Source organism: Paenibacillus sp. FSL E2-8871 (assembly GCF_038000345.1).
GTDB lineage: Bacteria > Bacillota > Bacilli > Paenibacillales > Paenibacillaceae > Paenibacillus_AQ.
Genome location: NZ_JBBOBV010000001.1, coordinates 3,056,585 through 3,114,255, shown reverse-complemented (window position 1 = coordinate 3,114,255; position 57,671 = coordinate 3,056,585). Strand labels below are relative to the sequence as shown.

The 57,671-nt window shown below is 44.4% G+C and carries 49 protein-coding genes (2 of these 49 running past the window's edge); 44 read left to right on the top strand and 5 right to left on the bottom strand.

The genetic code is table 11. From position 1 onward, the window contains the following. The 5 genes from NYE25_RS14225 to leuS form a co-directional block, all read left to right on the top strand. Positions 1–307, top strand: partial view of a cysteine desulfurase family protein gene (locus NYE25_RS14225; protein WP_341146159.1) — the 3' end only. Its footprint begins 839 nt before the window's first position; the window shows 307 of its 1,146 coding nt (coding positions 840–1,146); its start codon lies beyond the left edge, outside the window; its stop codon occupies positions 305–307. Between the two features lie 99 nt (positions 308–406). Then, entirely contained in the window at positions 407–928 is a 522-nt protein-coding gene (locus NYE25_RS14220; protein WP_042191050.1) for a PRC-barrel domain-containing protein, read from the top strand. A 14-nt stretch (positions 929–942) separates the two neighbouring features. Then, complete coding sequence (locus tag NYE25_RS14215; RefSeq protein WP_036677557.1) at positions 943–1,152, top strand: hypothetical protein; 210 nt, start codon at positions 943–945, stop codon at positions 1,150–1,152. 245 nt (positions 1,153–1,397) lie between these two features. Next, the gene (locus NYE25_RS14210; protein WP_042191048.1) at positions 1,398–2,465 is read left to right on the top strand and encodes an AI-2E family transporter; all 1,068 of its coding nucleotides are present in this window, start codon (positions 1,398–1,400) and stop codon (positions 2,463–2,465) included. A 517-nt stretch (positions 2,466–2,982) separates the two neighbouring features. Next, a complete protein-coding gene (gene leuS / locus NYE25_RS14205; RefSeq protein WP_341146158.1) occupies positions 2,983–5,433 on the top strand; it encodes a leucine--tRNA ligase in 2,451 nt (816 codons plus the stop codon). 59 nt (positions 5,434–5,492) lie between these two features. On the opposite strand, the gene comER is transcribed toward leuS, so the two are convergent. Continuing rightward, the gene (gene comER / locus NYE25_RS14200; RefSeq protein WP_076284823.1) at positions 5,493–6,344 is read right to left on the bottom strand and encodes a late competence protein ComER; all 852 of its coding nucleotides are present in this window, start codon (positions 6,342–6,344) and stop codon (positions 5,493–5,495) included. A 186-nt stretch (positions 6,345–6,530) separates the two neighbouring features. On the opposite strand from comER, the gene NYE25_RS14195 reads away from it, so the two are divergent. The 3 genes from NYE25_RS14195 (at position 6,531) to NYE25_RS14185 (ending at position 10,999) form a co-directional block, all read left to right on the top strand. Beyond that, positions 6,531–7,169, top strand: coding sequence for a ComEA family DNA-binding protein (locus NYE25_RS14195; RefSeq protein WP_341146157.1), 639 nt, complete (start codon positions 6,531–6,533; stop codon positions 7,167–7,169). A gap of 115 nt (positions 7,170–7,284) precedes the next feature. Continuing rightward, positions 7,285–7,803 (top strand): deoxycytidylate deaminase, encoded by a 519-nt coding sequence (locus NYE25_RS14190; protein ID WP_042191041.1) that lies wholly within the window; start codon positions 7,285–7,287, stop codon positions 7,801–7,803. A gap of 520 nt (positions 7,804–8,323) precedes the next feature. Continuing rightward, a complete protein-coding gene (locus tag NYE25_RS14185; RefSeq protein ID WP_341146156.1) occupies positions 8,324–10,999 on the top strand; it encodes a ComEC/Rec2 family competence protein in 2,676 nt (891 codons plus the stop codon). A gap of 434 nt (positions 11,000–11,433) precedes the next feature. Here the strand turns inward: NYE25_RS14185 and NYE25_RS14180 are convergent, their stop codons facing one another. After that, on the bottom strand, positions 11,434–11,754 hold the full coding sequence (locus NYE25_RS14180; protein WP_341052207.1) for a transposase: 321 nt from the start codon (positions 11,752–11,754) through the stop codon (positions 11,434–11,436). A gap of 422 nt (positions 11,755–12,176) precedes the next feature. Between NYE25_RS14180 and NYE25_RS14175 the strand changes: the two genes are divergently transcribed. From NYE25_RS14175 to NYE25_RS14160, 4 genes are all read left to right on the top strand, one after another. Next, positions 12,177–13,082, top strand: coding sequence for a GNAT family N-acetyltransferase (locus tag NYE25_RS14175; RefSeq protein WP_341146155.1), 906 nt, complete (start codon positions 12,177–12,179; stop codon positions 13,080–13,082). Between the two features lie 845 nt (positions 13,083–13,927). Further along, the gene (locus tag NYE25_RS14170) at positions 13,928–14,467 is read left to right on the top strand and encodes an RNA polymerase sigma factor (RefSeq protein WP_341146154.1); all 540 of its coding nucleotides are present in this window, start codon (positions 13,928–13,930) and stop codon (positions 14,465–14,467) included. Beyond that, on the top strand, positions 14,464–15,582 hold the full coding sequence (locus tag NYE25_RS14165; RefSeq protein WP_341146153.1) for a hypothetical protein: 1,119 nt from the start codon (positions 14,464–14,466) through the stop codon (positions 15,580–15,582). The genes NYE25_RS14170 and NYE25_RS14165 overlap by 4 nt, the downstream gene beginning before the upstream one ends. Positions 15,583–15,655: 73 nt before the next feature. Beyond that, the gene (locus NYE25_RS14160) at positions 15,656–16,672 is read left to right on the top strand and encodes a LacI family DNA-binding transcriptional regulator (protein WP_341146152.1); all 1,017 of its coding nucleotides are present in this window, start codon (positions 15,656–15,658) and stop codon (positions 16,670–16,672) included. Between the two features lie 401 nt (positions 16,673–17,073). Here the strand turns inward: NYE25_RS14160 and NYE25_RS14155 are convergent, their stop codons facing one another. Next, the gene (locus tag NYE25_RS14155) at positions 17,074–18,024 is read right to left on the bottom strand and encodes a sugar kinase (protein WP_341128950.1); all 951 of its coding nucleotides are present in this window, start codon (positions 18,022–18,024) and stop codon (positions 17,074–17,076) included. A 345-nt stretch (positions 18,025–18,369) separates the two neighbouring features. On the opposite strand from NYE25_RS14155, the gene NYE25_RS14150 reads away from it, so the two are divergent. The 5 genes from NYE25_RS14150 (at position 18,370) to holA (ending at position 22,962) form a co-directional block, all read left to right on the top strand. Then, on the top strand, positions 18,370–19,011 hold the full coding sequence (locus NYE25_RS14150; protein WP_042130419.1) for a bifunctional 2-keto-4-hydroxyglutarate aldolase/2-keto-3-deoxy-6-phosphogluconate aldolase: 642 nt from the start codon (positions 18,370–18,372) through the stop codon (positions 19,009–19,011). 236 nt (positions 19,012–19,247) lie between these two features. Then, the gene (locus NYE25_RS14145; protein ID WP_042191032.1) at positions 19,248–19,484 is read left to right on the top strand and encodes a hypothetical protein; all 237 of its coding nucleotides are present in this window, start codon (positions 19,248–19,250) and stop codon (positions 19,482–19,484) included. Between the two features lie 384 nt (positions 19,485–19,868). Continuing rightward, the gene (locus NYE25_RS14140; protein ID WP_036677530.1) at positions 19,869–20,417 is read left to right on the top strand and encodes an RNA polymerase sigma factor; all 549 of its coding nucleotides are present in this window, start codon (positions 19,869–19,871) and stop codon (positions 20,415–20,417) included. Further along, a complete protein-coding gene (locus tag NYE25_RS14135) occupies positions 20,414–21,664 on the top strand; it encodes an anti-sigma factor family protein (RefSeq protein WP_341146151.1) in 1,251 nt (416 codons plus the stop codon). The genes NYE25_RS14140 and NYE25_RS14135 overlap by 4 nt, the downstream gene beginning before the upstream one ends. 278 nt (positions 21,665–21,942) lie before the next feature. After that, a complete protein-coding gene (gene holA / locus NYE25_RS14130; protein ID WP_042191027.1) occupies positions 21,943–22,962 on the top strand; it encodes a DNA polymerase III subunit delta in 1,020 nt (339 codons plus the stop codon). 248 nt (positions 22,963–23,210) lie between these two features. On the opposite strand, the gene rpsT is transcribed toward holA, so the two are convergent. Then, entirely contained in the window at positions 23,211–23,483 is a 273-nt protein-coding gene (gene rpsT / locus NYE25_RS14125) for a 30S ribosomal protein S20 (protein WP_042130412.1), read from the bottom strand. Between the two features lie 310 nt (positions 23,484–23,793). Here rpsT and gpr point away from each other — a divergent pair, with 310 nt between their 5' ends. From gpr to dnaJ, 16 genes are all read left to right on the top strand, one after another. Then, the gene (gene gpr / locus NYE25_RS14120; protein ID WP_283908689.1) at positions 23,794–24,795 is read left to right on the top strand and encodes a GPR endopeptidase; all 1,002 of its coding nucleotides are present in this window, start codon (positions 23,794–23,796) and stop codon (positions 24,793–24,795) included. Between the two features lie 156 nt (positions 24,796–24,951). After that, positions 24,952–26,325, top strand: a complete 1,374-nt coding sequence (locus NYE25_RS14115; RefSeq protein WP_341146150.1) for a stage II sporulation protein P — start codon at positions 24,952–24,954, stop codon at positions 26,323–26,325. 64 nt (positions 26,326–26,389) lie between these two features. Next, a complete protein-coding gene (locus NYE25_RS14110; protein ID WP_149647636.1) occupies positions 26,390–26,875 on the top strand; it encodes a hypothetical protein in 486 nt (161 codons plus the stop codon). Between the two features lie 134 nt (positions 26,876–27,009). Then, on the top strand, positions 27,010–28,824 hold the full coding sequence (gene lepA, locus NYE25_RS14105; RefSeq protein WP_036677511.1) for a translation elongation factor 4: 1,815 nt from the start codon (positions 27,010–27,012) through the stop codon (positions 28,822–28,824). A 105-nt stretch (positions 28,825–28,929) separates the two neighbouring features. After that, complete coding sequence (locus NYE25_RS14100; RefSeq protein WP_341146149.1) at positions 28,930–30,735, top strand: cache domain-containing sensor histidine kinase; 1,806 nt, start codon at positions 28,930–28,932, stop codon at positions 30,733–30,735. Beyond that, positions 30,720–31,487 (top strand): response regulator transcription factor, encoded by a 768-nt coding sequence (locus tag NYE25_RS14095; RefSeq protein WP_341128947.1) that lies wholly within the window; start codon positions 30,720–30,722, stop codon positions 31,485–31,487. The genes NYE25_RS14100 and NYE25_RS14095 overlap by 16 nt, the downstream gene beginning before the upstream one ends. A 95-nt stretch (positions 31,488–31,582) precedes the next feature. Continuing rightward, entirely contained in the window at positions 31,583–32,887 is a 1,305-nt protein-coding gene (locus tag NYE25_RS14090) for an ABC transporter substrate-binding protein (protein WP_341146148.1), read from the top strand. A gap of 91 nt (positions 32,888–32,978) precedes the next feature. Further along, positions 32,979–33,863, top strand: a complete 885-nt coding sequence (locus NYE25_RS14085) for a carbohydrate ABC transporter permease (protein WP_231573337.1) — start codon at positions 32,979–32,981, stop codon at positions 33,861–33,863. A 63-nt stretch (positions 33,864–33,926) separates the two neighbouring features. Next, on the top strand, positions 33,927–34,754 hold the full coding sequence (locus NYE25_RS14080; RefSeq protein ID WP_341146147.1) for a carbohydrate ABC transporter permease: 828 nt from the start codon (positions 33,927–33,929) through the stop codon (positions 34,752–34,754). Positions 34,755–34,773: 19 nt separating this feature from the next. Beyond that, positions 34,774–37,023, top strand: coding sequence for an FAD-dependent oxidoreductase (locus NYE25_RS14075; protein WP_341146146.1), 2,250 nt, complete (start codon positions 34,774–34,776; stop codon positions 37,021–37,023). A gap of 213 nt (positions 37,024–37,236) precedes the next feature. Then, on the top strand, positions 37,237–38,409 hold the full coding sequence (gene hemW, locus NYE25_RS14070) for a radical SAM family heme chaperone HemW (protein ID WP_042191005.1): 1,173 nt from the start codon (positions 37,237–37,239) through the stop codon (positions 38,407–38,409). A 93-nt stretch (positions 38,410–38,502) separates the two neighbouring features. Beyond that, the gene (locus NYE25_RS14065; RefSeq protein ID WP_042194380.1) at positions 38,503–38,994 is read left to right on the top strand and encodes an N-acetyltransferase; all 492 of its coding nucleotides are present in this window, start codon (positions 38,503–38,505) and stop codon (positions 38,992–38,994) included. Between the two features lie 105 nt (positions 38,995–39,099). Next, the gene (gene hrcA, locus NYE25_RS14060; protein ID WP_042191003.1) at positions 39,100–40,131 is read left to right on the top strand and encodes a heat-inducible transcriptional repressor HrcA; all 1,032 of its coding nucleotides are present in this window, start codon (positions 39,100–39,102) and stop codon (positions 40,129–40,131) included. A gap of 62 nt (positions 40,132–40,193) precedes the next feature. After that, positions 40,194–40,775 (top strand): nucleotide exchange factor GrpE, encoded by a 582-nt coding sequence (gene grpE / locus NYE25_RS14055; RefSeq protein WP_076284809.1) that lies wholly within the window; start codon positions 40,194–40,196, stop codon positions 40,773–40,775. Positions 40,776–40,889: 114 nt separating this feature from the next. Further along, positions 40,890–42,737, top strand: a complete 1,848-nt coding sequence (dnaK, locus tag NYE25_RS14050) for a molecular chaperone DnaK (RefSeq protein WP_042190999.1) — start codon at positions 40,890–40,892, stop codon at positions 42,735–42,737. Positions 42,738–42,994: 257 nt separating this feature from the next. Then, complete coding sequence (dnaJ, locus tag NYE25_RS14045; RefSeq protein ID WP_042130386.1) at positions 42,995–44,116, top strand: molecular chaperone DnaJ; 1,122 nt, start codon at positions 42,995–42,997, stop codon at positions 44,114–44,116. An 84-nt stretch (positions 44,117–44,200) separates the two neighbouring features. Here dnaJ and NYE25_RS14040 read toward each other — a convergent pair whose 3' ends face one another. Beyond that, positions 44,201–48,682 carry a S8 family serine peptidase gene (locus tag NYE25_RS14040; protein ID WP_341146145.1) on the bottom strand — a complete coding sequence of 1,494 codons (4,482 nt, stop codon included), beginning with the start codon at positions 48,680–48,682 and terminating at the stop codon, positions 44,201–44,203. A 284-nt stretch (positions 48,683–48,966) separates the two neighbouring features. Between NYE25_RS14040 and NYE25_RS14035 the strand changes: the two genes are divergently transcribed. From NYE25_RS14035 to mtaB, 11 genes are all read left to right on the top strand, one after another. Continuing rightward, complete coding sequence (locus NYE25_RS14035) at positions 48,967–49,326, top strand: hypothetical protein (RefSeq protein ID WP_042190997.1); 360 nt, start codon at positions 48,967–48,969, stop codon at positions 49,324–49,326. 39 nt (positions 49,327–49,365) lie between these two features. Next, positions 49,366–49,545, top strand: a complete 180-nt coding sequence (locus NYE25_RS14030; protein WP_341146144.1) for a YfhD family protein — start codon at positions 49,366–49,368, stop codon at positions 49,543–49,545. A gap of 93 nt (positions 49,546–49,638) precedes the next feature. Then, positions 49,639–50,013, top strand: coding sequence for a hypothetical protein (locus NYE25_RS14025; RefSeq protein WP_149647629.1), 375 nt, complete (start codon positions 49,639–49,641; stop codon positions 50,011–50,013). A gap of 363 nt (positions 50,014–50,376) precedes the next feature. Then, positions 50,377–51,288 carry a methyl-accepting chemotaxis protein gene (locus NYE25_RS14020; RefSeq protein ID WP_149647628.1) on the top strand — a complete coding sequence of 304 codons (912 nt, stop codon included), beginning with the start codon at positions 50,377–50,379 and terminating at the stop codon, positions 51,286–51,288. 197 nt (positions 51,289–51,485) lie between these two features. Continuing rightward, the gene (locus NYE25_RS14015; RefSeq protein WP_076299677.1) at positions 51,486–52,046 is read left to right on the top strand and encodes an RNA polymerase sigma factor; all 561 of its coding nucleotides are present in this window, start codon (positions 51,486–51,488) and stop codon (positions 52,044–52,046) included. After that, entirely contained in the window at positions 52,006–53,682 is a 1,677-nt protein-coding gene (locus tag NYE25_RS14010; protein ID WP_341146143.1) for a DUF4179 domain-containing protein, read from the top strand. Before NYE25_RS14015 ends, NYE25_RS14010 begins: the two co-directional genes overlap by 41 nt. A gap of 135 nt (positions 53,683–53,817) precedes the next feature. Next, positions 53,818–54,396 carry a DNA-3-methyladenine glycosylase I gene (locus tag NYE25_RS14005; protein ID WP_341147729.1) on the top strand — a complete coding sequence of 193 codons (579 nt, stop codon included), beginning with the start codon at positions 53,818–53,820 and terminating at the stop codon, positions 54,394–54,396. A 190-nt stretch (positions 54,397–54,586) separates the two neighbouring features. Beyond that, positions 54,587–55,642, top strand: coding sequence for a 50S ribosomal protein L11 methyltransferase (gene prmA / locus NYE25_RS14000; protein ID WP_341146142.1), 1,056 nt, complete (start codon positions 54,587–54,589; stop codon positions 55,640–55,642). A gap of 2 nt (positions 55,643–55,644) precedes the next feature. Beyond that, positions 55,645–56,328: a site-2 protease family protein gene (locus tag NYE25_RS13995; protein ID WP_042190984.1), complete on the top strand. Its 684-nt coding sequence runs from the start codon at positions 55,645–55,647 to the stop codon at positions 56,326–56,328. A 278-nt stretch (positions 56,329–56,606) separates the two neighbouring features. Continuing rightward, positions 56,607–57,371 carry an RsmE family RNA methyltransferase gene (locus NYE25_RS13990; RefSeq protein ID WP_042190982.1) on the top strand — a complete coding sequence of 255 codons (765 nt, stop codon included), beginning with the start codon at positions 56,607–56,609 and terminating at the stop codon, positions 57,369–57,371. A 3-nt stretch (positions 57,372–57,374) separates the two neighbouring features. Continuing rightward, positions 57,375–57,671, top strand: partial view of a tRNA (N(6)-L-threonylcarbamoyladenosine(37)-C(2))-methylthiotransferase MtaB gene (gene mtaB / locus NYE25_RS13985; protein ID WP_339243213.1) — the 5' end (the start) only. Its footprint extends 1,047 nt past the window's final position; 297 of the gene's 1,344 nt are visible here — the first part of the coding sequence; it begins with the start codon at positions 57,375–57,377; its stop codon lies beyond the right edge, outside the window.

Genomic DNA, 57,671 nt, shown 5'->3' with positions numbered 1-57,671 from the left:
ACGGGAGCGTTACTCGCTTAACGGTAATACCGAGGAGTTTTTGCCTAGTATTCTGAATTTGAGCTTCCCAGGGGCTGGGACAGATGTTATGCTGATGAACCTGGATATGGAGGGGATTGCGGCAGCAAGTGGTTCGGCTTGCACCTCAGGATCCCTGGAAATATCTCATGTTCTGAAAGCAATGGGACTTCCCCAAAATATTTTAGAGTCTGCGATTCGATTTAGTATCGGTTTGGGTAATACTACTGAAGAAATCGAGTACGTTGCTCGAAAAGTTGAAACCATTTTGAATCGCCTACGTAAATGAGACTTGTTACTCTAGGTTTCGATCTGTATCGGGGCGATTCGGGCTTTTGGCTTTCTGAGAACTCGTAAGTACACTCAAAGTGAGGGGACCGAGGCAGCCATGAGACTACAAGATCTGATCGGCTTGGCTGTATTTGAAGTTGAAGAGGGGAATGAAATCGGCAAGATTGTCGATATTCTACTCGATTCAAACTGGAATATTACGGGTATTGAACTGGAAAGCAAATCTTTTTTTGGTGGCCATGTGAAATTTGTGGCATGGAAAGATATTGTGGCCTACGGCGAGGATGCTGTCATGATTCGGAGTAAAGAGTCGATTGATAAGACAGATGCCGATCATATACCTTGTACTTTTCTATTAGGAAAGAACAAACTTAAGGATTTGAAAGTACTGACTACAACTGGAACTATACTTGGACGAATATCGGATGTTTATTTTGACCAAAAGTTGGGAAACACAATAGGAGCGCTGGAAATCAGTGACGGGCTTGTGACTGATTTGATCGAAGGCCGCAAATGGCTGCCTTGTTCTGATGAGATGTCCATTGGTGAGAATGCTTTAATGGTTCCTGCAATGAGCGAAGAACGGCTACAAAAAGCCATTAATATTGTTAACGGATAGGTGGAATGTATTATATGAAGTGTCCAAATTGTAACTCCAAAGATATCGGAAAGATTGGTTCCCACCAGTTCTATTGCTGGGGCTGTTTCATTGAATTGACGGTAAACGGCGAGAAAATGTCGGTGTATCAAGTTGAAGAAGATGGCACACTCAGCTCGCTGGACGATCTCTTCTCCGGGGATGATATGACTCAGGATTTCCCGCAAATTCATGCGTCGTCTTAACTATGAATCTTGCTTTGTAAGCAAGAATGATCTATGTACTTAAAGCGTCAATCTCCTTTCAGTTGAAATCAGCTGCAGGGTTATTGGCGCTTTTTTTGGGTTCCCCGCAAAGTACCTGATTCAGCATCGAAGCAAAAGCCTCACTTTGTGGGGTTATTTTGTGTGCTTGATGGTTATTTTGCTGCGGCCATACATATACTTATTTACGAAGCTAGTCCAGGCTACAGTCGCAGGAGGGTACACTCATGGAGCAATGGTCCCAAAGTAAGTGGTTCCGCTGGATGATCGGAGTGCTGCTCTCCCTGATCATTTTGTATTTTGTTTGGTTGCTTCGTCCGATGCTGCAGGGGATATTTGTATTTTTGAAGGCAATCCTCGCTCCATTTCTGGCAGCTATGATTATTTCCTACGTGCTGAATCCCGTCGTTAGTATGCTGGCTGGACGGAAGATGCCGCGTAGTGTAGCTGTTCTACTTATATATGCAGTATTCCTAACGGCGATTGCAGTGATCGCAATTAACCTTATCCCGATGTTTATCGAGCAGCTTGAAGAGTTGAATGAACATTTGCCAGAGATGACGCTGCAAGCCCAAGGGCTGATGCGACATATGAATTCTAGACTAATCCCGCCCGGGGTCGAGATGGGGATGAACAACTGGTTTTTCCAATTGGAAAGTCGTCTCGCCGAAGGGATTTCTAATTTTCTCGATAATATAGGGACAACGATTAATGTGCTGTTCAATGCTTTCATCGTACCGTTTCTAGTGTTCTATATTCTGAAGGATTTTGATGTGTTTGAGCGGACGGTGGTGTCTTGTCTGCCCCGCGCACGCCGTAAGTCTATTGTAACTTTGTTAAAAGATATCGATGATGCACTAGGCAACTACATTCGTGGACAGTTTCTGGTCTGCATTATTATAGGTGTGCTTGCTTATATCGGTTATGCCATCATCGGAATGCCGTATGCTTTACTATTTGCGAGTGTGGTGGCAGTGTTCAATATTGTTCCGTATATGGGTCCCTTTTTGGGGGCTGCACCAGCCATTGTAATGGCTTCGACTGTTTCTTTTCGTTTAGTGCTGTTGGTTGCAGTGGTTAACACAGTGTGCCAAATCGTGGAAAGTAACATTATTTCACCACAGGTGGTGGGAAAGAAGCTGCATTTGCATCCACTGCTCATTATTTTTGCGCTTCTGGTTGGCGGTGAATTGGCGGGAATGATCGGACTTATCCTTGCTGTACCGTTCTTCGCGGCTGCAAAAGTCGTTATTCAACACTTTATGACGTATTTAATCAAACGAAAGCCCGTGTAAATAGGGTAAAACATTGACTATAGTCAACAGTTTTGTATATAATGTTGGGGAATATTACTGATGAACAGTCGGTATATATAGTTGATCGATGATGAGGAGTATTAATTCTATACCGTTATTGCAGAGAGCCGGCACTAAGGTGCGAGCCGGTTAACGGAACGGAGTGAACTCACCTCGGAGTAACGGCGCAAGTTTCAGGATATCCACTAGACATAATGGATGTCCTAGGTGAACCGCCGTCGCCTCACCCCCGCTAAAGGGTGCAAAGTGAGTGGCAGAATAAAGTATATTCAGCCGCTAACTAGGGTGGTACCACGGGAATTATAACCTCTCGTCCCTAGCGATAATACGCTAGGGATGGGAGGTTTTTTTGTAAATATAAGAGGGTATAGGTTTCACGAAATACTTCATGTCTTATATTTCTCGCATAAACGCTTGTCGTCCTTATAAGGATGCTGATGTCAGTTTATGCTTGGTTAAGAAATCTAAGTAGTAACACTCCAAGGAGGAGCAGACAATGAGCGACAATCAAACAAACAGTATACCTGCCGGCGGTTACCGGGCGCAGGCTATTGAACCCAAGTGGCAAAAGTTCTGGGATGAGAACAAAAGTTTTAAGACAGGTGAAGATCCAACCAAACCGAATTTCTATGCACTGGATATGTTCCCGTACCCTTCAGGTGCAGGACTGCACGTAGGTCATCCAGAAGGCTACACAGCAACGGATATCGTATCCCGTTACAAACGGATGCGTGGTTTTAACGTGCTGCACCCAATGGGCTGGGATGCTTTTGGACTTCCTGCAGAGCAGTATGCAATGGATACAGGTCAGCATCCACGTGATTTTACAGATAAGAACATCGATAATTTCCGTCGTCAGATCAAATCGCTGGGTTTCTCCTACGACTGGGATCGCGAGATCAGCACTACAGATCCAGATTATTACAAATGGACGCAGTGGATTTTCATCCAGTTGTACAACAAAGGCTTGGCTTATGTAGCAGAAGTACCTGTTAACTGGTGCGAGGCATTGGGTACAGTACTTGCCAACGAAGAAGTTATTGATGGTAAAAGTGAGCGCGGAGGCCATCCGGTTGTCCGCAAACCGATGCGTCAGTGGATTCTGAGAATTACTGAATATGCTGAGCGTCTGCTTGAAGATCTGGAAGAGCTGGATTGGTCTGAGAGCATCAAGGATATGCAGCGCAACTGGATCGGCAAATCCACAGGTGCAGAAGTGAACTTTGAAATTGAAGGTCACGATGCTAGCCTGACCGTGTTTACAACACGTCCAGATACATTGTTCGGAGCTAGCTACTGCGTATTAGCACCAGAGCATGAACTGGTTGATGCCATTACAACAGAAGCACAACGTGCAGCGATTTCAGAATATCGTGTGAAAGCTTCTCATAAGAGCGATCTGGAACGTACAGATTTGGCTAAAGAGAAGAGCGGTGTATTCACGGGTGCGTATGCAATCAATCCTGTGAATGGCGCCAAGGCACCGATCTGGATTGCAGATTATGTACTTGCCGGATATGGAACGGGTGCGATCATGGCGGTTCCAGGTCACGATACGCGCGACTGGGAATTTGCTAAACAATTCGGCCTGAATATCGTGGAAGTCGTACAAGGTGGCAACGTTGAAGAAGAGGCGTATTCCGGAGACGGACCGCATGTCAATTCTGATTTTTTGAATGGACTTAAGAATGAAGAAGCGATTGCGAAGATGATTGCTTGGCTGGAAGAGAAGGGCGTAGGTAAAGGTAAAGTAACCTATCGTCTGCGTGATTGGCTGTTCAGCCGTCAACGTTACTGGGGAGAGCCGATTCCAATTCTGCATCTGGAAGACGGTACAATGAAGACTGTTCCGGTTGATCAGCTGCCGCTGGTACTGCCTGATGTAGATGCGATTAAACCTTCGGGTACTGGGGAGTCTCCGCTTGCCAATGTAACAGAGTGGGTGGAAACGATCGATCCTGAGACTGGTATGAAGGCTCGCCGTGAGACCAACACCATGCCGCAATGGGCGGGCAGCTGCTGGTACTACCTGCGTTATATTGATCCGAAAAATGATCAAGAGCTGTGCTCCCCTGAGAAGCAAAAAGCATGGCTTCCAGTGGATCTGTACATTGGCGGAGCGGAGCATGCCGTACTTCACTTGCTCTATGCACGTTTCTGGCACAAGGTGCTTTATGATATCGGCGTAGTGGAAACGAAAGAGCCGTTCCATAAGCTGGTTAACCAAGGCATGATTCTTGGAAATAATAATGAAAAAATGAGTAAATCACGCGGAAATGTCATCAACCCAGATGAAATTGTTGAAGCTTTCGGTGCGGATACACTGCGTGTCTATGAAATGTTTATGGGCCCTCTGGAAGCAACCAAACCTTGGAATGAAAAGGGTGTTGAAGGGGTTCACCGGTTCTTGTCCCGTGTATGGCGCCTGTTCGTGAATGAGGAAGGTAAGCTCAATTCCAAAATCACAGCAGATGGCGGTACGGAAGAGTTCAAACGTACTTGGCACAAAACGATTAAGAAAGTCACTGAGGATTTCGAACATCTGCGTTTCAATACGGCGATTAGCCAGTTGATGATTTTCATTAACGATGCCTACAAGCAAGAAACCTTGTCCCATGAAGCTGCCGAACACTTTGTGCAAATGTTGTCACCACTGGCGCCGCATATTGCTGAAGAGCTGTGGCAACTGCTTGGTCATGAAGGAAGCATCAGCTACGTGGCTTGGCCAACTTATGATGAAGCATGGACAGTCGATGCTGAGGTTGAAATCGTTATTCAAGTTAATGGTAAAATCGTACAACGCGCCCTGATTCCGCTGGATATGGGTCAGGAAGAAATGCAAGCTCATGCGCTGTCACTTCCTAATGTGAGTGCAGCTGTAGAAGGTAAAACCGTACGCAAGATTATTGCGGTTCCTGGCAAGCTTGTAAATATTGTAGTGGGTTAAGCGAAGAACGCAATTCTGCCCGCAGCATCGGAGAAATCCGTGCTGCGGGCTTTGTTGTTCTAGCGTTCTTTAGGACCCTGATTAATAGTGTCGTGTCCGAATAGCTCATCAAGCTTAATAACATCCTCATCATATTTATCATGCGTTGTCGTGATGAGGCGTTCAAATACACCATCTAGACTGGTACGTAAGTGGTTTAACGCTTCTGCGGTAATGCCACCGCGAACAGCGACCCGTTCTTGAAGCTCTTGCGGGGTAAACTCCCCTTCTGTCAGTAATTTGCCTGTTCCAAGCAGCATTTCACCAGCGAGTCGACTGATTAATGTCTCTTCAATTCCAGTGGCCTCAACGGCTGCTTCTATCCATCGCTCAATGAAATAGCTTAAGAACGCAGGTCCACAGCTGGAGAAATCAGAAGCGATTCGGGTATGTGCTTCTTGGATTTCTAATGGAACACCTATGAAAGACAATAGCTGTAGCAGTACAAGCCTGTCTTCTTTATTAAGCCTGCTGCCAAATATGCACAGTGAAGTCCCACTCTTGACGCAGTGCGTAATGCTTGGGATGATCTTGGCAATTTTGGACGGCAAAGCGGATTCCAGATGATGTAATTGAACTGGACTTGTAATGGATACGACAATTTGCTCACTCCGGAGACATGAGCCGATCTCATCTGTTAATGTTTTAAATTCAAGTGGCTTTACGCATAAAAAAACGATATCACTTCCTAACGCTGTCTCCCTATTGCTTCCGCAAATGGAAATGCCGGGGTGACGCTTCTCAAGCTCCAGCAGCTTGTTCAGGCTGCGGTTGCTGGCAAGCACATCACACGGTTCTAGCGCTCCGGAAGAAAGAAAGGCGTCGATCAGCAGGCTGCCCATGCTGCCTGTTCCGATAAATCCTACTTTCACCTGTGGTTCCTCCTTTCTAGCATTGCTTTTTACTAACTGACATGAATTCTCTTCGTTATATGTATGCAGGATAGCCTTGGACAAATGACAGGTTTTGTATGAATTATTAAAGGGAATTCCAATTAAAGGAATGTATGAAGATTCACAAAAAAGTATAGGACGAATTTTCGTGAGGGGGAGCGCATTTTGAATAAAGGGAGTGTAGTGCTCGGAGTGGCTGTAGCTTTACTGGGTGGTGGGTTGCTATGGTCTGCAGGGAACAAGGGGGATTCCGGCATTGCCGGATGGGAAACCTTGAATGGAAGCATGGAACAAGCGATTGGAGTCGCTGAGCCAGATGAAGCTTCGGCTACAGAGGGCAAAGTGGGAGGCCAGCAGACGAAGGTAGATAAGCAAAGTGCTGGGAAAGTTACAGTGGGAGCCGAAGCTATTGGGAAGACTGATGCTTCTGGGAAAACAGATAGTGCTGGAAAGGCTGAAGTTAGTGATAAGTCTGATCCTGCTCAGAAGGTGAAGGATACTGCACAAGTAGAACATACTGTCCCGACTCCAGTAGATGAAAAAGCGACAACAGTTACTGGAGAGAATGCTTTGGAGGCGCTTGAGGTTACCACGTCAGTCGCTTCACAGGAAGGTAAAATAAATGTGAACACTGCGGGTGCTAAGGAGCTGATGGATCTTCCGGGCATCGGAGAGAAGAAGGCCCAGACTATAATCGATTACCGCAACCGTGAAGGGGCTTTTCGTAGTCTGTCAGATTTGGGGAAGGTGAAGGGGATCGGGCCCAAAATGCTGGAAAAGCTAAAGCCTTTAGTAGTATTTTGAAGATAAATGGGTATTGAAGGTACTGTTGAATGTGCTACAACCGTTGTCCTAGTGAATACTTGCGGGGATGTGCTACAATAGTTAACAACTATTTAGAAGGATATGGAGATTGATTATGACTGCTGCTTATCGTAAAGACTGGGATACTTACTTCATGGACATTGCCTGCATGGTCTCAACTCGTTCACGCTGTAATCGCCGACATGTGGGTGCTGTGCTGGTACAAGGCAAGAAGTTGCTAGGAACAGCGTACAACGGGGCGCCAATGGGCGTACCTGATTGTTCAGAGGCAGGCTGTATGCTCTCGGAGCAATATGAAATGGAAATCGTGGATGGCGTAGAGACAATGGTGAAGAAACAGCGCTGTATTCGCACAATTCATGCGGAACAGAATTTATTGCTATTTACAGACCGAATCGATCGGGAAGGCAGTACCGTCTATGTGACAGATGAGCCTTGCTGGACCTGCGCAAATATGCTGGCGAACAGTGGTATCGTGGAAATCGTGTATTACCGACCTTACCGTAAGGATATGGAAAAGGTTGAAGCGATGATGGCTGCCAAGGGTATCATATTTCGTCAATTGGAGAACTATGAGCCGCCAAGTGAAACGATGATCAAAGTATCGGAATAGCTGAACTGCACAACACCAATTTAATAAGATGGCTTGAGGAAGAACCTCTTGTGCGCTTTTATGGCGTATGTAGAGGTTCTTTTTTTGCGTAAATGAAAGGTTCGATGGTTCGATCAAAGAAGGACGCACGAATAAGTAGCACGGTGTAACTCAAAGATGCTGATCGTTTGTTGGTTGATTAAACAGTAACGATAACCGGCGAATAAACCTGCAAAAGTACATCTCTTACTGATACAAAGAGGGAAAAAACAAGAATTCCTGCAAATCTGCAGTTATTTTTGGTCCAGAAGAAGCCATCGAGCCATAAGTGAGGATATACCTGTATATTTGCAGTTTTTGGACTTCGTGAAGAGGATATCTGTTCAAAAAGCTGCACATTTGCAGGCTTTCTCTAGTCCGGCGAAAGGTACGCAGCAAAAAGTATGGATCAATAAAAGGCAATAACATTCGCATTGTGGGATATGAGCCGAGGCTCATGAAAGATTTTTTTATCCAGTATTGATAAAGGGGGGATGGAAACGTGAAGGAAAGACCTTTACTAAGCTTTACGGCATGCTGGGTGGCTGGAAGCGCAGTGGCTTGCTTAAACTCAGGGAACGGAATGCTGTTGGCTTGGGCTGGATTAATATTTTTGCTGATAAGTCTGAGGGTGTGGGGAACAATGAGCTGGAAATACATAGCTGTGTTGTGTATGTCCATTTCTTTAGCAGCTGGATATTGGGAGTGGAACGAAGCTCGCAATATTAGCGGAATTCCTGAACCGCTGGGTAGCACGATTGCAGAGCTGAATGGGAGTCCCGTGGAAGCTAGAGGCACGATCGTTTCCGGCGTGGAACGGGATGGGGATCGGGTTGATTTTATAATGAAGCTCTCACATATGAATCTGCTTGCAGAGGATGGTGAGAAAGTATCTGAGAATATGGATGAACAAGATAAAAGGGTGCAGGGAGAGTTAATCGCGGTGCAGATCAAACTTCTGGCTGAGCAAGAAATTGCTGTCGCTGCGGAGTGGCGAAGAGGGGATGAGGTGCTGCTTAATGGCGTGCTGGAAGAGCCGGCAGTAGCGCGTAATTTTGGAGGCTTCGATTATCGTGCCTATTTACATACGAAGAAGATTCATTGGCTATTGAAGGGGCAGGGAGCGGAAAATATAAGGGTAACCGTGCCAGATTCATGGAGTCCGTTAACGATTTTTCGCTTAAATGACAGCGCGCGAACGGCCCTTGGGGCGGAGCTGAACCATCTTTTTCAAGGACGCCACTCTGGGTATATGAAGGGCTTAATCATTGGGATGCAGGATGATCTCGATCCGGATACCTTTAAGCAGTTCTCCCAGCTCGGTTTGACGCATATTCTCGCTATTTCAGGTATGCATGTAGCGGTGTATGTAGGTGTTCTTTTATTTCTGTTCAGACGCTTACGCCTGACAAAAGAGACCGCACTAACGCTCACTTTCTTACTCGTTCCGGTATACGTCCTCTTGTCTGGTGCGGGTCCGTCCATTGTGCGTGCGGGGCTGATGAGTATGATTGCCTTGCTCGCTGCACGAGTTGGGATGCTGAAGGATGGACTGAATATTTTGGCGGCATCGGCACTGGTTATGTTGATCTGGAATCCTTATATGCTGCTCAGTGTCAGCTTCCAGCTGTCTTTTCTGGTGACCCTGGGTTTGATGGTGTACGTTCCGCTTATGAATCCTGTTTTGAGCATACTGCCACGCTGGCTTAAAGGTGCGGTCTCTGTGACGTTAGTGGCCCAATTAGTTTCTTTCCCGCTCACGATTTATTATTTTAATCAGTTTTCGCTACTGTCCTTTGTCGCCAATTTGGTCTTTGTGCCTTTTATTACTTTTGTAGTATTGCCGCTTGGGACACTTGCGCTACTGCTTGGACGACTGTGGGAAGATGCAGCAAAAGTACTGGCACATGTTACGGAGCTGCTGAATAACTTTACTTTTTACGCTGTGGAATGGATCAACGAATTTGCTGGTGGAGTTTTGATTTGGGGCTCGCCTTCACTGCTGTGGATCGGGGTGTACTATGTTTTGTTGTATGGTCTGCTGTATGTTGCCAAGCGAAGAAAGGAAGCTCGTTCTGCACCGCAATATATGGAGGATGAGACGAGACCATTAGCGGAGGCTGGTTTATCTGTGAACAGTCACGGTGGGTTTGGGAGAGTGGAGAATGCACGGTTTGCTATTGGTGCTTCTAAGGTTGGACGCTGGAGCGGAGAGATTGTTCTACTATTGGCAGTTGGACTGGGGATGTTGCTGTATAGGGGTTATCAGTCGGATGGTCAAGCGGGTAGAAGTACAATTAGTTATCTGGATATCGGACAAGGCGACAGCATTCTCATCACTACACCGAGCGGAGCACATATTCTAGTGGACGGTGGTGGAACCTTAAACTTTGGTCAAAAAGAAGAGTGGCGCGTTCGCCGAAGTCCGTTTGAGGTTGGAGCTAAAGTGCTGGTGCCTCTGCTGAAAAAACGTGGTATTCACCGTTTAGATGCGATTATTTTGACACATGGAGATCAGGATCATGCCGGAGGACTCCAAGCCGTGTTGGAAGAGATTCCGGTTTCGGCGTTGCTTTTTAATGGAACGTTAGTTGATCGTGAGTTTTATATGGGGATGATGAGGACTGCACTAGAGAAGGATGTTCAGCTGTATGCTGTACATCAAGGAATGACTCTTTCCCCGGATGATAAGACGGAGCTGTCCTTTTTATGGCCGGAGGGAAGGGGTGGAGAAGCGTCGGGTACTCCTTATCAGAATGGCATTCCTTTACTTGAAGAGCAGAACCACGATTCGGTAGCTTTTCGCTTAGAAATGAATGGTAGGAACTTTCTATTCACCGGAGATATGGATCTGGAAGCCGAGGAGGAGATTGTAGAGCAGGCTAAGCAAAAGGGCATCAGCGCTGGACCTGTCATTGATGTGCTGAAGGTGGCTCACCATGGGAGCAAGACATCTTCTGGCGAAGCTTGGCTTGACTTCTGGCAGCCTGTAGCAGCGGTGATTTCTGCGGGAGTCAACAACCTGTACGGTCACCCGAAACCTGAGGTGTTGGAGCGATTGTTGGATAGACATGCGGCTATCTTCCGGACGGATCAGCAGGGGGAGATACAGATGCGGGTGCGGGCGGAGGGGGTTGAAGTGCGATATAAGTTGGTGGAGGAAAAGGTAGGGGGATAGGGAGGGGAGGTAGAGAAGGTGGGTAGATGGAAAGGTAGTAGATTAGAAAATAGGATAGAAAGAAGGATGGGGGTTTAGGAGAGTGATAGAGTGTTAAAGGAGAGGGGAGCGTGCCTAGCTCCTCCCATTGCACTTTGTGCAATAGAATGCACTCCAAAGTAGCTGGATCTTCATTCTATTGTATTTTGTACACTCAAAATGAGGAAAAGAGCCTATTTCTCTGCGATTCGTTCGGCTGAATGCCAATGCAGATTTGTAGCGAGAATGACGGGATTACCTTTCGGATCTTTTAGCATCACCACCCGAAATCGGTTCTGAGTGACTTACATAATTGGCAGGTCAAATCCTGCTCAATCGTTCCCGTGAAAGGGCGTTTGCGTTCTCTTGGAATCGGATTCTGGAAGGTCGTATTGTTACGAAGCCGAATCACAAAATTACCGATTTTCTTGCTCTTGATAGTTGTCAAATACCTTATGCTTGCCATACGCCCGGTCTGCTACCAAATTATATCTCCAGTCCAATAAGTCTGGGCGGCTCTTCGGATCAGGTTCATATCCCGTCGTTTCGGTAACTTTGTGCAATTTTCCGTGGTCTCCAATGATCCCTACGTGTAGCTTAATACACGCTTTTTGACCTTTGTGTGGAGCCCAAGGCAGCCGTCCCAACCCTACCGTAATTGTGGTAAAATCAACGACCAGCAACTCCTTTGGAATGCCGAGTACACGCCGAGTCTTTTGATTGCACAACCCAATCATAAGATCTAGCAAACGCTTGAATAATTTAAAAAGGAACGTCTTTGGCTTTTTTGGAGAGAGTAGAATGATCTACAGAACGTTGCCAACAAAGGGCCATTCGCTGCTCTCCGTCCCGGTATCCATCCCACTGATGGAAGGTGGCTTCGCTCAAAATAGAAACAAATCATATACAGTAAGCTTTCTTGCCACATCAATATACTTCAGCTCTTTAAGAAGATGGAGTACCTTTTCCTCGGGAATCACCAATTGCAGAATATTCGATAATGAAGTAGACTTTCTCAACTCATAGTTTCCACTCGAAAAATGTTTGTTTTGTGAACGTACGGATCATATTCAGTAGTATAAAATGATAATAACTATTTATGATATATGCTTCATTTTGCATCCCCCTTAATATGAAATTAAAGAGAGGGGCGTGGAAAATGAACTTTAGTTTTAGAAGCTACCGTTCAGAAGATCTGTTAAAGGTACGTCATTTTCTTATTCAAAGTTATAGTAAGCTAAAGACTCCAAATACCTGGCTTATAGACCGCTGGGAATTCGTTATTTTTTTTCAGGAGACGAGAAGTGGAACGCTGGAGCAGTGGGAACAAAAAGTGGGTTTATGGGAGTATGACAATGGAGAGCTTGCTGCTGTAGTGTGCAGGGACGATGGGTTTTATTTTCAGTGTGACGAGATAAATCCTCCGGAAAAATTACTTGAAGAAATGTTCGCTTTTGCTGAACAAAAAGCTGAGGAAGAGAATGCTGGTTACGTAGAGCTGTATGTGCCAATACCGGAGAATATGACTTCTGCGGCGGAGGTTGCTCGTAAGAGGGGGTATCATCTAACGGGTGGTAAGGAAAGCGTAAACTCCTTGCGATTGGATAAGGAATTTCCTGTGGAGCTCCCCTCTGGATTCAGAATTTGCAGCGGAGATGAGATCGAAGCTACTTCAAAAGCGCTAGGACATGTTATGGCCTTCGACTATGCAGAAACGGCGGAGGCAGAGCTCACGCTGCTGCATTATGGGAATATGAGTAACGCTCCAAGCTATAATCCGCAGCTGGATCTTAGCGTTGTGAATGACGCGGGCGAAGTGGTTTCCTTTTGTAATATTTTTTGGGACAGCAGCAATAGAATTGGTGTTCTGGAGCCTGTAGGCACATCCGTTAATTATCGAAAGCTGGGACTGGGGCGGGCGGTCCTGCACGAAGGATTTAACCGTTTAAAACAACTTGGAGCTAGTAAAGTTTACGTAGGTTCGATGCAGCCTTTCTACGAGAAAGTGGGCTTTACTACAGAAGTTTGGTTGCAGGTGTGGGAATATTCAGGTCACACAGATTAAGTTGCTCCGGCTGCCCCCAACACTCGATCTGTCAGCAGTACCTAAACTGATAACGTACTATGGAAAATCCCCTTGATGGGTAAGTCATCAAGGGGATTTTTGGGTTTGAGCTCGGCAATCATATGCAGCACAGTAATCTCATACGTCGCACAGCAATCATACTGCCACAGCAATTATGCGCTGCAAACGGCCTCTGATTACACTTTGTGCACGTCTGTTGATTAGCTAAAAAAGCCTTCCATTCTAAAGGCAAAGTTTGCAGCGTAAATAAACGATCAAAATCGGCAAACGTTAACTTTATGCTCCAATGCACCACAGCATTTCCTTGGTCGAACAGGAACTTAAGTAACACCTAAACGAGTAAGGCAGTGTAGAGCTGAATTGCTTGAAAAGCTCAAAAGGAACATCTTTAGCTTATTTAGAGAGCGTGGAATGGTCCACCGTTCTGAGGCTACCCAAACCCATTCGCGCTTCACCATCTCGATATCCTTCCCACTGCTGGAACGAAGCTTCAGCCAAAAACAAAGAGGTCGTAGACAGTGAATTTCCGCGCCACATCAACATATTTAAGATCTTGAAGGAACGGAAGGATTTTCTCCTTGGGAATCACAGATTGCAGAATGTTCGAGATTGAAGTAGACGTTCTCATGAGGTCGCCTCGTTTCGGATCATCCCTATCATATATCCACACACCACCAATGAACGGTTTAAACGCTCATCGGTGGTGTTTTTTTATAGACAAACTTACTGATTGTACTGTTAAGTAAAGAACAACCTAATTATTTATTTTAAAGGGAACTTTTTCAAGTTTGGAAAGTCTTATTAGGCAAGGGGTGAGACGAAACATGCTAAGCGAAGATATGCCATATGCAGAAGCGTATGCGTCCGAAATGACCTTGCGGGAAATGATGGAGGAGTATGGCTCGGATGTGTGGAATTATGCTTTTTTCTTAACTAGAAGCCGTGAGCAAGCGAATGATATCAGCCAAGAAGTGTTCTTGAAGGCATATAAAAATGTGGGGAAGTACCGGGGACAATCGTCGATGAAGACTTGGCTACTTACGATTACTAGAAATACAGCCTTTAGTTGGAGTAAAAATAGCTTTTGGCGCAGATTCATACCATTTGGAGATCAACCTATCACTATAACTGCTCCGTCTGCAGAAAAAGAAGCGCTCGGCAAACAGTATGCGAACCGAATCTGGGGAATTATTATGACCCTACCAGATAAGAACAGAGAGGTGCTAGTACTGGATATTCAGCATGGGCTATCGATCAGCGAAATGTCCGATTTACTGAATGTACCACAAGGGACTGTGAAATCTCGGCTCGCGCGCGCGAGGGAGAAGGTTAAGCAAGCCATCCAGAAGGAGGAGAGAGAATGAAAGGCAAAGCTGATAATAGTAATCCAGTGATGATCGGACAGACTGATTGGTATGCACAAGCAGGCAAAAGGCCTTTTATTGAAGATGGCTTTACACCTGAGCTGATGATTCAGATCGAACAGGCTGCTACGCTTAAAAATAAAAATCACAGACGTTATCGAATAAACAAAAGTGTGCTACTGACCAGTGTGGCTATGATTTTGTTGATAGGTGCACTTAACCTGCCTATAGGCGCATGGAATAGTCATGGTCCAGTCGAATCTTCATCGGTGCAGTCACAAGCTGCAGGGATACTACCTTCTTCTACTCCTGCTACTAATGACAAAGCGTTAGAGCCCCCGACAAGTCCAGCAGAGTTTGAGATTAGCGGTAAGAAATATTATATGCCTTTGCCAATGAGCAGAGATAAGACTAAAGCATATGCCGTTGAGACAACAGCGGGAATCCTCTGGTCGCCGCCGCCCCCGATGGTTGACTACAAGAAGCCAAAGTACACACATCCTACAGAACCGTTCACCCTTTACCTGAGCTCGAAGGACCAGACGGAGCTATCGGCTTCTTCGGCTAATAGGATAAATACTTTTCCTCTTTATGCGGGAGGGGCAAGTACCTATCAATATTTGAGTGGGGTTTTTGGAGCAGGAGATTATGTCCTGTTAACTTCCTATAAAAAGACTCTTGGTGTAAGTATGTATGAGGATGGTAAGTTTTCGATACTTAATGTTAAAAAAGCAGCGGCAGGGGAAACTGTGGTACCGATCGCGCTTAAATCCTTTGATTATACACTATTAGATTACAAGTCAATCATTGCTGTTGATAAGGAGCATGAGCAACTCGTATTTAGTTACTTAGAAGATGCAGGGGATAAAAAGTACAAAGAGAAAACCGTACTTTATGATATGGAGACCATGAGCATTCCAACACCCGCTATAGCAATTAGGTTTAAAGAGATTACAGGGCAAGCATTAATCATGGATTATAAAGTGGACGGGGAACAACGTAAAGCGGATATTCTTCTGAAAAATGGATTGGGGTGGCTGGATGAGAATTGGGCTTTTTTATCGGAAGAGCAACAAAATAAGCTTTATATGGATTATTTGAATTCTACTCCTTAGTAGATAATTCACCCAATAAAAGCTATACTTTTTGATAAAGTAATTTTCTTTTGAGAAGAGTGGAGCCGAAGTGATGAAGAAGTTAACGATTGATGATGTGGCTCAAAAAGCGGGAGTGTCGAAGAGTACGGTCTCCCAATTTTTGAACAAACGTTTTAAATATATGAGTGAAACGACGAAGAATCGGATTGAGGCTGTGATTGAGGAGCTCAATTATCAACCGAATGGACTTGCGCGCAGTTTGAAACAGAATCGGACGCATATGGTCGGAATCATCGTTGCTAATATCGATTATTCGCTGTCTATTCAATGTATCCGGGCGATCGAGAACGAGCTGCAGCAACACGGAATCCAAGTAATCATATGCAATGCCGATGAGAATGCGGAAAAAGAAAGCAAGTACGTCGAAACCTTAGTTGCCCGCCAGGTGGACGGTTTGATTATTTTTCCGACGGGGAACAATCCATCTGCATACAGCCGACTAATAGAGGCGGATTTTCCGTTAGTGTTTATGGATCGTCTGGTAGATGGAATCACTACGCAGAGTTTGCTGCTCGACAATGAAATGGCGGCCAAGATAGGTGTGGGACAGCTTACACAGCAAGGCCATGAGCGAATTGCTCTGGTCACCCTGCCGCTAGGGGAGCATGCGATTACCCCTCGTAAAGAGCGGATCAGTGGTTATAAAAAAGCAATGGAAGAAGCGGACCTAACGCTGCGTGAGGAGTATATTTGTAGTGTGCCAAAAGAAGAATTAGCTGCAGGACTGAAGCGCCTTTTAGCGTTGCCGGAACCTCCGACAGCGCTATTGGCTACGAATGATATCACGCTAGCGGAGATTTTGAAATATGCGAATCGAAATGCCATCGCTATTCCGGAACAATTGTCTGTCATCGGTATAGATGATGCGGAGTTCGCGCAAATTTATAATCCGGTCATTACAACAATTCGTCAGCCTGCTTACGAAATGGGTATGCAAGCTGCTAAGATTATACTCTCTTGTATCGAGGATAAAGGTGCTTCTGTTCCTATCACTTATCGTTTTCCGCCGACCTTGCAACAAGGGCAGTCTGTGAAGTTATATAACTGACTACAAGCTATAGAAGCACAAAAAAATGCCGTTCCACAGATCAACTGTGAGACGGCATTTTTTAATAATAAAACTCCCGAGCTGCTAGACTATAAGGCTGTAACGTTGTTGTTTCTTCTTGTGGTTAATTGTACTTTCTGCAACTATTTTAGTTTGTGCTTCCTGGATTGAGAGTTTAATTGTATTTTGTGCAGTTATTTCTGCGGGAAATTGCTGACAGCGATGTTCACCTGGTTTTTAAATGTATAAAGTGCAATTAAAGCCGAGAAGAAACGATTTTGACTCGATATAGTTGTATAGAGTGCAGCTATGTTGTGTAGATTTGGTTGCATTCAGCTATTTATGAGAATTACAGAAGTTTACTGAGATTATGTTGCGAAAGCTGACTCAAATCTATGTGCTTAAACCTCCTGCTGCATAAACTTTGCAAGCTCCTCACGGGTCGGAAGTCCATCCATATCGCCAGGCGACATGACGGCTAACGCACCGATCGCATTGCCACGTTTGACGGCCTCAGCAATCGGAAGCTTTTCCAGCATCGCACTGATTACACCAACGGCAAACCCATCACCTGCACCTACGGTATCAACGACCTGCTCTACCTTAAACCCGTCTACATAACCTTCTCCTTCAGCGGATTTATAGTAAGCGCCTTCAGGTCCGAGCTTGATGACGACTAAGCTGATGCCACGCGCCAGATAATAGTCCGCAATCTCTTCTGGCGTACTTAGACCTGTAAGAATCTTGCCTTCACCGAGTCCTGGAAGGAACCAATCACAGCGTGTAGCCAGATCATTGATCGTCTTCACCATTGTTTCTGTATCCGGCCATAAGCTAGGGCGCAGATTTGGATCGAGAGAGACCGTCTTTCCTTGTCGCTTCATAAACTCCATGGCATGAACAGAGAATTCATGACAGCTCTTGGATAAGGCGGCGGAGATACTTGTTACGTGTAAATGTCCTGCAGCATTAAAGTATGCCTCGTCAAAATCAACCAGACTAAGCTTGGAGGCTGCGGAATTTTTGCGGAAGTATTCGACTTTAGGATCGCCTGTAACAACCTTTGATTTGATTAACATACCCGTTGAATTTTCTTTAGTAAAAGTAATGTTTGTGGTATCAATGTTCTCTTTCTTCATTGCTTGAGCAATGAAATGACCAAAGTTATCTTCGCCAAGCTTCGTAACATAACCTGTAGGATGATTTAAGCGCGATAAGCCTGTAGCAACATTGCTCTCGGCACCTGCCAACGCTTTGGAGAACGAAAATACTTCATGCAGGGGACCCGTTTCATTCGCATAAAACATCGCCATCGGCTCCCCGAAAGTGACGGCATCCAACTGTTTACTCATTTGAGTTCCTCCTAGGGTAATGAATTTATCCCAGTATAATGATGTATAATTTGAAATTATCACATAAATCGGTTTTGTACAATAAAAGAATGATTTTTAATCCAAAAGGTGTTTTGGGTAAAAGAAAACAAATGACTAATAATTCCTTATAAAACAAGGGTTTGTTGGTCATTTTTATAAATTAATATCTCTATAAACATAAAAAAGTATTGACTGTTAACTGTATTGTTATTACTATCTGATTATAGATTATATCGTTTTGATTAGTAAATTTAATAAAAAAGTTTATCTAAATTAGTATTTCATATTCATCTATGATCGTACCAAGAGAAAGGGAGTCTACTGATGAAGAAAATGAAAGTATTGCAGAATGTGGCGTCGGTTGGAGTTGTAGCCGTTATTCGTGCTGATAGTGCTGAGGAAGCTTTTAAAATGTCCGTTGCTTGTATCGAAGGCGGTTTGAATAATATTGAGGTAACTTTTACTACTCCAGATGCGGATGTGGCGATTAAACGATTGGTAGCGGAGTACGGAGATCGCGCAGTGATTGGAGCGGGAACTGTACTTGATCCATTAACGGCGAGAATAGCCATTCTTGCAGGCTCGGAATTTGTGGTCAGTCCCTCTTTTGAAGCAGAGACAGCTAAAATGTGTAATCTTTATGGTATTCCGTACATGCCTGGCTGCATGACATTAAATGAAATGAAGGAAGCATTGAAGTTTGGTGTGGATGTGCTTAAGTTGTTCCCTGGCAGTGCGTTTGGTCCGGATTATGTGAAAGCGGTTAAAGGCCCTATGCCGCATGTGAACATTATGCCAACAGGTGGCGTGGATCTGAATAATATGGAAAAATGGATTGCCAACGGCTGTATAGCAGTAGGTATCGGGGGTAATTTGACTGCACCTGCGAAGGATGGTCGATACGATCAGATTACCGATCTTGCAGCTCAGTATGTGGCGAAATTTAAAGAGGTAAAAGGTATTTAATTCTATTTTTTCTTAATTCGAATAGATAGATTTATTGAAGGTTGTATAGCTGACGCATGTCAGCCGTACAACCTTTTTTATATACATATTTTCCGGCATTCAGATTTTCTTACATTATATGTTTTCATAAAGTATAGAATGAGGACAAAGGCAATAAACTATAAAGTAGAAGAGTTATGATGTTTGACTGACGTCTACGAATTGGAATGGTTTATTATCGGACCGGGAGTGAGTATATGCCTGCTTATCATGATAAAAAGCTGTATCTTGCAGCTGATGAAGAGGATGCGGAATACGTAGAAATTGCGTCGGCATTCCATGGTTGTAAGGTGACGGAAGGCCAGATCTATAGATTAGAGAGGAATTACAATAACCCTCATATTTTTGAGAATGGAGAGGCGTATGTTGTGGATGATGAAACTAGGGACAACTACGCAGTGTTCATGCTCTGCAAGATTGTGTTATATAAATAGAGTTATATGCTCGATTCTAAGGTTATTTCTTGTTTACTGACGGCTTCTTTTCCGACAGGAGGATAAGCCGTTTCTTTTGGAAATGGGAGATATTTCTTACCTAAACGCTTGCCGGCTTTATTGAGATGCCGAAGGCGTTTATACTTGTGTCATTTTTGTTATAAAGTTATTCAAAAGAGTATTTGAATGATTGAAGTTTCCCCTGTATGCTTAGTAGGAATTATTGGTTGTGAAATGCTATGAAATGTGCGATAGCGCTTTATAAAAGATGGCTTAACATGACGTTCTAAGAAAAGTTTGGTATTCTAAAAATATTAATTACAGGGTTGCAACAAATTCGCAGTCTTGCGCGTCAGTAAGATTGCATAGAGAGGGGGAACCTTCGTGGTGGAGCAGGGACTCATCAGAGCCGCTCAAGCGGGCGATCGCGACGCTCTAATCACCCTATTGCGAGAAATTGAAGGGCATGTATATAAAACCGCCTTCTACATTTTGCATAATGAACAAGATGCGCTGGATGCATCTCAGGAGGCCTTGATCCGGGTTTATACCAAAATCGGTTCATATGAGGAAAAGGCCCAGTTCAAAACGTGGGTTCAGCGAATCGTTACCAATATTTGCATTGATAAATTCAGAAGAACTAAACCTACAGTTTCTATTGATGAGCATGAAATGGTGTTTCAGGATAAACACAATGTGGAACGTGAGGTTCTATCCTCTTATTTAGCTGAGGATATACGTGAAGCGATTGATCAATTGCCCGAGCATCATCGGACAGTCATCGTCCTGCGCTATTTACAAGATTTTTCTTACAACGAGATTGCAGACTGCCTGGATTTGCCTTTGAATACAGTGAAATCATATCTGTTTAGGGCCAGACAGCAGCTGCAGAATAGACTTCAGGAGTACCAGAAAGGTGGTGTATCGGGATGAAATGCGCGGAGGTGATGGAATGGATGCACCGCTATATAGACCAAGACTTGAGCCAAGATGAGATTGTTGAGATGTTCCGTCATATCGATAATTGTCCTTCCTGCGCGGAAGTCTTTGAGCGGCTGACGCTTCTCTCCAAAGAATTGGAGCAGTTGCCAGACGTGAAACCCCCGTTTAGTCTGGTTGACTCTATTTTACCTCAGCTTGCAGAATTGGATCGAAGCAGTCGTGAACAAAGCGCTGTGAGAACCGAGGAACCAGTTGTAGTTCCATTTTCACGTGAAAGCTCCCGCGGTAAACCTTCCAAGGGAACCTCTATAGCAGCACGGACAGGCATTGGAGCTATCGCAGCTGCCGTAATATTAGGGATCGCTATTTTTAATATGCCGGATAAAATGCCTGGGGCAGAGGTAGAACAAATGATGCAGGATAGTAGTAAAGCGACCAGCGATAGTGCTAATAATATGGCTATTGGATCGCAAGCCTCTACTTCTGCTGAATCATATGAGGCTGCGCCTGCTAATAGTGGAACGGATTCGGGGGCTCTACCAGCTGCTCCTGATGTGAATGAAGATAACGCTGCATTAGATAGAGCGATGGGGCCGGTAGACCCTGCGTCGATGCCGACTTCTCCAACAGAAACTAATGCTGGATCTGGAGGACGGTCGATACCAGAACCAACAAATAATGTGAAGCCCAATCCTACGGAGAAGATTATGACGCCGAAGCCGGATACTGTAACGAAAGTTCAAACTCCGGATACTAGTGCTGGCGGTAATAATCAGTCCAAAGCTGATAAGAAGGATCAACCTGCTTCTATGGATAAAGGGATCGCAGCTGATTCAGCGCCACCTACGGAGGAATCATTAAAGACTTCTGATGAATTCGGAATGGGCGTTATGGGTTTTAACATTTCTAATGATTCTAATGATTCTAATGTACAGACTTGGACTTCCCCTGATGGGCATTATGCCGTTGAGTTTGCTGGATTACAGCTTGTTATTTATAAGAATTCACCCGAAGGTTCAGTGGAAGATAGGATAGCAGTGACTTCTTATCCATTAGAAGGAAATTGGATTTCTGGAGAATGGTCGGCGGATAGCTCGCAGTTTACGTATGTGACGGAGAAGGATGGTGTGAATACCACTAAGGTGTACACTGTACAGGAAGCAGCAGCTTCTTCAACGCCGATTACATCACCTGGGGCGACACCATCGAAGACTCCATCTTCAACGTCAACAAATTAAATTGAGGCTGGAACATTTTTCGAAGTTTCAGAATATACTATAGCAACCGGACAGGAACTAGAAAGTATAGGATTTGAAGAACATCGGTATGACCGTCGGATGGGAAGTTTCTAGGGCTTCTCACTCCGGCGTTTATATAGATGCGCCGCTTAAACGGAGGGGCTTTGGCCATGGCTGCCAGAGTTTCTCCGTTTTTGCATGTGCATTTATGTCGTTTTTTTTGCTACAATAGGAATCTGGGCAAATTGGGCTAGATGAATGGAAAAGGAAGTGGCGGAATGGATGCCAAAACGGCGATAAAAGAAATCAAACAAGGGAAAATCTCACCGCTGTACCTTTTGTACGGCAGTGAAAAATTTCGAATGAATGAATTCGCGGCATTGCTGGAAGACCAGCTGATTGCCAAAGAGGATCGCGATTTTGCGGTTATTCCCTTTGATCTCTCTGAGACGCCGGTGCAGGCTGTGGTAGAAGAAGCTGAGACTGTACCTTTTATGGTAGAACGTAAATTATTGCTGGTGCGGGACGCATCGTTATTTACAGCGGGAAAAGAAAATGCCAAACTTGAGCATCGTATAGATATTTTAAGTGATTATTTGCAGCATCCTGTAGATTTCAGTGTGATCGTCTTTATGGTGAATAGTGACAAGCTGGACGAGCGTAAGAAAATTGTGAAGACTGTTAAAACGGCGGGTACGGTATTAGCTTTCAACCCGCTAGGGGCAGAAGAGCTGCTACGCTGGGTAGAGAAAGGGATTCGTGAGCGGGGTTGTACGATGGCACCTGGCACCGCAGAGATTCTTATCACTAATGCCGGGACAGGTTTGCAGGGCTTATCCGCGGAAATGGACAAGCTATGTTTGTTCGCTGGTAAGGGCGGAACCGTAGACGCAGAAGCAGTAGAGAGTCTGGTGCATCGCGGAACGGAACAAAATGTGTTTACGCTTGTAGAGGATATCGCTAATCTGCGTCTAGATAAGGCGCTTGATACGCTGTATGAGCTGTTGAAGCAGCGGGAAGAACCCATTAAGATTGCTGCGCTGGTTGCGCGGCAGTTCCGAATTATTTTACAGGTGAAGGATTTATCAGCACATAGTTATTCGCAAGGTCAGATTGCCTCTCAAATTGGACTTCATCCTTATGCAGTAAAGCTTGCAGGGGAGCAGGCCCACAAGTTCTCAAGTGAACGTCTGCGGCAAATTTTAAGTGCACTAGCTGATCTGGATTATAAGATGAAGACAGGAGCTATAGATAAAGTGCTTGGTCTGGAATTGTTTATGTTGCGGCTAGGTACTTGAACTAAGCAGTGGAAAAAGTATATGGAGATGATCCATCTATGAAAAATGCCTAATCGGAATAAAAGTAACTTATTCAAAAGAGAAAAGTTGATCATTTAAGAAAACTACCTTCTTAAGGTGGTTTTTTTTCATTCAACTAACGTCTAAAGGAAACTATTACTTATATTTATAGAATAGTAGGCACAAAAAAACCCAACCGTATGAAACATAGCGGTCAGGTTCTTCAATTGCTCATTATGAATGTCGTCCTAGGCTTGAGCCTTAAGAGCGTTCAATTTCTTCGCCAAGCGGGATTTTTTGCGGGCAGCCGCATTTTTATGAACCAGACCTTTAGTTACGGCCTTGTCCAGCTTTTTGGAAGCAGCTTGGAAAGCAGCTTGAGCAGTTTCAACTTCCGTACCTGTCAGTGCTACATCAGCAGTTTTCACAGCTGTACGAAGCGCGGATTTTTGGGAAGCGTTCAGTGCACGGCGTTTTTCGTTCGTGTTTACGCGTTTAACCGCGGATTTAATATTTGGCATTGCATTCACCTCCTGTAAGACATTCGAAATCATTATCAAATGATTCACAACTTAAAATAGTTTAGCATGACCGGTAGTAAAAAGCAATACTTAAAGCTTTCAAATTAAACCATTTTAACCTGCATAAACAAGGGCTTTCTCTCGCACACTATCGACAAAAGAGCATAGGCAGAAGCTTGCAATTTGAGTTTTTGTCCGAAGTAACTCAAAGAAGTGTCTACTCACAAAACTAAGTATCGCTTCCGATGTGAGTTTTGTCCGAAGTAATTCAATGGAGCGATACTAACAAAACTTTTAGGAGGCTGGAACAATGGAACCGGATCTGCAGCTATATTCGGTACGCACGGACTTGGCGTTAGAGGCAAAGGAAATGGCTCAAGGGCCACAAAAGACTCCAATCCCTGGTGTAAACGAAGAAGTGGAAGAGTCTGATGGGATAAAAGTTACCCGGCTTGGTGTGGCTAACGCTGCCGGATCACAGGCGATAGGTCGCGCGATTGGGAATTATGTCACGCTTGAGGTACCAGCATTGCGCAATGGAGATACTGGCTTGCAGCAAAAAGTAGCTGAAGTCTTTGCTCGCGAATTCGAGGACTTCCTGACTAGGATTGGGATTGGTAAGGATGCATCTGTACTGATCGTTGGACTCGGTAACTGGAATGTGACTCCAGATTCATTGGGGCCGCTGGTGGTGGAGAATGCGCTCATTACTCGGCAATTTTATGAGCTCGTGCCGGATCAGGTCTCTCCAGGCTACCGTAAGGTAAGTGCTATTGCTCCCGGGGTGTTAGGGTTGACGGGTATCGAGTCGAGTGAGGTTGTACAGGGGATCGTGGATCGTACAAAGCCAGATCTTATTATTGCTATTGATGCGCTGGCATCCCGTTCGCTTGAACGGATCAATACGACGATTCAAATTGCCGACATCGGTATCCACCCCGGTTCGGGGATTGGTAATAAACGACGTGGATTGACGCAGGAAATTCTGGGTGTTCCTTGTATTGCTATCGGTGTTCCTACAGTTTGCTATGCTTCGACCATTGTAAATAATGTACTGGAGATGATGAAGAATCATTTCGGACAAGGAGCTGGTCACACTAAGGAAATTATGGGGATGCTAGACGATATTTCTGAGCAGGAACGATTGTCACTAGTGAAGGAAGTACTTGAGCCACTAGGACATGATTTGATCGTTACACCGAAGGAAATCGATGAATTTATTGAAGGCATCGCCAATATTGTAGCCAGTGGTCTGAACGCGGCCCTGCATGATGCGGTCGATCCTGAGAATGTCGGCGCTTATACCCACTAATTGAATTATAGCTAGCACAAGTCCGGCGGGATGCTGATGTACAGTATCTCGCCGGACTCTATGTCTATTCTCTCATTTACGGTTCTACTATTTCTCTTTCGCTCATAGATTTGGAGTATAAGAGATTACAGAGGGCTGGAGGAGGACATAAATATAATGAATAAAAAATGGTTTCAGCTTTGGAACATCGGCCGTTTACGTGGAAGAGTGCTGGATGCTTTATCGCTGGGAAGAACGATGCTGCTGTTGGCCGGAGGTTCGCTAGTATTTTTTATGCTGCTTGGCGCTGGTGGATTGGCCGGACAGAAGTTGAACTCTTCACCCATTCCATCTATGAAGGGGCTTGCGGCCTCCCTATCGAGTGGATTTTTCATGGAGCTGTTGGGGATGGAGGTCCCCCATTTACCGCAAGGGAAAGAGCCTTCCGCTTTTTCAGGTGAAAAAGTAACTTCCTTTGTATTTCAATTGCTGACCAGTGTGAATCCAAGTGATCCGAAGAGTCTAGTTTCTCGTGAAGTGCCAGGCTTGGCAGCGGATGATCCATTTCTTTTACGAAAAGGCTCGGGTGGCTCTACAGGAGCTCCTGTTGATTATCATCCGGGAACGGATGAACTGGCTGAGGGTGGAGGGGAAGAGGTTGATCCATCGGTTCCAAACGAAGTGGACAAGCCCGAAGATACTCCAGCACAGCAGCCTGAAGCGACAATAGCTCCGTCTCCTGAGCCATCAGGAGCTGCGGGAGGTACGGATAAGAGTGATCCGCAAAGCGAGACAGATAATCCCAAGGACACCTCAGTTAAACGGATCCTTATCTATCATTCACATCCTCGGGAGGCCTATAACCCTCTACTAGGAGTAGCGAACGAAAATCCAAGCTCTGCGGTTTCTTCTAAAAATGTAATGCTGGTAGGAACATATATTACGAAAAGATTGGAACAACGCGGGATTGGTACAGTTCATGCCAAAGAAGATTTTCTAACAAAAATTGCCGACTATAACTGGAATTTTTCCTACAAATACTCTCGAATGCTGGTTAAATCTGCGATGAGCTCAAATCAAGAAATGAGTGAACTTATCGACATTCACCGCGACTCGCAGCGTCATGGCAAAACAACTGCAGTGATTGATGGGAAAAGTTACGCTCAGGTGTATTTTATTATTGGACATGCGAATAAAGATTGGAAGAAGAACGAAGAGTTTGCGAACAAGATTCATCAAACGATTGAAAAGAGTTACCCAGGAATATCTCGCGGAATATGGGGAAAAGCTGCGGGTAAAGGAAACAACGGGGAGTACAACCAAACCCTCTCACCTAACAGTGTCTTGATTGAAGTGGGCGGTATTGATAATACAGCAGAGGAATTAAAGCGTACGGCTGATATTTTGGCAGACGCTATTGCGGATGTGTACTGGAGCAGTCATGACTCGGAGAAGGTAAACGCTGCTGGCAAGGCGACGAATCCCACAACCCAAGAGAGCAAGGGACAAACCAATGCTACAGCACCTCAAAAGTCGAACGGAGCTTCTTAAGCTACAGACATTTAATTTAGAATAAACAGCTTTATTACCAAGTATTTAAAAAGGAGTGGCTTACATGTCTCGTTTCGGTAAAAAACTGGTTATGGTCGGTATTTGGGCAGGGGTCGGCATACTGTTAGGTATGCAGTTCAGCGGCAGCGGAGGGGCGACCGTCTCTAAGCTGTTGCCAGGCTGGACCGACCTATCGACTACGCCAACCAGTCAAGTGACGGGCATGCAATCACAGCCGATTAAGAATGGGGTTACACAAGGTGGGCAGACTTATGTGTATGTTCCGATGGTGATCGACCCTCTCACAGGTGCATATACGCCTGTTTCTCCATTGCCTCAGAATAGCAATCCTGCGCCAACTACAGATCTTCCTCAGAAGGTGGTAGATGGGTATAATACGAAAACTCCAGAGCAGATTCTGATTCCTGAGGAACAAAAGCCGACAGTCGATGTGATAGCGGATAAAACGGCAGGCCTTCTGCAGCAAGCTTCTCAGAAGGGCATACGCTGGGTAGTCTCATTGTTCGATTCGGCGGAAGAATCACAATGATTTCAGGAGAAACAGTTATTTCACGGGTACGTGAATAGCTGTTTCTTCTGTTTTACGTAAGGGCGGGATTGATGGAGTAAGCTTGTACTGTTATAATAAGTGGATTAATATCAGGCTGTCTGTGGGGGTAAGGAATGACTGACGTTCAGAAAAGACAACAACAAATTCGCAATTTCTCGATTATTGCACATATAGACCATGGTAAATCGACACTAGCTGACCGCATTTTGGAATACACGGGGGCACTAACCACGCGTGAAATGCAGGAACAGGTACTCGATCAGATGGATCTGGAGCGCGAACGTGGTATCACAATAAAGCTGCAAGCCGTGCGTTTAACCTATCGTGCAGACGATGGTGTAGAGTATTATCTCAATTTGATTGATACACCGGGACACGTCGATTTCACCTATGAAGTTTCCCGCAGTCTTGCAGCATGTGAAGGCGCACTGCTGGTTGTGGATGCGGCTCAAGGAATTGAAGCGCAGACACTGGCCAATGTGTATTTAGCACTGGATAATAACCTTGAAATCCTACCTGTGCTTAACAAAATTGATTTGCCAAACGCTGACCCTGACCGGGTAAAGCAGGAGATTGAGGATGTTATCGGGCTGGATACCAGTGAAGCGGTTATGGCATCTGCCAAAGCCGGTATCGGGATCAAGGAAATTCTGGAGCAGGTGGTGAAGCAGGTTCCTGCGCCATCCGGTAATTCAGAAGAGCCGCTTAAAGCGTTGATTTTTGACTCTCATTACGATCCTTACAAAGGCGTTATCGTCTATGTGCGCGTAATGGACGGTAAAATCCGTGCGGGATCGAAGATTAAGATGATGGCAACTGAGAAGACTTTCGAGGTCATTGAAGTTGGCGCATTTATGCCGCGTATGACCATTGTCGATGAATTGAACATCGGGGATGTTGGATTTATCGTAGCTGGGATCAAGCATGTTGGAGATACCCGTGTCGGTGATACTGTCACTGACGCAAAGAATCCTACTGCTGAGCCGCTTCCAGGTTACCGTAAGATCAACCCGATGGTATATTGCGGGTTGTATCCGATTGAAACCTCAGATTATAACGATCTTCGTGAGGCATTGGAGAAGCTCCAGCTTAATGATGCTTCGCTAAGCTTTGAGCCGGAAAGCTCGAGCGCGCTTGGATTTGGTTTCCGTTGCGGATTCCTTGGACTCTTGCATATGGAGATCATTCAAGAGCGGATTGAGCGCGAGTTCAATTTGCCGCTAATTACAACAGCACCGAGTGTTATTTATCGAATTATGCTGACCAATGGCGAAATGATTCAAATCGACAACCCGTCACATTATCCGGAAATCGGAACGATTGACTACATTGAAGAGCCATATGTTAAAGCAGCAATCATCGTGCCTAACGACTTTGTAGGTACCGTAATGGAGCTGTGCCAGAACAAACGTGGCGAGTTCGTAAATATGGAGTATCTTGATACTAATCGTGTAACGATTACTTACGAGATTCCACTTTCTGAAATCGTTTATGATTTCTTTGATCAGTTGAAATCAGGTACAAAAGGTTACGCATCCTACGACTATGAAATTTGCGGGTACCGTCGTTCGAATCTGGTCAAGATGGATATCTTGCTTAACAATGAGCAGGTTGATGCTTTGTCCTTTATCGTTCACCGTGACCGTGCATACAACCGCGGACGTATCATTTGTGAGAAACTACGTGGGATTATCCCTCGTCAAATGTTCGAAGTGCCGATTCAAGCCTCTGTGGGTACGAAGGTGGTTGCGCGTGAAACCGTTAAGGCGATGCGCAAAAACGTACTTGCTAAATGTTACGGCGGCGATATTTCCCGTAAACGGAAGCTGCTGGAGAAGCAAAAAGAAGGTAAGAAACGCATGAAGCAAGTGGGTAGTGTAGAAGTACCACAAGAAGCGTTTATGGCAGTACTGAAGATTGATGAGTAGAAAATAGGTAGAGCCGGGAGAATATCCCGGCTCTATTTTTTTAAGCAGGAGCAGATTACAATAGGGGGAAGGATTGTAAGCACATACAAAGTGAGGGGAGTCCTCGTGAAGCGATTATATTTGAAACTTACGCCAAGTACCTTTAAGAATCGGATTTTGTTAGCTTTCTTACTGTTGGTACTAACACCCATTGCCATACTCGTTCTGTATAACTTCAAAGAGACAGAACAAATGCTTCAGGATAATGCGGAAACGAAGAACATAGAGCAGCTTATTGGGATTAAGAATGGTTTTGTTGATCTCATGAGTCTCGTTATGAAAACAGGGTCATTACTTGAACAAGATACAACGATTTTATCGATAATGAAGAATCCCGAGCAATCGGATGAAATCACGAGAAAAAAGCTCGTTGAAAACAAGTTTGGAGCGATTGAAAATACATTCTTCATGAGTGGAGCGACGGTGTATTATACTTTAATCGACCTTCATGGAAACGCATACACTTCCTTTATGCCGAGGGAAACCTTGAGCTACGATGAAATCCAATCGGAGGATTGGGTTCAAGCATTGAAGCGAGAAGGAGCGAATCGATATATATGGAATCCGAATGATAAGAATAATGTGGTCCGGGAAAGTACGACAAGTAAGAAAATGCTTAGCCTCTATGAGGTTATGCGTGATAATGGTTTTAACATTTATGCCTATGCAAGACTAAGTATCGATTATGAGGAGTGGTTTACTAGATCAACGTTAGGGAGTAAACAGGAAGGTTCTTTTTTTCTACTCGATGCCTCAGGGAGAATGATGCTTAATCCGGATAAGGATGAGACCTTTTCTCCAGATATTGCGCAGAGTATTGTGAAGAGTGATCACCAGCGGCAGACAGAGCGTGCTGCATCTATCATCGATCCGAAGGAGAAGAGCTTATACACATACAGCTACATCGAAGAGTTGAATGGTTATGTCGTTAAAAAGGTACAGCTAGCACAGCTATTTCTTGAGGTGTATAAGCAGAAGCAACGATTTTTTGCTGTATTTGGAGTCATACTACTGCTATTTGTTCTATTAACTTATTTTATATCATCGACGATTACAGTGCCGCTAAAGAAGCTGCAGAAGAAGATGGAGATGACCGCTAAAACGAATCTCAAAATGAAATTACCCGAGCAAGGGCGGGGAGAGATTCTTGCACTGACTCAGAGTTTCAATATAATGATCCATGATTTAAATGAGCTGTTGCAGCGTCTTCAGCTTGAAGAAAAACAGAAGCAATTCGTTCGATTTCAGGTGTTACTTTCGCAGATGAATCCACATTTCCTACTAAATACATTGAATACGATAAAGAGCATCGCCTTAGATAAAGATGATGATGAAATTTATGGAATTTGTGTTGCACTAGGCAAAATATTGGAAACAACCTTAAATACGGAAGTGGATTTGATTCTGTTAAAGGATGAGATTGTACTAATTGAATCTTACATGGAGATTCAGCGGCAACGCTTCGGACATGGGATTGAGATTCAATATGATATCAACGAGGAACTACAATACGCATTAATCCCTAAATTCTGTCTTCAGCCCTTAATTGAAAATAGCTTGATTCACGGCTTCGGTCAGTCTGTGAAACAAGGGAGAATTGATATTTCCGCTAAGGTGACTGGACAGCAACTATATCTGCAGGTTAAAGATAACGGCATGGGGATAGAAAGAGCACAGCTGAATAAGGCTGCACGGAAACGACAAGGAATCGGTGTTCAGAATATTAGGGAGAGCTTAGAGCTGTTGTTCAAGAATCAACGGACAGGTATGGACATTGTATCATCAGACACAGGAACTGAAGTGATTATCCATTTTCCACTTCTTATTTCAAAACCTTACGATGGAGGTAAGCTCACATGTGGAGAACGTTAATTGTGGATGATGAACAACCCGCGGTTAAAAGTATACGAAAGTTATTCTTAAAGGCTGGAATCCCGTTTGAAATTATAGGTGAGGCGGAGAATGGAGAAGTAGGCTTGCAAATGATTCGTGAGCTTCATCCAGATGTGGTAGTGACGGATATCAATATGCCAGTGATGGATGGGGTGAAGCTCCTTCAAGTTGCTCGAGAGGAAGGCTTCGACTGCCGATTTGTAATGTTGACCGCATTGAGTGAATTTGAATATGCCCGGCAAGCGCTCGTATTTGGAGCTTCGGACTACATTCTGAAGTTATCTTTAGATCTACAAGGTTTGAAGCAGACCATGGATAAGGTTCATGCCGAGCTGGAGCGAATGGTGAAGATGAAGAAGGCCGATAAATGGTTTCCTGAGAAGCAACAAACGGGACCGACAGATCATGTGGAGATGAACAAAATAATTGCTTATATTGAAGAACATTATTCTGAGGAAATCTCGCTCAAATCCATGTCAGAGTTGATCCGAATGGATGCCAGCTATATAAGTGACTTATTCAAGAAAAAGACAGGGAAAACGTTGACGAATTATATTCAAGAGCGGCGTATTCAGGCTGGGAAAATGCTGCTTGCAGAGACGAAGCTAACAATTAGTGAGATTGGGCAGCAGGTGGGCTTTGAGAACGATAATTATTTTATTAAAATTTTCAAAAAGTGGTGTGGCGTCACGCCAAATGAATTTCGAAAAGAACCAAAAAACGTTCTATAGTTTCCCAAATGTAGTTCATCCCCCAGAATCCGCTCTGATGATAAAGTTATAGACGTAGAGCACAACACATAATCCTTCCAAGGGGGAAGATATCGATGAAGAAAAAGTGGTATCCTGCAGTGCTTTCTGTCTTATTAGCAGGTACGATGCTGGCTGGTTGTGGTACTAGTGGAAGTAATGATGCGCAGGGCAGTGCAAATGGACAAACAGCAAAGGAGAAAATAAAGCTTACGATGTGGGGGGCAGTTCCTGCAGAAGCCGGGCCTCAAGCTGTAATTGATAACTGGAATAAAGATCATCCAGACATTCAAGTCGAGTATATCCGTAATGTAAATGACGATGCTGGAAACTTAAAGCTGGATACTGCCTTGATGACCAATCAAAACATAGACCTTTTCATGAACTACGATCTTGCTCATTTACAGAAACGTATGGATGCAGGCGTTGCCTTGGATCTAAGCACGAAGACAGATTATGATATCGACAGCCAGATCGGCGAAGACGCAGCAATGTGGAAAATCAATGATAAGTACTATGGGATTCCTACAAAGAAAAACATGGCGTTTGTATGGTTGAACAAAGATATGCTGGATGCAGCAGGATTACCGATTCCTGCGGTGGACTGGACCTGGTCAGATCTTGAGGAGTATGCGAAGAAGCTAACGAAGCCTGGTGTGTACGGATTATTGCAGGCAGATTCCTCCTTCCCAACAACGATGGACGGTACGCTTGCTGGAATGGGTGTGAAACAGGCGGATGGTACTTCAAACTTTGGGAATGATCTATGGAAAGAACACCTGGAAATATTGCATAACATGATGTTCGTGGACAAATCCACACCGGAATATGGCGAGCAACTGACCAGTAAAATGCCGGTTGACACCATGTTCCTGCAAGGCAAAGCGGCAATGCTAGCAGCAGGTGAGTTTATTTTCCGAAATGCGAACAACTTGAAAGACTATCCGCATGATTTCAAAACCGCGTTCGCCGCTATTCCAAAAGTGAATAAAGATCAAAAGGATTATAAATATTCGGGCGGTGTGGGTGACATGCTTTCTCTTAATGCGAAATCCAAGAATCTGGACGCAGCTTGGGAGTTCGCAAAATGGTATGCGGATGGCGGTATGCTGCCAATGGCAAGCGGTGGTCGTATTCCAGCCTCTAAGAGTGTAGATAGTAAGGAAGCAATGAGCCTTCTCATGAAGGGTGTGGAAGACAAATATGATACAGATTCAATGAATAAAATTGTATTCGGCAAATTCCCGTCCTTCCAGCTAAATGTAACTCAACAAGCCATTGATGCACGTAAAGAAGAGTATGAAAAATACTTCTTAAATAAGCAAGATATTGAAACCACGATGAAGAATATGCAAACCCGTTCGCAAGAGTTATTGAAATAATGAAATAGTTAGCATAAAAGAGAAGGAGGAAGATTTCTTCGTTCTTCTCTTTCGTGTACCCATTTTTCAGCATACGAAAGGCGGCGATACCGTGAAGCGGAGAAGCTGGATGGACAGACAAGGCTGGATCGGCATGACCTTTATTCTTCCGAATATGATTGGTATTCTCTTATTCTTTATTATTCCTGCAATCTATTCCTTTGTCCTCATGTTTACGAATTATCAATTTTCAAATCCGAATTGGCAATTTACTGGGCTGGATAATCTCAAACGATTGTTCCATGACGATAATTTCTATGCCTCGATCAAATATACGGTGATATTCCTGATATCGGTTCCAGTATCGATGGTGCTCGCATTTATTGTAGCGCTATTTCTAAACCGCAGTGTGTATCTTAAAGGCGTATTACGTGGAATGTTCTTCCTACCGTATATCTCCAGTGGAGTAGCCGTTGCATTTGTCTGGATGCTGCTATTTCAGCCTTCACAGGGACCCATCAATGAAATGCTTCGCTGGATTGGCATAACATCGCCGCCAGGATGGTTTGCGGATACGGAAACCGCAATGTATGCCATTGATATCGTACAAATCTGGCTGATGCTTGGCTACAATATGATCATATATTTAGCTGCATTACAGGAAATTTCGACAGAACAGCTGGAAGCTGCCCGGATCGATGGTGCAAGCACATTCAAAACAACATGGAAAATTGTATGGCCTCTTGTTAGTCCCACAACTTTCTTATTAATGATTACAGGATTAATTATGACGATGAAATCGTTCTCGATAATTCAAGCCATTACGGCTGGAGGTCCTAGCGGAAGTACGACGGTCTTATCACTATTCGTTTATAAAACAGCATTCAGTTATTACGATATGGGATACGCTTCAGCCATTTCATGGTTCTTGTTCGCCGTCATTCTCGTCATTACAGTCATTCAGTGGATCGGCCAAAAGCGCTGGGTTCATTACTAAATGATCCCACAAAGTGAAGCTTTGCGGGGGGCCCCGAAACCATAATTTAAAGGAGCAGGCGGTATGAATGAAAAAGCAGGAAACATGAAGGTGAAACTGCCAGTAACGATCATCATGTTTGTTCTAGGACTATTTATGATTGTGCCTTTCCTATGGATGCTCAGCACATCCTTTCAGACACCTGCCGAGGTGTTTAACAAATGGCTGCCTTCATCTCTCAACTGGAGCAATCATATTCGGGTGTGGACAGGAAGTCATGATTTTGTTCCGTATTATTTAAATTCACTTAAGATTTCAATTATTGGAACTGTGGGGGCGGTGTTTCTATCTGCCCTTGCTGCTTACGGATTTTCACGTACTTCGTTCAAAGGTCGAGATGGACTATTTGTCATATATTTATCCATGATGATGGTTCCGCCTCAGGTACTTTTTGTTCCAAAGTTTATCATGTTTAACTGGGTTGGGATTTACAATACGCATTGGGCGCTGATCCTACCAGCCATGTTCTCAATCTTCGGTGTATTTATGCTTCGGCAGTTCTTTATGAGCATTCCTAAGGAAATTACGGAATCTGCTTTTTTGGATGGGGCGGGGCATTATAAGATATTTTTCCGCGTAATTCTGCCATTAGCGAAACCAGCAATAGCAACGTTTGCTATTCTCGATTTCTCCTGGCAATGGAATGATTATGAGAATGCGCTTGTATTCTTGCAAAGCCCTAAACTATATACCATTCCGCTTGGATTGCAGAATTTTATTCTTGAGAACAATGTGGACTACAACGGGATGATGGCTGCTTCATCGGCTGCGATTATTCCAATGATTATTATCTTCTTTGTGGGTCAGAAATACATTATTCAAGGGATTTCAAGTTCGGCTGTGAAAGGCTAACTATAGGAGGGGTACTAACATGAGAACAGAAACGGTTAAATCCGATGTAACAGTGGTCGGTGGTGGACTTGCAGGAATGAACGCGGCGATCGCTGCAGCGCGCCTAGGGTTAAAGGTAGCACTAGTGCAGAATCGTCCTGTACTTGGTGGTAACTCGAGTTCAGAGGTTCGGGTATGGGTATGTGGTGCAACAGGACATGGTGTAAATCGATATGCACGTGAGACAGGCATTATGGGTGAGTTATTCATCGAGAATCAATACCGGAACCCGGAGGGAAATCCATACTTATGGGATCTAACGTTACTCGAAGCCGTGAAGGCAGAGTCGAATATCAGCCTGTTCCTAAATACCGATGTACGCGAAGTGGAAGCGGAAGGTGAGGCAGAGGATCGGACGATTCGCAGTGTGATTGGTTGGATGATGGGATCTGAGCGGTTGATTACGTTCAAGAGTGAGGCGTTCATCGATTGCACGGGCGATGGTTTGGTTGGCTTCCTGGCAGGAGCTGATTTCCGATTAGGACGTGAAGCCCGCCATGAATTTAATGAGGAATGGGCACCTGAAGTGCCTGATAACATTACATTAGGCAGTACATTATTGTTTTATACACAGGATACAGGAAAACCGGTACGTTATGTTGCTCCATCGTTCGCGAAGGATATTACAACAACGTCGATTCCGATCCGTCGGGTCATTCGGAGTGGAGATTCAGGCTGTCACTACTGGTGGATTGAGTGGGGCGGTGAGCTTGATACGGTGGATGAGAATGAACGTATACGTGATGAGCTATCCTCTGTTATTTATGGGATTTGGGATTACATTAAAAACTCAGGTCATTTTGATGCCGAAAATATGACGCTGGAGTGGGTTGGCTCAATTCCGGGTAAACGTGAATACAGACGGTTTGTTGGCGATACGATCTTAACGCAAAATGATATTCTTGCGCAGCGTGAATTTGAAGACCGGATTGGATTCGGAGGATGGTCGATTGATCTGCATCCACCGCAAGGGATGTATGCAGAAGAGAGCGGCTCGAAACATCTGCATGCGGATGGGATTTATCATATTCCATTTAGTTCGCTCTATTCGAAAAATGTGCGAAATCTACTCTTCGCGGGTCGGAATATCAGCGCATCTCATGTGGCTTTTGGAACAACACGCGTCATGGCAACCTGTGCGATCATGGGTGAAGCGGCTGGAACAGGTGCAGCATTATCCGTCATCAAAGGTGTAACCCCTCGTGAAATTCGCAAGCAGTATATGCATGAATTGCAACAGGTGATGTTAAAGCAAGATGCTTCGATTATTGGATTGCGCAACGAAGATCCGCTGGACCTCGCCAGAAAAAGCGAGATTCATGCATCCAGCACGATGAATGGTATACTGCTGGATCGTCCAGCCGAAGCTTATGAGCTTTCTCATGACGTAGGAATTTTGTTTCCGGTTGAAGGAAATATCCTTGGGTTGAAGCTGCTTGTGTCAGCAAGTACTCAGTCAGAGCTGACCGTTGAGCTATGGACGACTGGGCGTGCGGAAAATTACGTTCCAGCAGAGTGTAGACAGGTTGATGTTGTAATAGTACAAGCTGGAGAGCAGCAATGGATTGATGTTCCGGTACAAGAGGAGCAGTGGAGTTCAATCGGCGAATGTAATATCTTCGCTATTATTCGAGCAAATGAGCATATTCAATTGCATATTTCAGAAACCCCAATCACAGGTGTTATTACATTTGAGCGAGGCGTTAAACCTGTAGTCGATTCAGCGCTGGAGGATCATCAGCCAGATCAGCCGGTGATGGAGTGGAGCATGAAACAGCTTGTACGCAGGCATTTCTGTTTTGCGGTAGAAACATCCGCATATGCTGCATCCAAAGTCACTGACGGGTATGTTCGACCTTTTGCAGGGCCACATAGCTGGGTTTCTGAGCCGATGACTGCTGGTAGAACGGAGTGGGTAGAGGCGCGTCTCCCGGATACTACTTCAGTCTCTGAAATTCATTTTACCTTTAACGATGATGTTAATGAGGATCTTATCAACTTACATCACCATGAAACGCCATTTCTAGTTATTCCTGAACTAGTAAAGGCTTACGATGTAGAGTTGCTCATTGATGGCGTGTGGCAAGTCATGTTCCGCGTCAAAGACAATCATCGCCGGAAGAACGTACATCGTTTAGAGAAGCCTGTCCTTACGGACGCTGTTCGGATCGTTATTCATGAAACTAACGGAGGAGAACGTGCAGAACTCGTGGAAATGCGGATATATTAAGAAGAAACGGCTTAGCCGTCCTTATAGGGACAGTATCCGTTTCTGCGAGAAATACAAAATATATAGGATAACGTAAAACTTATACTTTTTTGTATTTTAAAATAGAGATCATTTATAAATGATCGCCCCTCGAAGGGAAGCCGTCAGGCTTCCCTTTTCTTGTTTTTTAGATTACACTAGTCAAACGATATTTTTATATAAAGGAGACAGCTAATGACTACGAATACTAATGGCCGTCCCCCTGAGGCCGTATACATTCATATTCCTTTTTGTACCAATAAGTGCTTTTATTGTGATTTTAATTCCTACGTTCTCAAGGATCAGCCGGTTATGGATTATCTCCAAGCCTTGGATCGAGAAATGGAGCTGACCGTCAAGAACACTCCACCGGGTGTCATCAAAACGATCTTTGTCGGCGGTGGTACCCCAACAGTACTGAAGCCGGATGAGATGGCTTATTTTCTAAAATCAGTTCGGACACATTTCCCAAACTGGGATAAAGATATCGAGTTCTCTATGGAAGCAAATCCGGGAACTACGGATATAGATAAGTTGGCGGTTATGAAAGAAGGCGGCGTGAATCGGGTGAGCTTTGGTGTTCAGGCGTTTCAGAACGAACTCCTTACGGGTATTGGCCGGATTCATAATGTTGACGATGTATACCGCAGCTTGGAGAATGCTCGTGCAGTTGGTCTTAACAACCTGTCGGTTGACCTTATGTTTGGTTTGCCGAACCAAACTGTAGAGATGCTGGGCGAAAGTATTCGTAAGGCCTTGGAGCTTGATTTACCCCACTATTCTATTTACAGCTTGAAGGTGGAGGAGAACACTCTTTTTCACACCCTATTTAATAAGAACAAACTTCCTCTTCCTAATGAAGAAGATGAACTGCAAATGTACCTCTTGTTGATGTCATCTATGAAGGAAGCGGGCTATAACCAATACGAAATCAGTAACTTCGCAAAACCAGGTATGGAGAGTCGTCACAATATCACTTACTGGCGTAATGAAGATTATTATGGTCTCGGGGCAGGTGCACATGGATATGTGGGGCGCCAGCGTCATATTAATGTTAAGGGTGTGAATCCTTATGTTGAAGCTACACGTAAAGGGTTGCCTCGATTAGACGCATACCCAATCACTGAAGCAGAAGCGATGGAGGACTTTATGATGGTTGGCTTACGTATGCATGAAGGCGTCTCTAATGAGGCTTTTCAAGCGCAATTTGGGCGTTCGATTGAGGATGTATTTGCGAAATCCTTGCATAAGATGCTGCATGCGGGTCTACTTGAGCACGAAGAGGGGACTTACCGACTCAGCAAGCAAGGGATCCTTTTCGGGAACGATGTTTTCGCAGAATTTGTAGGCGCACTGACAGAAGTTTAATTTTAAAATACCCCTTGAATTGTAATTCACTCTGTTGTATATTTATTCATATTATCAACAGAGGGGTGAATTAAAGTGCTTGCCAAGACGGAAATGATCCGCCATTCGTCTCCAGCAGGAGACGCACAGGTGATTTGCAGAAATGCTGTGATAGAAGATGTTGAACCGTTGTATCTGATGATAGAAGAATACGCACAGCGCGGGATCATGTTGCCCCGTTCCAGGCAGGCGCTGACACGCCAGATCGATCAATTCGTTGTTGCAGAAATTGGCGGCAGATTCGTTGGCTGTGGGTCACTCTTCAGACTCGGGAATGATCTTGTAGAGATTCGCTCGATCGGTCTGAATGACGAAGGTAAGGGCAAAGGTGTAGGCTCAATGATTTTAGAGAAGTTGGTTGAGGAAGCCAGAAACCAGAAAATCCCTAAGGTCATGGCATTAACCTACGCCGTAGATTTCTTTCTTAGAAATGGATTCGAAGTCGTCGAGAAAGAGATTTTTCCCGAAAAGGTATGGACAGATTGCGTGAATTGTAAAAAGCAGCATGCCTGCGATGAAATAGCAGTACTTAAGATGCTGAACTGACTTGACAATGTCAATGTCAGTTTGGTATTTTTGTATTAGTGGTTAGCACTCATCTGAGTCGAGTGCTAACGAATCGGAGCCAATAGCCGGGTAGGAGGGGATAACATGTTAACTGATCGCCAGAGAATGATACTAAATGCAATTGTAGATGATTATATTTCATCGGCAGAACCAGTAGGATCTCGCAGCATTTCTAAACGGGGTGATGTAGGGTACAGCCCTGCAACTATTCGAAATGAAATGGCTGACCTAGAGGATTTGGGTTATCTCGAGCAGCCTCATACATCGGCGGGGAGAATACCTTCCCATAAAGGATACCGATATTATGTGGATCATTTGGTACCGTGGAATTCCGCCGAAACGGCAGAGATGGGCACGATCCGCGCTTTTTTTGCCGAGAAGCTGAATGCGATGGAGCAGGTAATCCAACATGCGGCGATGATTCTTTCCAATATGACGAATTACACTTCCATCCTTCTGGGACCGGAGGTTTTTCATACATCATTGCGTCATTTTCAGTTGTTACCACTAGATGATAAAACCGCTGTAGCGATTATTGTTACAAGTACGGGTCAAGTTGAGAACCGTACGGTGAACATTCCGCCGGAGATATCCGTTTCCGAGATGGAGAAAGTGGTTAACCTACTGAATAGTAAGCTGGTCAATGTACCACTCTATAAGCTGAAGACTCGGCTGTATTCCGAGCTTGGCGAGGAAATGCAGCGTCACATCTCACATTATGAAGAATTAATGCAAGTGCTAGACATTGCGCTGGAAAGTGATCAAGAGCAGCGTATCTATCTTAGTGGAGCGACGAATATGCTTACACAGCCTGAGTTCAAGGATGTTGACAAGGTGAAAAGCATTCTTGATCTGCTGGAAGAGACGCCTACATTGCTCAAAATGCTGGCCCCTACAACAGGCGGCACAGGTATCCAGGTCCGAATAGGGACGGAGAACAATCATGAAGCGTTCGCTAACTGCAGTCTGATCACCGCCACTTATTCTCTTGATGGGCAGGCACTGGGGAGCATTGGTATCCTTGGTCCGACACGAATGGAATATGCAAGAGTGATGGGGATCTTGGGCATTTTATCCCGAGATTTGACAGCGATGCTGGCACACTGGTATAAGTGAACAGAGTCAACATTGATTACGTGAATGATTTTAATGAATGATTTTAAGGAGGTGAAGACAACTTGAAAAAGGAACAAGTTCAAGATGCTAATGAATTCAAAGATGAATTGATAAATGAGGAACCTGAGGCTGATGTAGCTTCGGAAACCGACTCATTTACGGCAGAAGAAATTAGTGAAGGTGCTTCAGACACAGGTTCGGAGGTAAAACGTCTGCAGGATCTCGCTGATGAATATCAAGGACGTGCGCTGCGTGCGCAGGCTGATTTCGATAACTTCCGTCGTCGTACTCAGAAGGAGAAAGAAGAGTTGGCTCAATATGCCACCTCCAAGCTCGTGACTGAATTGCTTTCAGTACTGGACAATTTTGAGCGTGCTTTAGTGACTACTCCTAGCAGCCCAGAATCCGAAGCTTTCGTGAAGGGTGTTAATATGATTTTCCGTCAGCTAGATGGGGTATTGAAGTCCGAGGGACTTACGGCTATGGAAACAGTAGGACAGCCTTTTAATCCTGAATACCATCAGGCTATTATGCAGGTGGAGAGCGAGGAGTACGAAGAGGGTATCGTAACGGAAGAGGTCCAAAAGGGATACCTCCTGAAAGATAAAGTCCTTCGTCCTGCTATGGTCAAAGTCAGCATGTAATCTGTATATATAGGACGGGCAGTATCTGTCCACCATGTACCAATCGAATTTTTTAAATATTTTATTATTTTAATGAGCGAATGCTCCATATACCTTTAGAGGAGGCAAATTATTGTGAGTAAAGTTATCGGTATTGACTTAGGAACCACGAACTCTTGCGTTGCCGTAATGGAAGGCGGCGAAGCCGTTGTAATTCCAAACCCAGAGGGCGCACGTACAACCCCTTCGGTGGTAGGTTTTAAGAAAGACGGCGAGCGTATCGTCGGTGAAACAGCTAAACGCCAAGCAATTACTAACCCTGATCGTACGATCAGCTCTGTTAAACGTCACATGGGTACTAACCATAAAGAAAGCATCGATGGTAAAGACTATTCCCCACAAGAAATTTCAGCAATGATTCTTCAAAAGCTGAAATCCGATGCAGAAGCATATCTTGGCCAAACTGTTACTCAAGCAGTTATCACAGTTCCTGCTTATTTCAATGACAGCCAACGTCAAGCTACTAAAGATGCAGGTAAAATTGCAGGCTTGGAAGTTTTGCGTATTGTGAATGAGCCAACAGCTGCAGCTTTGGCATATGGTCTGGAGAAATCCGAAGATCAAACTATCCTTGTCTATGACCTTGGTGGCGGTACGTTCGATGTATCTATCCTTGAACTGGGCGATGGATTCTTTGAAGTAAAAGCTACAAGCGGCGACAACAAACTTGGTGGCGATGACTTTGACCAAGTGGTTATGGATCATCTGGTATCCGAATTTAAGAAAGAGCAAGGCATTGATCTGAGCAAAGATAAATCTGCTGTACAACGTTTGAAAGATGCAGCTGAAAAAGCGAAGAAAGAATTGTCGGGCGTACTGACAACTACTATTTCTCTTCCGTTCATCACTGTAGTTGACGGAGTACCTCAGCATTTGGAGATCAACTTGACTCGTGCGAAGTTTGATGAGCTTACTGCTGGTCTAGTAGAACGTACTTTGGGACCAACTCGTCAAGCATTGTCTGATGCTGGTATGACGCCTGCAGACCTTACCAGAATCGTTCTGGTTGGTGGTTCTACACGTATTCCTGCTGTACAAGATGCAATTAAGAAGCTTACAGGTAAAGATCCACACAAAGGTGTGAATCCGGATGAAGTTGTAGCTCTTGGTGCTGCTGTTCAAGCGGGTGTATTGACTGGTGATGTTAAGGACGTTGTATTGCTCGACGTAACTCCGCTTTCCCTCGGTATCGAAACTGCAGGTGGCGTGTTCACGAAGATGATCGAGCGTAACACTACAATTCCTACAAGTAAATCCCAAGTATTCTCGACCTTTGCTGACAATCAACCTAGCGTTGAGATTCACGTGCTACAAGGTGAGCGCCAAATGGCGAATGGCAACAAAACATTGGGACGCTTCATGCTGAACGAGATTCCACCAGCACCACGTGGCGTACCACAAATCGAAGTTTCTTTCGATATTGATGCCAACGGTATCGTGAATGTTTCTGCAACTGATAAAGGCACTAACAAGAGCCAAAAGATCACTATCACTTCTTCCAGCGGTCTGAGCGACGCAGAAGTAGAACAAATGATGAAGGATGCCGAGCTTCACGCTGAGGAAGACCGTAAGCGTAAAGAATTGGTAGAAGCGAAGAACAGCGCTGACCAACTCGTGTATTCCACTGAGAAAGTGATCAAAGATCTTGGTGATAAAGCTGATGCTTCCGAAGTTGAAAAAGCAAACGAAGCTAAAGATAAAGTGAAAGCAGCACTTGAAACTGACAATCTTGAAGAAATCAATGCAGCTACAGAAGCATTGACTGAGATTGTACAACAGTTGTCCATGAAGCTGTACGAACAAGCTGCTCAAGCAGAGCAAGGTGCTGAAGGTGGCGCTGGAGCTGCTGAAGGCGCTCCTAAGAAAGACAATGTAGTTGACGCTGATTATGAGGTTGTTGACGAAGATAAGAATCAAGGGTAACCTTAAACGATAAGTGTATAGGGCGTAACTGATAAATTCTTATATAGTTAAGAAGGGAAGGTCAAAACCGGGTCATCCCGTGTTTTGACTTTCCTTTTGTAATATCAGTTTGCACACTCTTCGCGAATGCGCCTTCTGATATTGTAAGAATAAACATCTGCTGGAACTGGATGGTCAGATCCTGGGGTTTTATCGTATAATGGTTTCTTTGGCAGGTAATTAGGAATTTGAGTATGTAATGTACGGAGGTGAAAGCAGTGGCAGATAAACGCGATTATTATGAAGTGCTTGGCCTCAGTAGAGATGCTTCAGACGACGAGGTGAAGAAAGCGTACCGGAAATTGGCGCGCCAATATCACCCAGACGTGAATAAAGCAGATGACGCTGAAGCTAAGTTTAAAGAAGTAAAAGAAGCTTACGATGTTCTTAGCGACGGACAACAGCGAGCTAGATATGACCAATATGGCCATATTGATCCTAACCAAGGTATGGGCGGCTTCGGAGGCGGCGGTGGCGACTTCGGAGGATTAGGCGATATCTTTGATATGTTCTTTGGCGGCGGCGGACGTCGTGATCCTAACGCACCACAGCGTGGTGGGGATTTGCAGTATACGATGACCATTGAATTCAAGGAAGCGGTATTCGGTAAAGAAACTGATATCACTATTCCACGTACGGAAACTTGCGATACCTGCTACGGCTCCGGGGCTAAACCGGGTACTAAACCAGAGACTTGTTCCACTTGTCATGGTAGTGGGCAACAGGAATTCGTACAGAATACACCACTTGGACAGATGCGTAATCGTCGTCCATGTTCGCATTGCAGTGGTACAGGTAAGATTATTAAGGAAAAATGTACGACTTGTAGCGGACAGGGTAAAGTTAAGAAGCAGCGTAAGATTCATGTACGCATCCCTGCCGGTGTCGATGACGGTGCGCAGCTGCGCATGACTGGCGAAGGCGAGGGCGGCTTACGCGGTGGTCCTGCTGGAGACTTGTATATTGTCATCCGTGTCAAATCGCATGATTTCTTCGTACGTGAGAACGATGATATTATGTGCGAGGTTCCACTTACATTTGCACAGGCTGCACTTGGCGATGAGATTGAGATTCCTACCTTAACGGAAAAAGTGAAGCTGAAGATTCCTGCGGGAACGCAGACCGGTACTTTCTTCCGCCTTAAAGGTAAAGGTGTTCCACGTCTACGTGGATCTGGCCAAGGTGACCAGCATGTTAGAGTCATTGTTGTGACACCTAGCAAGCTGAATGATGAGCAAAAAGATTTGTTGCGACAGTTCGCCTCTCTAAATGGAGAAAACACACATGAGCATGAGCAATCCTTCTTTGATCGTGTGAAGCGTGCGTTCCGCGGGGACTGATATTTCTAACTTCATTAATTGAGTAATTGAATAAAAGCTGTTCCGATGCAGGGTATGCATTGGAACAGCTTTTTTATAGTTCAACTAGATGTTGTTCGAAGAACGTAGGTCCTCAAGCACACGGCTCAGAATTGTTGCTGCTTGTGCACGAGTCAGTGTACCTTGTGGATTGAAGCTGTCCGCAGTAACACCTTTGAGATAACCTTTGGTTACAGCATAGGCTACAGCGTTGCGTGCCTCCGCAGCGATGTTATCCGCATCCTTAAAGCTTAAAGGTGTCTTTGCTACTGTAAGATCAGCACCAAGAGCCTTAGCGATGATAAGAGCTGTTTCCTCGCGAGTCAGCACATCACGAGATCCACTTTCTTTGATGCGAGTACTCCAAGTGTCACCTTTTCCAAGTAGACGGTCGAAGAGCGTTAGAAGCTCTGCCTGATTTAAAGTGTCAGCAGGTTTAAAGCTGCCATCGGCTCCTTTGCCGGCAATGATACCATGTGAAGCAAGGATTTCGATATCGGTTTGAGCCCAGTGTGTGCCAATATCTTTAAAGCTTATTTTTCGGGATGCTGCACTGTAAGAACCGTCACCAGTAACGTTAAACTGTAGAATCCCTTCTTTAGAGATAGAACCAGGTAGTAGATAGGACCATTTATGATCCTTTGATTCTACATAAGCGGCAGTCTTTCGTGCATCATGAAGACTGCTGGCCTTTAGATTAAGCTGAAGGATGATCGGCTTTCGGGTTGTCCAACCATTTTTGATGGTGAGAATGGAAGAACCGATATTTATTGCTGCTGAGCTACCTGCTAAAACTGCTGTGTTGCCTGCATCTGTCAGGCTAATCGTAAGGGTCAAGCCGTTGCTGCTGATGAAATCCGGAAGAGTCGCGGCTGGAATAAGTACATTGAACCCACTACCGTTTAGGCGGAGTGCATTCTCCGATTTCTTTAACTGCTCGGCTTGGGCCGGGGTAAGAGAAATAACAACTTGGCTATATTTATTGAAGCTTACATCGCTAAGATCAAGAACAGAAGTTTTATCTTTTGCATTCTGGATCGAATTTGCAAGTGCAGTGTCTAAGATGTTGAACACCGCTGAAGGCTGGCCACCTGCTGGATCTGCACTCTCTACTAGCTTCCCAGATTTCAATGCGATTCCAGAAGCGGGAGCACTGGTTGCTGTAGGTACATACGAATCAGGTGATGGAGTTGGTGTTGGCTTCGGTGTTTCAGGTGTCTTAACACTTACGTTTACCGTTCTCAAACCAGATGGGATTGTTGATGTTGTAGCATCATTCCAGATCTGCACATCATACAGCTCGAGGGAATAGGCTCCTTCTACTGTAGGTTTGAAGGTTATTTTGCCTAGTGAGCCAGAGCCGTGATAAGCACCACCTGACAAATTGACGCTATACTGTGTCAGTTTGCGGCCGTCTTCTAGATCATAGGTTTGTGAGAATTCTGTAAGTGGAATACCTGAGAAATTCTCCTCTTGATACGTAGCCAGTTGTACGCTTGGCTGGATTACCGGTGTTTCAAGGGAATCGTCGTAAATGACAGCGAATGAAGCCCCATAGACGCCATAAACCTCATCTGTCACGGAATACCCAAGATCAACGGTTACCGGTTGTCCCACATCAATGGTGGCTGCAGATAGAGACGGAGTTACATTGAAAATACCATCTCCAGTGCTATAAAGCAGTCGCTGAGCATAATCATCGTCGTCCGCGCCGTTACCTACTTTATCAACCACATAGATTTTGTACTCATTAAGTCCCTCGTTAACAGGAACGTCAATGGAAAAAGCACCGTTATTTGCAATCACACCGCCAAATTTATAAGTATTCCCATCATAATGTTTACCTTCGGCGTACACGGTAAACCAGTTTCCAATAGGTTGTGTATTAGAAATATAATAGGCCATTAGGTCATCATCAATAAAACCGCTGATTTGAGCCGCACCAGGATCGGTTGGCGCTTCACGTTCATACTCCTCAAGTGTGATGCCGGAAACTAATGGCTTCTCGGTATCAATTGTGAACTCGGTCTTTTGATTCTCGAGCAGTTGCCCATTAGGAAGCACAGGAGTGATGTAGTAATGACCATCTGCTAAAGTGGACTTGGCGGAGGTCTCCAGGTCTGTTAACGTTCCATCCCAATTTGTAATCTCGTAAACGCCACGATAGACCTTTTCATCGATAGAATAAACTTCACCTAAAACTGTCGCAGGAGCATCTATTGGAGAGGCTACGAAACTTATGCCATCCAGTTCTTCATTGACAGAGAAGGTAAAGGTGGTGTCGTCTGAGCGTCCATCCCCATTAGGAGAAATCTGTGGACTTTCAAAAGAAAGCTGATTAACAGGCTCTAAGTTGAATTTATCGCCGACAAGTGCATTAAAGGGAAGACGAAGAGTTTCAGTATCAGAGGTTAGGAACAGGATCCCTTCATATGCACCCTCTTTTGCTGTGTCAGATACCTTTAGTGTAAATTGTGCATATTGATCTACACCTGAGGTAACGCTGTTTGGTGCAATATTAATACTAATGTCACCAGGCGCTTCTGTAAGCCATTCGGTGGAAAGAGTATAGGTTGATTCATTCCCATTAAAGTCTTCCACATAGACTGATTTCGTTACGCTAGCTCCTTTTGGGAGCAGGCCAAAGGACAAGGAACCTGTGTAATAAGGGATCTCTACAGTCCCAGGAAGGCCGCTAATTAAGCTCTCCCCAACTTTAGCGATAGATTCAGCTTTTGCTGATTTCTCCAAATTAATTAATCCGGCACCTTGTTGATATAGTGAGTAAGCATCCCCATCACGGTTAAAAATAGGATCCGCATTGTTCATCAGCAACGCTTTAATATCATTTGGCTTAAGATCAGAGTTTTCACTCAGTAGCAAAGCTACAGCCCCTACAACATGTGGGGTTGCCATGCTTGTACCGCTTTTTAAGCCATAAGCATGTTCGTAATCCCCACTCCAGCTAGGAATTGTGGAGTTGATATTTACTCCAGGAGCTACAACATCAGGTTTGATTAGATAATCCGGCATCCCCGGGCCCATAGAGCTGAAGTTTGCTAACTGATTGACTTCAAGCCCTATATAGTAACTGATAATATCTTTAGCAGCATCCAATTGAGCTTTTATCTTTTTCCCATCTGCTTGAGTAATTCCGTAGGTAGGAATGTAAATCCCGGGCGCACCAAGGGTGGGACTGATTTCACCAGCAGCATTATTAGCAATTAGGACAAGCTTGGCTCCAGCTGCTTTGGCATTTAGAGATTTATCTCCGAAACTCAGCACACCTCGATCGACAAGGACTACCTTATCTTTGACGTCCAAATTTGTGTAATCGGAAGTACCTCCAAGACCAGCGTAAACGATCTTACTGCCAGCAATATTATCAACTAAGTCTGGGGAGTAAGTTGCTAAGGTCCCTGGAATTTTTTTAACATCGCCAATATCAAAGAATGGGGTATTCACTGGGGTAGTAGAAGCACCTACACTAAGTGCGAGTTGAGATCCAGCAGGTTCGCCCAATGTTCCTACATCCGGTCCAGCGTTACCGGCGGCAACTACAACATTCACGCCCGACTTTATGGCGTTGTCTATCGCAATTGAACTTGCGGAATAGCTTTGGTTGACATCAGAGCCCAGTGAGAGGTTAATTATATCAGCTCCATCAGCGACCGCTTTCTCAATACCCGCGATTACAACCGCTGTGGGCCCGGAACCATAAGGGCCGAGTACGCGATATGCGTACAAATCTACCTCAGGTGCAACATCCAAAATTGTACCGGCTACGTGAGTGCCATGTGAAGTTTCGTAAGGGTTACCTGCTTTTGGAGGGAAGTTAGCATCAGGTGGTGTTTCTGACGGATCATCATCCTGATCATAGGCATCGTAACCGCCCTTATAATTATCCTTTAATAAAGGGTGATTTTTATCGATGCCAGTATCGACAACGGCTACCTTTACTCCTTCTCCCGTGTAACCTAATGCATGTAGTTTATCCGCGCCTATAAGATTGCCACTGTCTGAATAGGAACGTGTAACAGGCAAAGTCGCTACCTCAACACTGTCTGCTAACGCATATACTTCATCATTTGGATAAACAGCCGCAACGCCCGGAAGCTCTAGCAGCTTGTTTACTTGATTGGCTGGCAACGTAATGGAATACCCGTTAAAAATTTCACTGTATTCAAAACCGATGTCGGCATCGATTTTCTGCGCTGAGGAAATAAAGCTTTTATGCTCTGAGATAATTTTACTGCGTTGTAAGGAGACTGAGGATCGTAAAGAAGAAGTTTTAGCCTCATTTTCATACACACTGACTGGTTTATTAGTTAATTCCACGATCACGGATACTGGTGCTGAACCTTTGAGCACACCCGCGTAGTTATGAGGGGTCACACTTTGAGACTGTACATTATTAGCTAGGTTAGTTGATGTTTCAAGGGATGAGTTCGCAAATGCAGCGGATGGAAAAAGGACAGAAACAGCCAGTCCGAAGCTCGCCGCCCCAATACCAAATTTTTGAATAGAGTGTTTAAAGGTACGTTTCAAATAAGTTCATCCTCCCAAATGAATTTTTATATTGCAGTGTGTATCTGTAGTTCTCCTCCTCAGCGTAAAATGTAAAAAATTATGAAAATTAAATTTATTCTACAGCTATAACTTCAAATCGAATATACAACTTTAGCACTATATTGCAGGGAAGCGTCGAGGAAAATGTCGAATTCCCAGTAAATAAGTGGAGTATGAGAAAAAAAGGGCATAAAAGAAGTGAAATGAAGACAATATAAAGGAATGCAACAGATATCTGAATTTCAAGCGAGAGCGGGGATAAGATGTCGGAAAGATCTATTTTGGCTTATTTTAAAAGTCCTGAAGAAGCGGAGGGTGTTGCTCGTAAGCTCCGTGCACTTCGGGCCATTGAAATTTCCGTTGATCGCTTCAGTAGATATGGAGGCACGAGCTTTAGCTCAGGGGTAAACCCAGTGACAGGCAATGTTGCCAGAATGGACTCCATGACTGCTGAGCGTGCACACACAGGCATACTAGCTGCTGCTGATACCAGCGCCAGTGGGATGAGTCATGGCGGAGATGGAGGACCGACGGGTAGAGATATTTTACTTACGGTGATCTTGAATTCGGAGTCCCATGATCAAGCATTACGCTTAATTGAAGAAGCAGGCGGGATGATTTGAATAATAATTTTCTTAATAAGAAGGGAGACGATCGATACTATGGATAGAGAGAACTCGCAAATATTCTCAAAGACCGAGAAGATGAAAATGCTGTACGAGGCGAAGGCAGAGGACGTAGAGTTTTCAGCAGCGGAGGCAGATCTGGAGGATATCGAAGCCCAGGCCCGGGCTCTAGAAGCAGACAAACGTCAGCTGCATGAAATTCTGAAAAAAGAATAGATGCTAAAAGCTAAGGCAGATACCTCACAATGTGGGGTATTTTTGCGTTCTGATGTGTATAATTAGGAGAATAGCCCAAGCAGGGGGGAGAATATGGACAACGTTATTTTATGGATAGGTTTAGCACTACTTATCGCATTCTTAACTTTTATGAATCAGAAGCAACTGTACTCTTCAAAAGTAAAACAGGCCTACCGTGAGCTGCGGGAGCTAACTGAAAAAGTTCGGCTGGAACGATCTGAGGCAAGCGATTTATACCGTTGGGAAGTAGAATTAGCGGAGATGGAGAAACACCCGAACGAACTTAATAAACTGGATGCTGAGATTGGGCTTCGCCAGGCGTTTGTGATGTATTTGGAAAGACATAGTCCTCTGGATGCAAGACTTCCAAGTTTAAAGGAGGCTGCGTCCTATCAGAAGGATTCGGTATGGGGAATTAAGATCGGAGATTACGGATCCAAGAAATAAGGAAATGTACATATAAAAGGCTATGTTTGCTGGACCGTTTGGTATGTGCATTTTGCAAGAGACAAATTAGTATTAATAGGAACTTGCTTCGAACCCTGGCTGGAATTACGGCTGGGGTTTTCCCAATTATCATCACTTAGAAGTATCTCGATATTACTTGCCCCTCGTCAGAAATCGGCGTATAAACATCCGGGATGAAAGCTGGACTCTACCGAACGTTGGTGGGGTTATTTTTATTACGAATTAGATGCATTTTAATGAAAATCATGTATTTCTCTCTGCGCAATAAGAGCGTATAATTGTTCAGATATACTTCATGATGACGCGACGAGTAACTTGTAGATATCCAGGAGGAATTATTATATGGGAATGGTACACTCTCAGGGAGTTACCGATGAGCTTGTTGTCCGATCTTTAGAAAAAAATTTAGCGATTATAAGGTTTGATCTTGATCGACGAGTGGCTTATGTGAATGACGTTTTTGCTAGTTCGATGGGGTATAACAAAGAAGAGATGTATGGGATGCATCATAAAGAGTTTTGCTTTCCTCACTTTGTAAATAGCCCGGGCTATGAGCTGTTCTGGCAGGATCTTTTTTCAGGAAAAAGTGTACAGGATAAGATCGAACGAATGGATGCAAAAGGAAATGCGGTATGGCTGGAAGCTACATATATGCCTGTCTTTGATGAAAATAATGAACAGGTCATTGGCGTATCTAAGATAGCGACTAATATCACGGATCGACAAAATAACATGAGTGTTGTAGTACAGCGGATGCAAGAGATGTCGGACAGCTTAAATCATAGAGCCGAGAAAGGCATTGAACGTAGTCAAGAACTATTGCTGAGTATCGATAAAATAGCCGAAGTATCCATTGAAAATACACAGACTCTAGCTAATCTGGAGACACAAGCGGTATCGATTCAGGGAATTGTACAAACTATTCGTAACATTGCTTCGCAAACGCAACTGTTAGCGCTTAATGCAGCAATTGAAGCGGCACATGCCGGGGAGTTTGGGCGTGGTTTTGACGTGGTTGCAAAAGAAGTTAGGAAGCTATCTTCCATGGTGCAGGATTCGATCATTCAAGTGAAAGATAGTGTGGATGCCATTACGCTGGAAATCAATAAGATCTCCAAAGGAACAAACCAGGTGCAAGAAAATATAGAAGCTAGTCAACAGCAGATTCAAATAGCCTTAGATGATTTCAATAATATCTCTTCCTCAGCCCAGGATTTAGATACACAAGCACGAGAGGTTATGAATATCATTTAATTTCTGTATGCTGTTAGCGTGAATATAAAGGAAAGCCAGTTCCCAGATTTATGGGGAGTGGCTTTTTGTGTTGCGAGTATAATTGCTATCTTTCATCTGTTATTACTAGCATCTATAGTTTATGCTCAGAAAAACGAACCTTTTCCAGAGATTGGTTGTCATATAGATATCACGGATAAGAAAGGAGGGAGAAAGATTTGGAGACTAATCGGGAATTATTCGAAGCCTACAACAAGGATGTATATCGGACCTGCTACTATATGGTGCATGACGCCGCGGATGCGGAGGACTTGACGCAGGATGTGTTCATTACCGTATTTCACACGAATCGTGAGAACGTAGAGCATTTGAAGGCTTGGATTATGAAAATAACGGTCAACCATTGCCTGAATCATTTGAAACGGAAGCGTACTTTACAACAAAAAATATCAGACAATCTTTATTTATTTAAGAAGTCTCCTGAAATCCCTGTAGAACGATTGATTGAGCAGCGGGAGACGACAATGGAATGGGCGAAATATTTGAGCCAGCTCCCAGTCAAACTTCGGATGGTGATTACGCTTAGGTACATGCATGATTTCAGCTTGGCTGAAGTATCGGACCTGCTATCCATCCCGCTCGGGACCACCAAATCAAGGCTGCATAAAGGGCTAAAGGTATTGCGGAGAATTTTGCTGGAGGCTGGGGTTCAAATTGAACGGAAAGAGGGCGAATCTTATGAAAAAGTTGGAGAATATGCTGGAGCATCAGTTAAATGAGGGTCAAAGTGTAACATATCCTGATTTTGAAAGCATGTGGGAGAGAATTGAACATAAAAATACAACATCTTTTCACGCTCGGATGAGCAGTGGTAGCCAGAAACAGGGGAGAAACTGGAGCAAAATAGCACTTGTTTCATCGTTTTCAGTACTTCTAGCGGCGGCGCCAGTATATGCGGCAGTTCATTATAATTGGGATACAATGCTCCGTGAAAAAGGTGGTATTCAGGCGGCACTGGCACAAAACCTCGGTCAAAAGCTGGATCAATCGGTGACAAAGGACGGAGTGACGCTAAAGCTACATACCGCCATCGTGGATGAGAATCGAACGGTCATCTTATTCACATTGGATGTTGGACAACGACAGGACAGTGAAACTTGGCGTGTGACTGAGATGACCCTGAAAGGTACTGAGGGGGGAAATAGTTCTGGAGAGTACAATTATCTGAACTGGGACGAAAAGAACCAAATTTATAACGGTTATTTCGAAAGTGAATGGACACCAGAGAAGGACACCGTGAATGTTCAGCTAGTTACAAATGATATTCAGGCTTTTAGTGAACAATCGTTAGATTTGCCGCTGGATATTCACTCGACGGAGACACAGAGCTTCCCTATTGGACAGGAAGGGATGCGCAGCATAGAGGTGAAGCCATTTACCCAAGGTCAAGAGAAAATGTTATTCTCTTCAGCGATCATTTTTGATCAGCCAGAAGCAAAAGAATGGGCCTATCCAAATATTGTCGGTTACAAAAATGGAACGCTCATAAATTCGCTGCCTGGAGGTACTTTCGGTACACCAGGAGAAAAAGGGGAGTATACAGCGCAGCAATACTTTAAGGCGGAGGATGTTTCCGGTGGTCAAACGACTTATCAGCTGCAATATATGAAGAAAGAAAAAGATGTTAATGGACCACTTTCATTCGATCTTCAATTAAGCAAAAAGCAGATGGAGAGCGGGACGATAAAAACCAGTCTGAATCTGCCGCTCGAGGCAGGTGAGACTGATTACACGCTGGAGAATATGGTTGTGTCGCCTACTCAAATTCGAGTCACAGTTAGAAGTAAGGATATAGACAATGGCTTCCCTTATAAAAAGTATGCTCTTGAAGTAGCAGGCAAGACGCTTGAGGGGCATTTATGGAGATCTCCAGAGGGTGAGCCGGAGCTGACAGTGCTTCGTTTCGAACGGCCAGTCGATCTTGAAATTACGAAAGAGACTCCGATTACCTTTGTAGCTAAATATAAGGTGACTCAGCATGGCAGCTATAAAATTACAAATAATAATGATGACAAAATACCGCTTCTTTTAACGAACATCTCTCAAAAGAAACAGACGATTATCCAGCAACTCAACGGGTATCCGGTGAAGTGGACATACTATATGCAGGGATCCGATCTTTATGTAGAAACTGGGAGTGAAGATGCTCGCTTCGGTGGAATTAACCAAACACATATCGGGCTTGGTAAGGAGCGCATCCTAGGTAAACCGCTAACCGTCAATTTCGCGGGGGATGGAAACAACAAGGCCATTGATGTGTATAAGAATTTTAAAGGTACAGAAGCTACTATCTATATGTTCTACTATACAACTGATGATCCGGATAAAGAAACGAGAGTGCAGATCCAGTCATAAGAGTTAGAAGAAGCATAATTAAAGGAAATAGAATAACTTTTTTAGGGGATGAACCTTGTGTTCTTCCCTTTTTTTCGTATACAGTGAGTAGACGTTGTAAAGGTTTACTATGAATAATTAAAGGAGGGGGAAATGATGGAAGTCACTCGCTGTGCTTGGGTCAATGATGATCCTCTATATATTGCCTATCATGATGAAGAGTGGGGAAAGCCTCTGTATGGTGACCAAAAGCTGTTTGAATTGCTTATGCTGGAAGGGATGCAGGCAGGGCTGAGCTGGTACACGGTACTAAAAAAACGGGCGCGTTTCAGAGAGGTATTTGACGGATTTGATCCGAATAAGATTGTCCATTATGATGAAGCCAAAATTGCAGAGCTAATGAGTGATCCAGGGATTATTAGAAATCGATTAAAAATTGATGCTATCATTCGTAATGCGGGTGTGTATTTGCGAATTTGCGAGGAATATGGCAGCTTTGCAGAGTATCTCTGGAGCTTTGTCGGAGGTGTGCCAACTATTAATCATTGGAAGACTCGTGCAGATGTACCTGCTTCGACGGCTCAGTCTGACGAGATGAGTAAGACATTAAAGAAGAAAGGCATGAAGTTTGTGGGTACTACAATATGTTATGCTTTTATGCAGGCATCGGGGATGGTGGATGATCATTCGCTCAACTGCTTTTGTAGGCGTAAAGAGGACGTCGCAGGTTGTTGAGCTGTAGTTTGGCGTTACACCAATAAGAAATGTTATACTATGAAGCGAATGCTTTCGAAGCGAGTTTTGCACGAAGTAAACCAATGAAGCAAATGCTCACAAAACTAAGCCTATGCTTTCGAAGCGAGTTTTGCACGAAGTAAATCAATGAAGCAAATGCTCACAAAACTTTTAGGAGGATTACATAAAGATGTTATGGCATGAAGTGACGATACATACAACAGAAGAAGCACAGGAAATGATTTCGAATTTTTTATATGAAGCTGGTGCGGGTGGGGTTTCAATCGAGGAATCCGGCACACTGAATAAAGAACGGGATACACGTTACGGTGAATTGTACGACCAACCTTTGAATGATATTCCTGAAGGGGAAGCGGTCATAAAAGGGTATTATGCCGATTCCACAGATATGGATGCTGTTATAGAAGAATTGACTCCACGGGTAGTCGAATTGCATGAGTACGGGATTGATCCAGGCAAAGCGTTGATTTCTTGGAAGACTGTGGATGAAGACGAATGGGCGCATGCTTGGAAGCAATATTTCAAACCGCTACGCGTATCCAAACGTCTTACCATTAAACCAACCTGGGAGGAATATACGCCTGAGAGTCCAGATGAAGCCATCATTGAGATCGACCCTGGCATGGCATTTGGTACTGGGACTCACCCTACAACAGCTTTGTGCCTCCGTGCACTTGAAAAGAATATTAGCGGCGGTGAAGAAGTTATTGATGTCGGCACCGGTTCAGGAATTCTGGCTGTAGGTGCGATGCTGCTAGGTGCAAAATCCGTATTGGCATTAGATTTAGATCCGGTGGCTGTGGAAAGTGCACGGGAGAATGTAGCCCTTAACAAGCTTGAATCATCCATAACGGTAAAAGAGAGCGATCTTCTATCGCTGCTGGGCGGGGAAGGCGTAGCTGATACAGCGGCTGGAGAGATGTGGCCATCCGCTAGACCTGGTCACTCACTAGAAGGAGCCGTTCCTGCTAAGCAAGAGCAAGAAGGCAGCCTTGGCGTGACATTGCCTGTACAAATTGTAGTTGCGAATATTTTGGCGGAAATCATCGTATTGTTTACGGATGATGTGTACCGCGCGCTTCAGCCTGGAGGCCTCTACATTACCTCAGGTATATATAAAGATAAAGAAGGACTTGTAGCGAACGCGCTGAAAGCGTCTGGTTTTGAGATTATTGAAATATCCCGTGAGGAAGATTGGGTGGCGTTTACAGCCGGAAAGAGGTAAAGATGGATATATTACAAAATATAATTCGAGTAGATTTAGATCAGCTTCCTTTCCTGCTCATTACAATTTTAATTGCTTTTACAGTACATGAATTCAGTCATGCATATTTCGCGAATAAGTTCGGTGACCCAACAGCAAGATTACTTGGCCGCATGACGCTTAATCCTGCTGTTCATTTCGATTTCTTTGGTATTTTGCTGCTGCTAGTTGCTGGCTTCGGTTGGGCACGTCCGGTTCCGGTAAACCGCGATAACTTTAGTCGTCCTCGTCTCATGGGAGTCATCGTGTCGGCTGCAGGACCAATCAGTAACCTGCTCTTAGGAATTATTGGTGCTATAATATACGGTGCACTTGCGGCAACTGGAGTTCTAGATAATATCTCGAATGATCGCATGCTCGAGGCTGTATACTTATTCTTTGGCACCTTCATTCAATGGAACTTCTTTCTGTTTCTGTTCAATCTTATTCCGCTGCCGCCACTGGATGGCTATCGGATTGTGGAAGATATCGCCCCACGTTCGATCCGCGGCAAATTACAGCAATTTGAACAATGGGCTGTATTTCTCTTTTTATTGATTCTGTTTATTCCTGGGCTACGGACGTATACGATTGATCCGCTTGCAGGCTGGGCTAGTGAAATGTCCAGAACATTTGTACAGCTGTCTCTAAGAATTTTTGGCAGCTAAGGCAAGGGATGAAGTCTGTTCAACCTTTGTCAAACATTGTATTATGTAATTTGATCAAAATTTGATCGTTAATTTTCGTCTGACCGAACCTTATATTTCTTGAAGAAACGGGTGACGTCCTTATAAGGGCGACTAAGCCGTTTCTTCAAATATAAGAAAGTATAAGTATCACTCTATACTTTATGACTTATATTTTTCGATTAAACGCTTACCGTCCTTATAAGGACGCCGAAGGCGTTTATACTTGTTACTGAATTTATGAACAGGATGATGATGAGATGCAGCGATATTTCGTTACACCGGAGCAGTTTGGTGCGGATACCGTGAGAATTGATGGGGAAGATGCCCGTCATATCGCTAAAGTGATGCGTGGTAAGGCAGGGGACAAGCTTATTGTTAGCGATGGTGTTTCCCGTGAGGCATTAGTAGAGATTGCGCAGATTGAAATTGGGGAAGTCACTGTGAACATTTTGGAGTCCCTGGAGATGACGCATGAACCTCGAATTAAAATTACAGTCGCTCAGAGCTTGCCTAAAGCCGATAAGATGGAAACTGTCATTCAGAAGTGTACAGAGATTGGTGCTGTAGGCTTTGTTCCTTTTCTGTCAGAACGCACAATAGTGCAATACGACGAGCGTAAAGAAAGCAAACGACTGGATCGCTGGCGTAAAATTTGTAAGGAAGCTGCCGAACAGGCTCATCGGAACATCGTTCCGTCTGTAGGGTCACCGTTGTCCTGGAAGCAGCTTTTGCAGACTTTTAGTGAGTATGATGCTGTTTATTTCTGTTATGAAAAAGAGGAAGGCTTACAGCTTCGAAGCAGCGTCGCTCCATGGTTAGCATCGCTTTCGCCGCAGTCTGGCGGGAAAGTTATGGTTGTGGTAGGTCCTGAAGGAGGTTTTACTCCGGAGGAATGCCTCAAGGCAGAAGAAGCCGGGGCAGTATCCGTAGGACTAGGACGGCGAATTCTGCGCTGTGAGACAGCGGGCATGGTTGCCGCTGCTTGTATATTATATGAATCTGGAGAAATGGGAGGAGCTTAAGAGATGCCATCCGTAGCGTTTTATACTTTAGGTTGTAAAGTGAATTTCTATGATACCGAAGCCATTTGGCAGCTATTTAAAAATGAAGGTTACGAGCAGGTTGATTTCGAGGGTCCCGCCGATGTATATCTGATTAATACTTGTACAGTAACTAACACAGGTGACAAAAAAAGCCGTCAAATGATCCGACGTGCCGTGCGCCGTAATCCAGAGGCCATCGTAGCCGTAACAGGCTGCTACGCACAAACCTCTCCTGGGGAGATTCTAGATATTCCTGGAGTTGACCTTGTCATCGGTAAC

Excerpts from the sequence above, each read along its gene's own strand:
- NYE25_RS14190 (WP_042191041.1), top strand. The coding sequence starts at position 7,285 with ATGACTGCTGCTTATCGTAAAGACTGGGATACTTACTTCATGGACATT.
- NYE25_RS14090 (WP_341146148.1), top strand. The coding sequence starts at position 31,583 with ATGAAGAAAAAGTGGTATCCTGCAGTGCTTTCTGTCTTATTAGCAGGT.
- NYE25_RS14180 (WP_341052207.1), bottom strand. The coding sequence starts at position 11,754 with ATGATTGGGTTGTGCAATCAAAAGACTCGGCGTGTACTCGGCATTCCA.
- NYE25_RS14145 (WP_042191032.1), top strand. The coding sequence starts at position 19,248 with ATGCCTGCTTATCATGATAAAAAGCTGTATCTTGCAGCTGATGAAGAG.
- NYE25_RS14220 (WP_042191050.1), top strand. The coding sequence starts at position 407 with ATGAGACTACAAGATCTGATCGGCTTGGCTGTATTTGAAGTTGAAGAG.
- hrcA (WP_042191003.1), top strand. The coding sequence starts at position 39,100 with ATGTTAACTGATCGCCAGAGAATGATACTAAATGCAATTGTAGATGAT.
- NYE25_RS14030 (WP_341146144.1), top strand. The coding sequence starts at position 49,366 with ATGGATAGAGAGAACTCGCAAATATTCTCAAAGACCGAGAAGATGAAA.
- NYE25_RS14155 (WP_341128950.1), bottom strand. The coding sequence starts at position 18,024 with ATGAGTAAACAGTTGGATGCCGTCACTTTCGGGGAGCCGATGGCGATG.
- NYE25_RS14160 (WP_341146152.1), top strand. The coding sequence starts at position 15,656 with ATGAAGAAGTTAACGATTGATGATGTGGCTCAAAAAGCGGGAGTGTCG.
- NYE25_RS13990 (WP_042190982.1), top strand. The coding sequence starts at position 56,607 with ATGCAGCGATATTTCGTTACACCGGAGCAGTTTGGTGCGGATACCGTG.
- NYE25_RS14025 (WP_149647629.1), top strand. The coding sequence starts at position 49,639 with ATGGACAACGTTATTTTATGGATAGGTTTAGCACTACTTATCGCATTC.
- lepA (WP_036677511.1), top strand. The coding sequence starts at position 27,010 with ATGACTGACGTTCAGAAAAGACAACAACAAATTCGCAATTTCTCGATT.
- rpsT (WP_042130412.1), bottom strand. The coding sequence starts at position 23,483 with ATGCCAAATATTAAATCCGCGGTTAAACGCGTAAACACGAACGAAAAA.
- NYE25_RS14135 (WP_341146151.1), top strand. The coding sequence starts at position 20,414 with ATGAAATGCGCGGAGGTGATGGAATGGATGCACCGCTATATAGACCAA.
- NYE25_RS14065 (WP_042194380.1), top strand. The coding sequence starts at position 38,503 with ATGATCCGCCATTCGTCTCCAGCAGGAGACGCACAGGTGATTTGCAGA.
- NYE25_RS14020 (WP_149647628.1), top strand. The coding sequence starts at position 50,377 with ATGGGAATGGTACACTCTCAGGGAGTTACCGATGAGCTTGTTGTCCGA.
- NYE25_RS14115 (WP_341146150.1), top strand. The coding sequence starts at position 24,952 with ATGAATAAAAAATGGTTTCAGCTTTGGAACATCGGCCGTTTACGTGGA.
- NYE25_RS14165 (WP_341146153.1), top strand. The coding sequence starts at position 14,464 with ATGAAAGGCAAAGCTGATAATAGTAATCCAGTGATGATCGGACAGACT.
- prmA (WP_341146142.1), top strand. The coding sequence starts at position 54,587 with ATGTTATGGCATGAAGTGACGATACATACAACAGAAGAAGCACAGGAA.
- NYE25_RS14110 (WP_149647636.1), top strand. The coding sequence starts at position 26,390 with ATGTCTCGTTTCGGTAAAAAACTGGTTATGGTCGGTATTTGGGCAGGG.
- NYE25_RS14010 (WP_341146143.1), top strand. The coding sequence starts at position 52,006 with ATGAAAAAGTTGGAGAATATGCTGGAGCATCAGTTAAATGAGGGTCAA.
- NYE25_RS13995 (WP_042190984.1), top strand. The coding sequence starts at position 55,645 with ATGGATATATTACAAAATATAATTCGAGTAGATTTAGATCAGCTTCCT.
- hemW (WP_042191005.1), top strand. The coding sequence starts at position 37,237 with ATGACTACGAATACTAATGGCCGTCCCCCTGAGGCCGTATACATTCAT.
- NYE25_RS14210 (WP_042191048.1), top strand. The coding sequence starts at position 1,398 with ATGGAGCAATGGTCCCAAAGTAAGTGGTTCCGCTGGATGATCGGAGTG.
- NYE25_RS14035 (WP_042190997.1), top strand. The coding sequence starts at position 48,967 with ATGTCGGAAAGATCTATTTTGGCTTATTTTAAAAGTCCTGAAGAAGCG.
- NYE25_RS14095 (WP_341128947.1), top strand. The coding sequence starts at position 30,720 with ATGTGGAGAACGTTAATTGTGGATGATGAACAACCCGCGGTTAAAAGT.
- NYE25_RS14075 (WP_341146146.1), top strand. The coding sequence starts at position 34,774 with ATGAGAACAGAAACGGTTAAATCCGATGTAACAGTGGTCGGTGGTGGA.
- NYE25_RS14080 (WP_341146147.1), top strand. The coding sequence starts at position 33,927 with ATGAATGAAAAAGCAGGAAACATGAAGGTGAAACTGCCAGTAACGATC.
- NYE25_RS14005 (WP_341147729.1), top strand. The coding sequence starts at position 53,818 with ATGGAAGTCACTCGCTGTGCTTGGGTCAATGATGATCCTCTATATATT.
- holA (WP_042191027.1), top strand. The coding sequence starts at position 21,943 with ATGGATGCCAAAACGGCGATAAAAGAAATCAAACAAGGGAAAATCTCA.
- NYE25_RS14175 (WP_341146155.1), top strand. The coding sequence starts at position 12,177 with ATGAACTTTAGTTTTAGAAGCTACCGTTCAGAAGATCTGTTAAAGGTA.
- gpr (WP_283908689.1), top strand. The coding sequence starts at position 23,794 with ATGGAACCGGATCTGCAGCTATATTCGGTACGCACGGACTTGGCGTTA.
- NYE25_RS14215 (WP_036677557.1), top strand. The coding sequence starts at position 943 with ATGAAGTGTCCAAATTGTAACTCCAAAGATATCGGAAAGATTGGTTCC.
- leuS (WP_341146158.1), top strand. The coding sequence starts at position 2,983 with ATGAGCGACAATCAAACAAACAGTATACCTGCCGGCGGTTACCGGGCG.
- NYE25_RS14150 (WP_042130419.1), top strand. The coding sequence starts at position 18,370 with ATGAAGAAAATGAAAGTATTGCAGAATGTGGCGTCGGTTGGAGTTGTA.
- NYE25_RS14170 (WP_341146154.1), top strand. The coding sequence starts at position 13,928 with ATGCTAAGCGAAGATATGCCATATGCAGAAGCGTATGCGTCCGAAATG.